Annotated in this window: 57 protein-coding genes, 1 tRNA gene and 2 riboswitches (2 of these 60 only partly in view); of the genes, 18 read left to right on the forward strand and 40 right to left on the reverse strand. The window is 74.4% G+C overall.

Annotated elements, in window-relative coordinates; genetic code table 11:
- The 4 genes from RHODO2019_RS11945 to hisN all read left to right on the forward strand — a co-directional run.
- Positions 1 to 276, forward strand: the 3' end of a protein-coding gene (locus tag RHODO2019_RS11945) for an ABC transporter ATP-binding protein (protein WP_265382007.1). The gene continues 1,827 nt to the left of window position 1, outside the view; 276 of the gene's 2,103 nt are visible here — the last part of the coding sequence; the start codon falls outside the window, past its left edge; its stop codon occupies positions 274 to 276.
- Between the two features lie 192 nt (positions 277 to 468).
- A complete protein-coding gene (locus RHODO2019_RS11950; RefSeq protein ID WP_265382008.1) occupies positions 469 to 2,157 on the forward strand; it encodes an ABC transporter family substrate-binding protein in 1,689 nt (562 codons plus the stop codon).
- A gap of 100 nt (positions 2,158 to 2,257) precedes the next feature.
- Positions 2,258 to 3,166, forward strand: a complete 909-nt coding sequence (locus RHODO2019_RS11955) for a hypothetical protein (protein WP_265382009.1) — start codon at positions 2,258 to 2,260, stop codon at positions 3,164 to 3,166.
- A gap of 112 nt (positions 3,167 to 3,278) precedes the next feature.
- Positions 3,279 to 4,106: a histidinol-phosphatase gene (gene hisN, locus RHODO2019_RS11960; protein ID WP_265382010.1), complete on the forward strand. Its 828-nt coding sequence runs from the start codon at positions 3,279 to 3,281 to the stop codon at positions 4,104 to 4,106.
- 91 nt (positions 4,107 to 4,197) lie between these two features.
- Here the strand turns inward: hisN and RHODO2019_RS11965 are convergent, their stop codons facing one another.
- The 3 genes from RHODO2019_RS11965 to RHODO2019_RS19350 form a co-directional block, all read right to left on the reverse strand.
- Positions 4,198 to 4,686, reverse strand: coding sequence for a cysteine dioxygenase (locus RHODO2019_RS11965; protein ID WP_265382011.1), 489 nt, complete (start codon positions 4,684 to 4,686; stop codon positions 4,198 to 4,200).
- 57 nt (positions 4,687 to 4,743) lie between these two features.
- Positions 4,744 to 4,855, reverse strand: a riboswitch (SAM riboswitch).
- Positions 4,856 to 4,988: 133 nt separating this feature from the next.
- Positions 4,989 to 6,209, reverse strand: a complete 1,221-nt coding sequence (locus tag RHODO2019_RS11970; protein ID WP_265382012.1) for an acyl-CoA dehydrogenase family protein — start codon at positions 6,207 to 6,209, stop codon at positions 4,989 to 4,991.
- Positions 6,210 to 6,266: 57 nt separating this feature from the next.
- Complete coding sequence (locus tag RHODO2019_RS19350; protein ID WP_354005600.1) at positions 6,267 to 6,353, reverse strand: putative leader peptide; 87 nt, start codon at positions 6,351 to 6,353, stop codon at positions 6,267 to 6,269.
- Between the two features lie 175 nt (positions 6,354 to 6,528).
- Positions 6,529 to 6,639: riboswitch (SAM riboswitch) on the reverse strand.
- Between the two features lie 88 nt (positions 6,640 to 6,727).
- On the opposite strand from RHODO2019_RS19350, the gene RHODO2019_RS11975 reads away from it, so the two are divergent.
- Complete coding sequence (locus RHODO2019_RS11975; protein ID WP_265382013.1) at positions 6,728 to 7,405, forward strand: response regulator transcription factor; 678 nt, start codon at positions 6,728 to 6,730, stop codon at positions 7,403 to 7,405.
- Positions 7,406 to 7,417: 12 nt separating this feature from the next.
- On the opposite strand, the gene RHODO2019_RS11980 is transcribed toward RHODO2019_RS11975, so the two are convergent.
- The 6 genes from RHODO2019_RS11980 to RHODO2019_RS12005 form a co-directional block, all read right to left on the reverse strand.
- A complete protein-coding gene (locus RHODO2019_RS11980) occupies positions 7,418 to 8,782 on the reverse strand; it encodes a sensor histidine kinase (RefSeq protein ID WP_265382014.1) in 1,365 nt (454 codons plus the stop codon).
- Positions 8,783 to 8,920: 138 nt separating this feature from the next.
- Positions 8,921 to 10,195 carry a competence/damage-inducible protein A gene (locus RHODO2019_RS11985; RefSeq protein ID WP_265382015.1) on the reverse strand — a complete coding sequence of 425 codons (1,275 nt, stop codon included), beginning with the start codon at positions 10,193 to 10,195 and terminating at the stop codon, positions 8,921 to 8,923.
- Between the two features lie 27 nt (positions 10,196 to 10,222).
- A complete protein-coding gene (locus tag RHODO2019_RS11990; RefSeq protein WP_265382016.1) occupies positions 10,223 to 11,068 on the reverse strand; it encodes an HpcH/HpaI aldolase/citrate lyase family protein in 846 nt (281 codons plus the stop codon).
- Between the two features lie 59 nt (positions 11,069 to 11,127).
- Positions 11,128 to 11,421: a DUF1330 domain-containing protein gene (locus RHODO2019_RS11995; RefSeq protein ID WP_265382017.1), complete on the reverse strand. Its 294-nt coding sequence runs from the start codon at positions 11,419 to 11,421 to the stop codon at positions 11,128 to 11,130.
- 85 nt (positions 11,422 to 11,506) lie between these two features.
- A tRNA-Met gene (locus tag RHODO2019_RS12000) sits at positions 11,507 to 11,583 on the reverse strand.
- 92 nt (positions 11,584 to 11,675) lie between these two features.
- Positions 11,676 to 14,684: a UPF0182 family protein gene (locus tag RHODO2019_RS12005; protein WP_265382018.1), complete on the reverse strand. Its 3,009-nt coding sequence runs from the start codon at positions 14,682 to 14,684 to the stop codon at positions 11,676 to 11,678.
- Positions 14,685 to 14,840: 156 nt separating this feature from the next.
- Here RHODO2019_RS12005 and RHODO2019_RS12010 point away from each other — a divergent pair, with 156 nt between their 5' ends.
- A complete protein-coding gene (locus RHODO2019_RS12010) occupies positions 14,841 to 15,386 on the forward strand; it encodes a PPA1309 family protein (protein WP_265382019.1) in 546 nt (181 codons plus the stop codon).
- Between the two features lie 17 nt (positions 15,387 to 15,403).
- On the opposite strand, the gene RHODO2019_RS12015 is transcribed toward RHODO2019_RS12010, so the two are convergent.
- Positions 15,404 to 16,426 carry a YlbL family protein gene (locus RHODO2019_RS12015; RefSeq protein WP_265382020.1) on the reverse strand — a complete coding sequence of 341 codons (1,023 nt, stop codon included), beginning with the start codon at positions 16,424 to 16,426 and terminating at the stop codon, positions 15,404 to 15,406.
- A gap of 91 nt (positions 16,427 to 16,517) precedes the next feature.
- On the opposite strand from RHODO2019_RS12015, the gene RHODO2019_RS12020 reads away from it, so the two are divergent.
- On the forward strand, positions 16,518 to 17,912 hold the full coding sequence (locus RHODO2019_RS12020) for a zinc-dependent metalloprotease (RefSeq protein WP_265382021.1): 1,395 nt from the start codon (positions 16,518 to 16,520) through the stop codon (positions 17,910 to 17,912).
- Positions 17,913 to 17,934: 22 nt separating this feature from the next.
- Here RHODO2019_RS12020 and RHODO2019_RS12025 read toward each other — a convergent pair whose 3' ends face one another.
- The gene (locus RHODO2019_RS12025; protein WP_265382022.1) at positions 17,935 to 18,546 is read right to left on the reverse strand and encodes a M48 family metallopeptidase; all 612 of its coding nucleotides are present in this window, start codon (positions 18,544 to 18,546) and stop codon (positions 17,935 to 17,937) included.
- A 146-nt stretch (positions 18,547 to 18,692) separates the two neighbouring features.
- Between RHODO2019_RS12025 and RHODO2019_RS12030 the strand changes: the two genes are divergently transcribed.
- Both RHODO2019_RS12030 and RHODO2019_RS12035 read left to right on the forward strand, forming a co-directional pair.
- Positions 18,693 to 19,613: a TOMM precursor leader peptide-binding protein gene (locus RHODO2019_RS12030; RefSeq protein WP_265382023.1), complete on the forward strand. Its 921-nt coding sequence runs from the start codon at positions 18,693 to 18,695 to the stop codon at positions 19,611 to 19,613.
- A 44-nt stretch (positions 19,614 to 19,657) separates the two neighbouring features.
- Complete coding sequence (locus RHODO2019_RS12035; protein WP_265382024.1) at positions 19,658 to 20,971, forward strand: ABC1 kinase family protein; 1,314 nt, start codon at positions 19,658 to 19,660, stop codon at positions 20,969 to 20,971.
- A 10-nt stretch (positions 20,972 to 20,981) separates the two neighbouring features.
- Here RHODO2019_RS12035 and RHODO2019_RS12040 read toward each other — a convergent pair whose 3' ends face one another.
- From RHODO2019_RS12040 to RHODO2019_RS12065, 6 genes are all read right to left on the reverse strand, one after another.
- A complete protein-coding gene (locus RHODO2019_RS12040; protein ID WP_265382025.1) occupies positions 20,982 to 21,152 on the reverse strand; it encodes a hypothetical protein in 171 nt (56 codons plus the stop codon).
- 72 nt (positions 21,153 to 21,224) lie between these two features.
- Positions 21,225 to 21,482 (reverse strand): hypothetical protein, encoded by a 258-nt coding sequence (locus tag RHODO2019_RS12045; protein WP_265382026.1) that lies wholly within the window; start codon positions 21,480 to 21,482, stop codon positions 21,225 to 21,227.
- The gene (locus tag RHODO2019_RS12050; protein ID WP_265384745.1) at positions 21,479 to 21,784 is read right to left on the reverse strand and encodes a WhiB family transcriptional regulator; all 306 of its coding nucleotides are present in this window, start codon (positions 21,782 to 21,784) and stop codon (positions 21,479 to 21,481) included. Before RHODO2019_RS12050 ends, RHODO2019_RS12045 begins: the two co-directional genes overlap by 4 nt.
- Before the next feature lie 167 nt (positions 21,785 to 21,951).
- A complete protein-coding gene (locus RHODO2019_RS12055; RefSeq protein WP_265382027.1) occupies positions 21,952 to 22,101 on the reverse strand; it encodes a hypothetical protein in 150 nt (49 codons plus the stop codon).
- A gap of 105 nt (positions 22,102 to 22,206) precedes the next feature.
- Entirely contained in the window at positions 22,207 to 24,309 is a 2,103-nt protein-coding gene (locus RHODO2019_RS12060; protein ID WP_265382028.1) for an ATP-dependent DNA helicase UvrD2, read from the reverse strand.
- 56 nt (positions 24,310 to 24,365) lie between these two features.
- A complete protein-coding gene (locus RHODO2019_RS12065) occupies positions 24,366 to 24,932 on the reverse strand; it encodes a dTDP-4-dehydrorhamnose 3,5-epimerase family protein (RefSeq protein WP_265382029.1) in 567 nt (188 codons plus the stop codon).
- Between the two features lie 177 nt (positions 24,933 to 25,109).
- Between RHODO2019_RS12065 and RHODO2019_RS12070 the strand changes: the two genes are divergently transcribed.
- A complete protein-coding gene (locus RHODO2019_RS12070; protein WP_265384746.1) occupies positions 25,110 to 25,349 on the forward strand; it encodes a mycoredoxin in 240 nt (79 codons plus the stop codon).
- 11 nt (positions 25,350 to 25,360) lie between these two features.
- On the opposite strand, the gene nudC is transcribed toward RHODO2019_RS12070, so the two are convergent.
- Genes nudC through RHODO2019_RS12095 form a run of 5 tightly spaced genes read right to left on the reverse strand, consistent with a single transcriptional unit; the run spans position 25,361 to position 30,553 of the window.
- Positions 25,361 to 26,287 carry an NAD(+) diphosphatase gene (nudC, locus tag RHODO2019_RS12075; protein ID WP_265382030.1) on the reverse strand — a complete coding sequence of 309 codons (927 nt, stop codon included), beginning with the start codon at positions 26,285 to 26,287 and terminating at the stop codon, positions 25,361 to 25,363.
- Positions 26,284 to 27,726, reverse strand: a complete 1,443-nt coding sequence (locus RHODO2019_RS12080; protein WP_265382031.1) for a M16 family metallopeptidase — start codon at positions 27,724 to 27,726, stop codon at positions 26,284 to 26,286. The genes nudC and RHODO2019_RS12080 overlap by 4 nt, the downstream gene beginning before the upstream one ends.
- A complete protein-coding gene (locus tag RHODO2019_RS12085; protein WP_265382032.1) occupies positions 27,723 to 29,018 on the reverse strand; it encodes a M16 family metallopeptidase in 1,296 nt (431 codons plus the stop codon). The genes RHODO2019_RS12080 and RHODO2019_RS12085 overlap by 4 nt, the downstream gene beginning before the upstream one ends.
- 9 nt (positions 29,019 to 29,027) lie before the next feature.
- Positions 29,028 to 29,459, reverse strand: coding sequence for a hypothetical protein (locus RHODO2019_RS12090; RefSeq protein WP_265382033.1), 432 nt, complete (start codon positions 29,457 to 29,459; stop codon positions 29,028 to 29,030).
- A gap of 35 nt (positions 29,460 to 29,494) precedes the next feature.
- Complete coding sequence (locus RHODO2019_RS12095; RefSeq protein ID WP_265382034.1) at positions 29,495 to 30,553, reverse strand: potassium channel family protein; 1,059 nt, start codon at positions 30,551 to 30,553, stop codon at positions 29,495 to 29,497.
- 66 nt (positions 30,554 to 30,619) lie between these two features.
- Between RHODO2019_RS12095 and RHODO2019_RS12100 the strand changes: the two genes are divergently transcribed.
- Entirely contained in the window at positions 30,620 to 31,021 is a 402-nt protein-coding gene (locus tag RHODO2019_RS12100) for a DoxX family protein (protein WP_265382035.1), read from the forward strand.
- Here the strand turns inward: RHODO2019_RS12100 and RHODO2019_RS12105 are convergent.
- Positions 31,018 to 34,479, reverse strand: a complete 3,462-nt coding sequence (locus RHODO2019_RS12105; protein ID WP_435532114.1) for an ATP-dependent helicase — start codon at positions 34,477 to 34,479, stop codon at positions 31,018 to 31,020. The genes RHODO2019_RS12100 and RHODO2019_RS12105 overlap by 4 nt on opposite strands.
- A complete protein-coding gene (locus tag RHODO2019_RS12110) occupies positions 34,476 to 37,757 on the reverse strand; it encodes an ATP-dependent helicase (RefSeq protein ID WP_290428902.1) in 3,282 nt (1,093 codons plus the stop codon). Before RHODO2019_RS12110 ends, RHODO2019_RS12105 begins: the two co-directional genes overlap by 4 nt.
- 86 nt (positions 37,758 to 37,843) lie before the next feature.
- Here RHODO2019_RS12110 and RHODO2019_RS12115 point away from each other — a divergent pair, with 86 nt between their 5' ends.
- Both RHODO2019_RS12115 and RHODO2019_RS12120 read left to right on the forward strand, forming a co-directional pair.
- Complete coding sequence (locus RHODO2019_RS12115) at positions 37,844 to 38,617, forward strand: alpha/beta hydrolase (protein ID WP_265382036.1); 774 nt, start codon at positions 37,844 to 37,846, stop codon at positions 38,615 to 38,617.
- Positions 38,617 to 38,913 (forward strand): MGMT family protein, encoded by a 297-nt coding sequence (locus tag RHODO2019_RS12120; protein WP_265382037.1) that lies wholly within the window; start codon positions 38,617 to 38,619, stop codon positions 38,911 to 38,913. The genes RHODO2019_RS12115 and RHODO2019_RS12120 overlap by 1 nt, the downstream gene beginning before the upstream one ends.
- Before the next feature lie 16 nt (positions 38,914 to 38,929).
- Here RHODO2019_RS12120 and RHODO2019_RS12125 read toward each other — a convergent pair whose 3' ends face one another.
- From RHODO2019_RS12125 to RHODO2019_RS12150, 6 genes are all read right to left on the reverse strand, one after another.
- Positions 38,930 to 39,562, reverse strand: coding sequence for a TerD family protein (locus RHODO2019_RS12125; RefSeq protein ID WP_265382038.1), 633 nt, complete (start codon positions 39,560 to 39,562; stop codon positions 38,930 to 38,932).
- On the reverse strand, positions 39,562 to 40,143 hold the full coding sequence (locus tag RHODO2019_RS12130) for a TerD family protein (RefSeq protein WP_265382039.1): 582 nt from the start codon (positions 40,141 to 40,143) through the stop codon (positions 39,562 to 39,564). Before RHODO2019_RS12130 ends, RHODO2019_RS12125 begins: the two co-directional genes overlap by 1 nt.
- Positions 40,144 to 40,321: 178 nt before the next feature.
- Complete coding sequence (locus RHODO2019_RS12135) at positions 40,322 to 41,149, reverse strand: TIGR02569 family protein (RefSeq protein WP_265382040.1); 828 nt, start codon at positions 41,147 to 41,149, stop codon at positions 40,322 to 40,324.
- A gap of 55 nt (positions 41,150 to 41,204) precedes the next feature.
- A complete protein-coding gene (gene moeZ, locus RHODO2019_RS12140) occupies positions 41,205 to 42,380 on the reverse strand; it encodes an adenylyltransferase/sulfurtransferase MoeZ (RefSeq protein ID WP_265382041.1) in 1,176 nt (391 codons plus the stop codon).
- 68 nt (positions 42,381 to 42,448) lie between these two features.
- Entirely contained in the window at positions 42,449 to 43,585 is a 1,137-nt protein-coding gene (locus RHODO2019_RS12145; RefSeq protein WP_435532115.1) for a DUF3152 domain-containing protein, read from the reverse strand.
- 52 nt (positions 43,586 to 43,637) lie between these two features.
- Positions 43,638 to 44,606 carry an alpha/beta fold hydrolase gene (locus tag RHODO2019_RS12150; protein ID WP_265382042.1) on the reverse strand — a complete coding sequence of 323 codons (969 nt, stop codon included), beginning with the start codon at positions 44,604 to 44,606 and terminating at the stop codon, positions 43,638 to 43,640.
- A 160-nt stretch (positions 44,607 to 44,766) separates the two neighbouring features.
- Here RHODO2019_RS12150 and fasR point away from each other — a divergent pair, with 160 nt between their 5' ends.
- Positions 44,767 to 45,435: an HTH-type transcriptional activator FasR gene (fasR, locus tag RHODO2019_RS12155; protein WP_265382043.1), complete on the forward strand. Its 669-nt coding sequence runs from the start codon at positions 44,767 to 44,769 to the stop codon at positions 45,433 to 45,435.
- 14 nt (positions 45,436 to 45,449) lie between these two features.
- Here fasR and RHODO2019_RS12160 read toward each other — a convergent pair whose 3' ends face one another.
- Positions 45,450 to 45,680 carry a DUF3107 domain-containing protein gene (locus RHODO2019_RS12160; protein ID WP_265382044.1) on the reverse strand — a complete coding sequence of 77 codons (231 nt, stop codon included), beginning with the start codon at positions 45,678 to 45,680 and terminating at the stop codon, positions 45,450 to 45,452.
- A gap of 112 nt (positions 45,681 to 45,792) precedes the next feature.
- Positions 45,793 to 46,473: a ferritin-like fold-containing protein gene (locus RHODO2019_RS12165; protein WP_265382045.1), complete on the reverse strand. Its 681-nt coding sequence runs from the start codon at positions 46,471 to 46,473 to the stop codon at positions 45,793 to 45,795.
- A 380-nt stretch (positions 46,474 to 46,853) separates the two neighbouring features.
- On the opposite strand from RHODO2019_RS12165, the gene RHODO2019_RS12170 reads away from it, so the two are divergent.
- Both RHODO2019_RS12170 and RHODO2019_RS12175 read left to right on the forward strand, forming a co-directional pair.
- Positions 46,854 to 48,680, forward strand: coding sequence for a DEAD/DEAH box helicase (locus RHODO2019_RS12170; protein ID WP_265384750.1), 1,827 nt, complete (start codon positions 46,854 to 46,856; stop codon positions 48,678 to 48,680).
- A 7-nt stretch (positions 48,681 to 48,687) separates the two neighbouring features.
- Positions 48,688 to 49,911, forward strand: coding sequence for an Rv3212 family protein (locus RHODO2019_RS12175; protein WP_265382046.1), 1,224 nt, complete (start codon positions 48,688 to 48,690; stop codon positions 49,909 to 49,911).
- Positions 49,912 to 49,933: 22 nt separating this feature from the next.
- On the opposite strand, the gene RHODO2019_RS12180 is transcribed toward RHODO2019_RS12175, so the two are convergent.
- On the reverse strand, positions 49,934 to 50,725 hold the full coding sequence (locus RHODO2019_RS12180; RefSeq protein WP_265382047.1) for a ParA family protein: 792 nt from the start codon (positions 50,723 to 50,725) through the stop codon (positions 49,934 to 49,936).
- 65 nt (positions 50,726 to 50,790) lie between these two features.
- Between RHODO2019_RS12180 and RHODO2019_RS12185 the strand changes: the two genes are divergently transcribed.
- Positions 50,791 to 51,633: an oxygenase MpaB family protein gene (locus RHODO2019_RS12185; protein WP_265382048.1), complete on the forward strand. Its 843-nt coding sequence runs from the start codon at positions 50,791 to 50,793 to the stop codon at positions 51,631 to 51,633.
- A 19-nt stretch (positions 51,634 to 51,652) separates the two neighbouring features.
- Here RHODO2019_RS12185 and RHODO2019_RS12190 read toward each other — a convergent pair whose 3' ends face one another.
- The 7 genes from RHODO2019_RS12190 to RHODO2019_RS12220 form a co-directional block, all read right to left on the reverse strand.
- A complete protein-coding gene (locus tag RHODO2019_RS12190) occupies positions 51,653 to 51,922 on the reverse strand; it encodes a hypothetical protein (RefSeq protein ID WP_265382049.1) in 270 nt (89 codons plus the stop codon).
- Positions 51,919 to 52,749: a RecB family exonuclease gene (locus RHODO2019_RS12195; protein WP_265382050.1), complete on the reverse strand. Its 831-nt coding sequence runs from the start codon at positions 52,747 to 52,749 to the stop codon at positions 51,919 to 51,921. The genes RHODO2019_RS12190 and RHODO2019_RS12195 overlap by 4 nt, the downstream gene beginning before the upstream one ends.
- 46 nt (positions 52,750 to 52,795) lie before the next feature.
- On the reverse strand, positions 52,796 to 53,356 hold the full coding sequence (locus RHODO2019_RS12200) for a MarC family protein (RefSeq protein ID WP_265384751.1): 561 nt from the start codon (positions 53,354 to 53,356) through the stop codon (positions 52,796 to 52,798).
- Between the two features lie 53 nt (positions 53,357 to 53,409).
- Positions 53,410 to 54,291: a PHP domain-containing protein gene (locus tag RHODO2019_RS12205; RefSeq protein WP_265382051.1), complete on the reverse strand. Its 882-nt coding sequence runs from the start codon at positions 54,289 to 54,291 to the stop codon at positions 53,410 to 53,412.
- A gap of 37 nt (positions 54,292 to 54,328) precedes the next feature.
- Complete coding sequence (locus RHODO2019_RS12210; protein WP_265382052.1) at positions 54,329 to 54,832, reverse strand: PH domain-containing protein; 504 nt, start codon at positions 54,830 to 54,832, stop codon at positions 54,329 to 54,331.
- 73 nt (positions 54,833 to 54,905) lie between these two features.
- On the reverse strand, positions 54,906 to 55,064 hold the full coding sequence (locus RHODO2019_RS12215) for a hypothetical protein (RefSeq protein ID WP_265382053.1): 159 nt from the start codon (positions 55,062 to 55,064) through the stop codon (positions 54,906 to 54,908).
- A 98-nt stretch (positions 55,065 to 55,162) separates the two neighbouring features.
- Positions 55,163 to 55,666: a MaoC family dehydratase gene (locus tag RHODO2019_RS12220; protein ID WP_265382054.1), complete on the reverse strand. Its 504-nt coding sequence runs from the start codon at positions 55,664 to 55,666 to the stop codon at positions 55,163 to 55,165.
- A 128-nt stretch (positions 55,667 to 55,794) separates the two neighbouring features.
- Here RHODO2019_RS12220 and corA point away from each other — a divergent pair, with 128 nt between their 5' ends.
- Positions 55,795 to 56,511, forward strand: partial view of a magnesium/cobalt transporter CorA gene (gene corA / locus RHODO2019_RS12225; protein ID WP_265382055.1) — the 5' portion only. 363 nt of this gene lie beyond the right edge of the window; 717 of the gene's 1,080 nt are visible here — the first part of the coding sequence; the start codon lies at positions 55,795 to 55,797; its stop codon lies off the right edge, out of view.

The raw sequence follows: 56,511 nt of genomic DNA on the forward strand, positions 1-56,511 counted from the left end.
TCCCCGCAGCACCCCTACACGCAGGCTCTGCTCTCGGCGATCCCGGTGCCCGACCCGGTCACGGAGCGGACCCGGGAGCGGATCCTGCTCACCGGCGACCTGCCGAGTCCCGCGAACCCGCCGTCGGGCTGCCGCTTCAGGACGCGCTGCCCCAAGTTCCTCACCCTCGACGAGACCCAGAAGTCCCGTTGCATCGACGTCGAGCCCGTGCGGGAGTCCCACGGCGCCGACCACGACGTGGCCTGCCACTTCGCGGGGGCCCCGGCCACCCCCTGACGGGTCGTCACGTCACCCGTCCGTCCCCAGTGGACGGACGGGCGATCGGTCGCATCCCGTTGCCCCACAGCAGTTCGCATGTCTCGCGATCGTGACGTTTCCGCAATGTTCGCCACGCTCACGGTGTCGTAAGGTTCCCGCCATCACGACACCGATCCGGTGCCGTCCCCGACAGTCCCAGGAGGATCTCGAGTGAGCCTGAACCGACGCGCGTGGAGGTTGGCCGCACCCCTGGCCGTCCTCGCGCTGCTCGCCGGCGCGTGCGGCAGCAGTGGCAGCAACAACAGTGGCGGGGCCGCGGCGGCTCCGCAGACGGCCGGCCAGGCCGACATCAACCCCCAGGACGTCAGCTCCCTGCAGCAGGGCGGCAACTTCCGCTGGGCCATCAACGAAATCCCCCCAAACTTCAACTACAACGAGCTCGACGGGACGTTGTCGGACAACGCCGACATCATCAACTCGTTGTACCCGCGCCCCTTCTTCTTCGACGCCGCGGGCAAGCCCACCGTCTTCGCCGACTACTTCACCGACGTGAAGCTGACGTCCACCGACCCGCAGGTCGTCACCTACACGATCAACCCAAAGGCCAAGTGGAGCGACGGCAGTGCAGTGAGCTGGGAGGACTTCGACGCCCAGTTCAAGGCGCTCAACGGCACCAACCCAGCGTTCCAGGTTTCCTCGAGCACCGGCTACTCCGACATCGCCAAGGTCGAGATGGGCACCAACGCCCAGCAGGCCGTGGTGACCTTCACCAACAAGTTCTCCGACTGGCAGTCCCTGTTCAGCCCGCTCTACCCGAAGGCCGTCAACGCCACGCCGGACGCCTTCAACACCTCTCTGACCACCAGCCCTGGCGTCACCGCCGGACCGTTCAAGTACGACTCCACCGACCAGACGGCCAAGACGGTGACGCTCAAGCCCGACGCCGCCTGGTGGGGTGACAAGCCCGTGCTGGGCTCCATCACCTACGTCGCGCTGGACCAGGCGGCGCAGGTGCAGGCCCTGGTGAACAACGAGATCGACTACACCAACATCGGTTCCAGCGTCAACGACAACAAGACCGCCCGCGACGCCCAGGGCGTCAGCGTGCGGCAGGCCCTGGCCCCGGACTACCGCCACCTCACCTTCAACGGCGCCGCCGGATCCATCCTCTCGGACAAGGACCTGCGCGTCGCGGTCATGAAGGGCATCAACCGCGACGGCATCGCCCAGGCGCTGCTCAACGGTATCGCCCAGAACCCGAAGACCCTGGGCAACCACATCTACGTGGAGGGTCTGGACGGCTACCAGGACAACTCCTCGGTGGTCTCCTACGACCCTGACGCCGCCTCCAAGGCCCTCGACGCGCTCGGCTGGGTGAAGAACGGTGACACCCGCACCAAGGACGGCAAGACCCTGGAGATCCGCGACGTCATCCCCACCGGGGTGGCCACCTCCGCCCAGGAGGCCCAGATCGTCCAGCAGAACCTGCAGGTCATCGGGGTCAAGCTGACCATCGACACGGTGCCCAGCGCGGGCTTCTTCAAGGACTTCGTGAACGTGGGCAACTTCGACATCACCCACTTCGCGTGGCTCGGCACGCCGTTCCCGGTCAGCTCCTCGGGCTCCATCTACGGCAAGTACGCCGACGTCCAGCAGAACTACGGCCGCATCGGTGACACGTCGATCAACGACCTGTTCACCCAGGCCAACCAGGAGCTGGACCCGGCCAAGAAGATCGACCTGGCCAACCAGATCGACAAGGCCATCTGGGACGAGGGCTTCTCCCTGCTGCTCTACCAGCGCCCGCAGAACCATGCCGTGCGCTCCACCGTCGCGAACTTCGGCTCGCCCGGCTTCGGCGACGTGGACTACACCAAGATCGGCTTCACGAAGAGCTGATCGACCCGCTGCACCGCAGGGCCCGAGGAGTTCGCCTCCTCGGGCCCTGCGTCGTCGGGTGGTGCACCTGTCGCCGGCAGGTGTGCGCGAGGATGGACCGGTGAGAGCTCCCGGTCCGCGCGCCCTCCGCCACGGCGGGCTCACCACCGGGGTGGTCCTGGCCGTCCTGGCCGTCCTGGCCGTGGTGAACCTGCGCACCGTCCACACCACGGGCCGCGCCCTCGCTCCGCTGACGGCACGAGCATCGGCCACCGTGACCGCGGCGGCCGACGGCAGAGCCACCGTGACGTTCACCGGTGGCGACGGGCGGGCGCGGACGGTGCAGGTGGCCGTCGACGGGGTGCCCACCTCCCCCACCACGGTCGCCTACGACCCCGCCGACCCCACGCGCGTCGTGCTGCCCGGGAGCCCACCCGTGGTGTCCGGCGACCGGGCCACGACCCACCTCGCCGTCCTGGTCCTGCTGGTGGTGGTGGTGCTCGGCGTGGGGCTGCAGCGCATCCTCACCCGCGCCCGGCTGCGCCGCTCCGCACCCCGGCTGCTCCGGGTGCGCCGGGTCCGCCAGCAGCACCGGCTGCTGTCCCGCTCGTGGATCGAGGTGGTCGGAACCACCCCGGTGCAGCGCTTCCCGGTGTACTTCGACCCCGTGCTCGTCACCCTCGCGTCCCCCGCCGAGGTGGCGGTGCACGGTACCGGCGCCCTCCGCGCGCTCCAGGTGGACGGCGGCTGGGTGTACCCCTCCGGCCGGGTGCGCACGGCGGAGCCCAAGGGCCGGCTGATCGACAACCCCTCCCGCCCCGACACCGGGGCCCGGGAGCGCGCCGCACGCAGCGCCCCCCTGCGACGCCAGCTCCAGGTGGACGGCGTGCTGCTGGCCCCCGCGCCGTTCGTCGGCATCTTCTGGGTGCTGCTCGACGGCGGCGGGGTGCCGGTCTGGCTGGGCGCCACCCTGGTCACCGCGGCGCTGGCGCTGTGGGCGGCCGCCGTGCAGGGCAGCGACCCGAGCTAGACGCGGCGGTGCACCCCGCGGGTGCGCACCAGCGGCCCGGCGTCCACGAGGTGGCAGCCCAGGGTGGCACGGTCGCCGGACCGGTCACCGGTCGACGGTAGCGTCGCCGCTCGTGACCGACACCGGGTTCTCCGCCGACCTCGCCCTCGCCCACCGGCTGGCCGACACCGCCGACGCCATCACCACCGCCCGGTTCGGTGCGCTGGACCTGCAGGTGAGCTCGAAGCCCGACCTCACCCCGGTCTCCGACGCCGACCTGGCCGTGGAGCGCGCGGTGCGGGACCTGCTGGCCGACGAGCGCCCGGCCGACGCGGTGCTCGGCGAGGAGCTCGGCGGCACGGTGGTGAACGCCGGCCGCTGCTGGGTCCTCGACCCGATCGACGGAACCAAGAGCTACGTCCGTGGGGTCCCGGTGTGGGCCACGCTGGTCGCCCTGCTGGTGGACGGCGTCCCCGTGGTCGGCGTGGTCAGCGCCCCGGCCCTGGGTCGGCGGTGGTGGGCCAGTGCCGGCGACGGCGCGTGGCTACGGGTGCAGGACGCGCCGGTCCGCCGGCTCGCGGTGTCGGCGGTGGACTCCCTCGACGCCGCGAGCCTGGGGTTCTCCAGCCTGTCCGGGTGGCGCGACGCCGGGCTGCGCGAGGCGTTCCTCGACCTCACCGACGCCGTCTGGCGGGTGCGCGGCCACGGGGACTTCTTCTCCTACTGCCTGGTCGCCGAGGGTGCGGTGGACGTGGCGGCCGAGCCCGAGGTGTCGCTGTGGGACCTCGCCCCGCTCGACGTCCTGGTCCGCGAGGCCGGGGGTGCGTTCACCGCGCTGGACGGCACCCCCGGCCCGCACGCGGGCAGCGCGGTGGCCAGCAACGGGCGCCTGCACGGTGCGGTGCTGGGGGCGCTGGCCCCGCGCACGGCGGCGGCTCCCCCACCCCTGAGCGACCGCTGACCTCCACGACCCCGGGAGGCGGCCACCGTCGACGCCCCTGCGCACCGACCTGTGACAAGGCGGTCGGTGCAGCGACGTGGTCGGGGGTGGCTCAGAGCTCCGGCTGGTCGGTTCGCACCGTGCGGTCGACGACGGGCGTGCCGTCCACCACCCGGTAGAAGGTCATCTGCTCGAGGCGCGGGGAGTACCCGTGGATGCTCACGGCGGGCTCGTCACCGTCGTTGCGGATGTCGTGGATGTGACCGGGATCCACGGTGCGGAGCCCGCCCACGCCCAGGGTGTCGGCCCGCAGACCTCCGTGTCCGTCCGGTCGGACCTCGGTCACCGTGCCCTGCACCACGGTCAGCGCCGCGGTCGACCGCCCGTGGTCGTGCAGGTCGGTGCTCTGGCTGCGGGTCCACGTGAGCAGCCACAGGTCCACGTCGCCCGGGCCCTCCAGCCGGCTCCAGCAGCGGTCGCGCTCGGAGAAGCGCACGAGCGGGCGCCACAGGTCCGGTCGCGCCGCCGCGGCGGTGACGAGCTCGGCCAGCCGGGTGGTGAGGCGGTTGTGGGTGGTGGGGGTCAGCAGCGGGGTGTTCACGGTGGTCCTCGTCCGTCCTGGGCACCGGGCGTCACCACCGTTGGGGGTGCGCCTGGAGGTCCTCGCGGGCCCCGACGCGACGCCGGGGCCTGGTCGTCACCCGGAGCACCCCGCCGCAGTGCGGGGATGCCGGCCAGCGCGCCGGGGCTCGGCGCTGGCGCTCGTGACCTGGGGTGATCTTGTTCGCCAGTCGTCGGTGCTGTCAAGCCGCTCCCCGTCCCCCGCCTCCCGGGATGCGGGGGACGGGGAGCGCTCGTGCTCGACACGACCACGAGCGCTCCCCGGTCACCGGTCCACGGGGGTCAGCGGTAGAGCGAGAACTCCGGTGCCCGACGGTTCAGCGCCCAGTCGCCGACCTCGCGGGCCTTGTAGGCCACCGGGTCGTGCAGGGTGTGGGTGCGCAGGTTGCGCCAGTGCCGGTCGAAGCCGTAGCCGCTGGTGGTGGCCCGCGCCCCCTGGATCTCGAACAACCGGCTGGCCGCGGACAACGAGGTCGTCGTGGTCACGACCTTCGCCTCGTAGATCGCGACGGCTGCCTCCGCCCGCTCGTCGTCGGTCAGCTCCGGCCCGGTGTCCAGGGCCGTCTGCAGCGCCCGTCCCGCCCGGTCCGCGAGCAGCGCCGCCGCCCGGACCTCGCTGCGCACCTCCCCGATGGTCTGCAGGACGTAGGGGTCGTCGCCGGCCCGGTCCACGCCCGAGCTCTCCCACGCGGTGCCGTGCAGCCGCACCCAGTCCAGGGCCTCCTCCAGCGCCCCCTCAGCCGTCCCGAGGTAGAAGTTGACGAACGCGAGCTGCCAGTGCGGGGTGACGAGCGTCTGGTACGGACTCGGGGTCCGGCCCGTCAGGGGGTCCTCGCCCAGGATCTCCGAGCGCTCGACCCTCGCGTTCTCGAAGACCACGCCCCCGGAGTCGGTCAGGCGCTGACCGATGTTGTCCCAGTCGCCGAGGGCGGTGAACCCGGCCCGACCGGCGGGCAGCGAGACGAACACGAGGCTGTCGTCGAGGGTCGCGGTGACCGAGAGGTGGTCGCCCAGGCTCGCACCCGAGGCGAAGGTGCGCCGCCCGCTCAGGCGGAAGCCGTCCCCGTCGCGGGTCAGCACGAGCCCGTCGGCGCCGCGGGGGTTCTGCACCCCGCCCCAGAACAGCCGGCCCTCGGCGTTGCGCCGGGAGTGCTCGGCAGCCTGCTCGGCGGTGCCGAACAGGTGCGCGATCCGGGTCTGGGCGTAGTGGTAGCCCAGCAGGTGGGCGATGGAGGTGTCGCCGCGCGCGACGCGGCGGGTGAGCAGCGAGGCCTGCGCGTAGCCGAGCCCGGCCCCGCCGAGGACCACGGGCTCCTGGACCTGGAGCAGGTCGTGCTCGCGGAGCAGCTCGACCTCCGCGCGCGGGCTGGCGCCGAGGTGGTCCCGCTCAGCGGCGGTGGCGCGCAGGGTGGCGGCGACGAGGTCCGCGCGGGCCAGGGCGGCCTCGAACGGGGTGGTGCCGGGGTCGAGCGGGGCGGGACGGGTGTCGAGCTGGGCAGTCACGGGGAGCTCCTGGAGGATCGAGGGGCGGATCGAGGGGGTGTGGTCCTGGCGACGAGCTCAGGGACACACCGCGCTCGCCGTGCGCCGGAGATCGACGGCACGGCGGCGCACCAGGGGCACGCGGGGACGCAGGGATCGGGACACGAGGTCTCCGGAGGTGGGACCGGGCGCGCGCGACGGGCGGCTCGGCGAGGGATGGACCAGGAGGCGGGGACGACCGGGGTCAGCGACAGTCCACGTCGGCGACGGCCAGCGGGTGCACGCCGAGGAGATCGGTGCGGTGCTCAGGCACGGCGGCTCCCCTTGTCCAGGACCCGGAGGTCCACGCTTGCCCCGGTGGTCACCGGGGCCTGGTCGTCACCCGGAGCACCCCACCGTGGCGGAGGGTTGCCGGCCAGCGAGCCGGGGCTTGACGCTGGCACTCGTGACCTGTGGTGGATCTTGGCGGCGCCGACACCGCCACGTCAACCGTGCCCTCCCACCATCTGGGAGCAACCGCTGGTGGGTACCGTGAGCCCATGCGGGTGCTGGTGGTCGAGGACGAGCCGCGCCTGGCCGAGACGGTGCGCCGGGGGCTCACCGCCGAGGGCGTCGTGGTCGAGATCGCCGACAATGGTGTCGACGGGCTCTGGATGGGCACCAACGCCACCTACGACGTCATCGTGCTCGACATCATGCTGCCGCGGCTGAACGGGTACGACGTGCTCAAGGGCCTGCGCGCGAAGGACGTCTGGACGCCCGTGCTGATGCTCACCGCCAAGGACGGCGAGTACGACCAGGCCGACGCCTTCGACCTCGGCGCCGACGACTACCTGACCAAGCCGTTCTCGTTCGTCGTCCTCGTGGCGCGACTGCGGGCCCTGCAGCGCCGGGGCGCTCCGGCGCGCCCCACCGTGCTCGAGGCGGGCGACCTCTCCCTGGACCCCGGCCGGCGCCGGGTGGTCCGCGGCACCACCGAGCTCTCGCTGACCCCCCGCGAGCACGGTCTGCTCGAGTTCCTCCTGCGGCACAAGGGGAACGTGGTGACCAAGGGGGAGATCCTGCGGGGGGTGTGGGACGCGCACTACTCCGGCGACGACAACGTCGTGGAGGTCTACGTCGGCTACCTCCGCCGCAAGATCGACACCCCGTTCGACCGCCGGGCCATCGAGACCGTGCGCGGGGTCGGCTACCGGCTGCACGCCGACGGCGGCTGAGCAGGCCCCCGCTCACCCCAGCGGCAGGCGCACCCCGACCTCGGCCCCCCCGGCGGCGGACTCCCCCACCACCACGCTGCCCCCGTGCGCGGTGACGATCTCCACGACGATCGCCAGGCCCAGTCCGGACCCCCCCGCCGAGCGGGCCCGATCGGCGTCGAGGCGGACGAAGCGCTCCAGCACCCGGTCCCGCTCGACCGCGGGGATGCCCGGCCCGTCGTCGCCCACCGTCAGCACGGCCCAGCCACCGTCGGCGCGGCAGCTCGCCCAGATGCGGCCGTGGGCGTGGCGCACGGCGTTGTCGGTGAGGTTGCGCACGACCCTGGCCAGGCGCGCGGCGTCCCCGCGCACCCGCACGGGGTGCACCGCCGCCACGACGTCGAGCCCCCCGGCCCGGGTCCGGGCGACCTCGGCGTCGACCAGGTCGTCGAGGTCCACGTCGCCCACCTGCAGCGGGAGTCCGCGCTCGTCGGCGCTCGCGAGCAGGAGCAGGTCGGCCACGAGCTGGCGCATCCGCTCCGCCTCGGGCAGCAGCACCCCACCGACCACCTCGGCATCGAGGGTCTCGGGGTGGTCGCGGGCGAGCTCCAGCGCCGCGGTGATCGTGGTCAGCGGGCTGCGCAGCTCGTGGGAGGCGTCACCCACGAACCGCCGCTGCGCCTCCTGGCCCGCCTGCAACCGGCTCAGCATCGCGTTCATGGTGCGGGCCAGGCGCGCGATCTCGTCCTGCGGAGCCGGAACCGGCACCCGCTCGGCGAGGTCGGCCGAGCTCACCGCGGCCACCTGCACCCGCATCCGCTCCACCGGTCGCAGCGAGCGGCCGACGAGCGCGTACGTCGCCACCCCCACGACGAGCACGATGACCGGCAGGCCCACCGCGAGCAGGGCGGCCACGGTCACCAGGGTGCTCTCGACCGGCTCCTGCCCGGCCGCCACCAGGACCGTCAGCTCACCCTGCGCTCCGTCCACGGCCTGCGCGGTCACCCGGAAGTCGTCAGGGACGAGGGGGCTGGAGTCCTCGTCGACCACCAGCACCTGCCCCACCGATGGCCGCGTCGCGATCATCGGGAGCTCGGGGGCGCCGGGCGAGGCCAGCACCACCACCCCGTCCGCGTCCAGCACCTGCACCGCGGCCGTGCGACCGTCGGTGGCGAGCAGCTCAGGGGCGAGGTCCCCGGGGGCGACCGACTCCAGCTGGGTGCTGATCTCCGCCGCGCGCGAGGCCGAGGACGTGTCACCCGCGGACTGCAGCGACCGCTGCAGCACCAGCAGCAGCGCCCCGGAGGCCAGGGCGAAGGCCACCGTCACGACGAGGGCGGCGGCCAGTGCCGAGCGCGTGCGCACCCCCCACAGCGAGGGCCGGACCAGGACGTGCACCCCCACAGCCTGCACCACCCCCGTCCAACGAGGACGCCGCCGAGCTCGACCTCCTGCCGGCCACGCCGGTGATCCTGGCCGCGGGCGTGCTCGAGCTCCCGTCCCGGGCCCGCGGGCGAGGGCACCGGCGGCGAGGGGTCAGGGCGCGACGAGCTCCAGCAGCAGCTGCAGCACCACGCGCACGGTGCGCTCGCGGACGTCCGCCCGCCCACCCGGCACGTGCAGCTCGCGGGAGACCGACCGCAGCGGGCTCTGCACGCACACGTGCACCAGGCCCACGGGCTTGTCCGCGCTGCCGCCCCCGGGTCCGGCGATCCCGGTGATGCCGACACCCACGTCGGCACCGAGGCGCTCCCGGACCCCCGACGCCATCGCCACGGCCACCTCGGCGCTCACCGCGCCCAGGGCGTCGATGAGCTCGGCCGGCACGCCGAGCGCTGCGGTCTTGACGCCGTTGGAGTACGAGGCGATCCCGCCGAGCACCCGCACCGAGGAGCCCGCCGGGTCGGTCAGCCGGGCCACGAGCATCCCCGCGGTGCACGACTCGGCGGTGGCGATCGTCCAGCCGCGGGTGTCCAGGGCCCGGGCCAGCAGCTCGTCGACCTCGGCCCCGTCGGTGGAGAACACGGTGGACCCGTGCGCGCCGTGCACCGCGGCCACGAGGGCGTCGTAGCCCGCCTGGTGCTCGGGGCCGAAGCGGGTGACCACCTCCAGCTCGCCGCCGCGCAGGCACGTGGTGATCTCCAGGCCGTCGAGGGTGCCCTCGAGCCCACGCAGCGTGGCGGCGAGCTCGGACTCCGGTGTCCCCCACAGGCGCACGGTCCGCTGGCGCAGCTCGGTCGCCCCGGCCAGCGCGGCCCGGACCCGCGGCGACTCCAGCGCTGCGGGCCACATGCCCCTCAGCTCCCCCGGCGGGCCGGGCAGCACCAGCACGGGCGGTCCGGTGCGCCCGTCGGCCACCGGCACCACCAGCCCGGGCGCGGTGCCCACCGGCTCGATCACCTCGGCCCCGGCCGGCACCACGGCCTGCTTCCGGGTGCCGGCCGCGGTCGCCCCGGGGTCCATCCGCCAGCCCCGGTCGCGGCTGAGCCGCGCGACGATCTCGGTGATCCGGCCCTCGAGGGCCACGTCGAGCTCCGGGGCCCGGCCCTGGACCTGACCGACGAGCTGCGCGGTGAGGTCGTCGGCGGTGGGCCCGAGCCCACCGGTGGTGATGACGAGGTCCGCGCCGGTGTCGGCCAGGAACCGGAGCGCGGCGGAGAGGTCGTCCGGCCGGTCCCCCACGACCACGACGTGCCCGACGTCCACCCCGAGGCGACGCAGCGCCTCGGCCAGCCAGGGTCCGTTGCGGTCGGGCACCCGGCCCGTGAGGACCTCGGTGCCGGTGACGACGATGCCCGCGCGCGCAACCATGCACCGAACCCTAGGCGCGCACGAACCTCACGGCGCGGGGTGCCCGGCGAGGGCCGCGGCGAGCGCGAGCACCTTCTTGGCCCCGGCAAGGCGGGGTCCGTCGCTTCCGTCGCGGACGCGGGCCCCGTCCTCCCCGAGCTCGGCCACCACCCCTCGGGCCGCAGCCACGGCGGGGGCACCCGGGGACAGCAGCCGGTTCAGCGTGGGGGCCTGCTCCGCACGCAGGCTGAGCCGACCCGTCATCCCCAGCGACGCCGCCAGCTGCGTCTCCCGGACCAGCGCCGCCTCGTCGACGGCCAGGGTGGGTCCGTCGACCGGCCCCCCCAGCCCGGCGGCCCGGCTGGCCACGACCAGCCGTGAGCGTGGGTAGGCCAGGGCCAGGGGATCCTTGCTCGCTCCGGTGTCGCGGCAGTAGTCGCCCACGCCGAAGGCCAGCCGCAGGGTGGCCGACGCGCGCGCCACCTCGAGCGCCGCCTCGACACCCAGGGCGGACTCGACCAGGGCCACCACCGGGGTGCCGGCCGGCAGCCGGGCGGCGGTGTCGTCGACCTCCGCGGCGCTCTCGGTCTTCGCCAGCACCACGCCGAGCAGGCCGGGTGTGTCGGCGAGGGCGTCGAGGTCGGTGGCCCAGTGCGCGGTCGTGGTGCCGTTCACGCGCACCCACGCCTGGCCGCCCGCCCGCAACCACGCGAGCACGTTCGCGCGGGCGAGGGTCTTCCCCGTCTCCGCCACGGCGTCCTCGACGTCCAGGACCACGACGTCGGCGGCTCCGTCGGCAGCCGAAGTGAAGCGCTCCGGCCGGTTCGCCGGCACGAGCAGCCAGGACCGGGCGATCCCGGGGTCGATGCGGCTGCGGTTCGCGGAGATGCTCACAGGACAACCGTACTGCTGCCGGGGACCCCGTTCGACCTACCGGCGGGTAACCGTGAGCTCTACGGCTGCAGACCCGGCACGATCCGGATGTCGCGGACCGCCCCGTCGCCGAGGGCCGCCAGCGCCGCCTGGTAGTCGGCCCCGTCGTGCGCCGCCACCGCGGCCTCGACGGACGGGAACTCCAGCAGCACCGACCGCTGCTCGACCCCCTGCTCGAACCAGGCCGCTGCGGTGCCGCGGGCGAGGAAGGTGCCGCCGGCCGCGGTCAGCGCGGGACCGGCCAGCGCGGCGTAGGCCGCCATCTTCTCGTCATCGAGGATATCGGCGTAGGTGCTGATCCAGTAGGCGCTCATCGGGCGATCGTCGCACGGCAGGCTCTCCGCGACCCCACCCGTGACAAAGGCCCCCAGGTCAACCCTGGGGGCCTTCGTCGAACCGTGGTAGCGGGGGCAGGATTTGAACCTGCGACCTCTGGGTTATGAGCCCAGCGAGCTACCGAGCTGCTCCACCCCGCGTCGTTGGTGTGAACCAGACGTTACCGGGGGGCGGAGCGCAGGTGCAAATCCTGGGCCCGCCCCCGGGCATGACGTGGGTCACCTCGCGGGCGCTACCCCGTCGCGGTCGGCGTGGGCGTCGCCGGGGTGGGCGGAGCCGTCAGTGCCGTCGTCGGGACGGGCTGACCGGTGGCCCGCTCGTAGGCCTGCACGGCCGCGTCGAGCTGGGTGAGCGCGGTGCCCAGCCGGCCGAGGTCACCGCTGGTCTGCGCCGACTTCACCTGGGCCAGCGCGGAGTTCAGCCCCGCCACCGCCTGGTTCTGGGTGACCGTCCCGCCCGGCGCCGAGCTCGTGGGCGGTGCCGTGGTGCTCGTCGGCGGGGCCGTGGTGGTCCCGGGCGTCGGACCGTCGGCCGGCGGCGTCACCCCTGATCCTGCACCGGCCCCGATGACCTGGTCCAGGGCCGCACCCAGGGTCGAGGCGTAGCCGATCTTGTTGTTGTAGCTGACGATGACGCGGGCCAGCTGGGGGAACGAGGACGACTGGCCCGAGCGTCGCAGGTACACCGGCTCCACGTACAGCAGCCCCGACGCGCCGATGGGCAGCGTGAGCAGGTTGCCGTAGGTCACGGTCGTGGAGTTCTGCCGGATCGGGTTGAGCTCACCGGCCACGGCCCCGTCGGAGACCATCCGGTTCTGCACCTGTTGCGGCCCCTCGGACTGCACCGTGGTGGGGAGCTGCAGGACGGTGATCTTGCCGTAGGTGCTGGGATCCGAGCTGGCGGTGACGTAGGCGGAGAGGAACTGCCGGTTCAGCCCGACCAGGGCGCTGGTGAGCTGGAAGGACGTCTTGGTCTTGTCCTCGGGGTCGGCGGCGAGGATGTAGTACGGCGGCTGGTTGAGGCTCCCGGTCTTGTTCTCGATCGTCGGGTCGGTCGCCACGTCCCAGAAGTTGTTGCTGTTGTAGAACTCCGTCGGGTCGGACACGTGGTACTTGGTCAGCAGCTCGCGCTGCACCTTGAACAGGTCCTGCGGGACCCGGAAGTGCGCCCGCAGGTCCGGCGAGACCTCGCTGGCCGGCTTGACCACTCCGGGGAACACCTTCTCCCACGCCTTCAGGACCGGGTCGCTCTCGTCGCTGGCGTACAGCGTGACCGTGCCGTCGTAGGCGTCGACCGTGGCCTTCACCGAGTTGCGGATGTAGGACACCTGGTCGGTGGGCAGCTGCTGGATGCCCGTGGTCTCGGTGCTGTCGGTGGTGGCGGTCGTCAGCGAGGTGCTCTGGGCGTAGGGGAACGAGTTCAGGGTCGTGTAGCCGTCGACGATCCACTGGATGCGCCCGTCGACCACGGCCGGGTAGGTCTCGCTGTCGGTGGTCAGCCACGGCGCGATGGCCTTCACGCGGGTGGCCGGGTCGCGCTTGAACAGGATCTTGGAGTCGCCCGAGACCGCGCTGGAGAACAGCAGGTTGCGCTCGCCGTACTGCCCGGCGAAGGCGAGGCGGTGCAGCAGGCTGCCCACGGGCACTCCACCGGATCCGTCGTAGGTGGAGGTCGCGGTGTCCGTGTCGTACTCGCGGGAGGCCCCGTTGCCGCCGACGATGGCGTAGTCGGGGTTCGAGCCGCCGATGAGCGGGCCGTAGTAGATGCGCGGCTGCACGACGGCGAGCGGGTCGGTGGCCGCGTCACCCGGCGAGGCCAGGTCGCTGACGGTGTAGACCGGGGAGCCGGCGTTGCCGCTGCCCCCGCCCCCGCTCGCGTCACCCACGGCGGCGTTGACCTGGTTGGCCGGCGCCGCGACGATCCCGTCGCCGTGGGTGTAGACGGTGTGGCGGTTGATCCAGTTGGTCTGGTTGCCGCTGAGGTTTGCCGGGTCCAGCTCGCGCGCGGCGACGACGTAGTCGCGCTGCTCGCCCTTCACGGTGTACCGGTCGACGTTGAGCGTGTTCGGGAAGCCGTAGAAGTTCTTCAGCTGCTGCTGCTGGGTGAACGTGGGCGAGACGACGTTGGGGTCGAGCAGGCGGACGTTGGAGATGGTCGGGTCGGTCTTCACGTCGCTGGGGGCGACGGTGTCGGTCCCGGAGTAGCTGACGTAGCTGACGTTGTCGCCGCCGATGTTGTACGCCTGCCGGGTGGCGTCGATGTTGCGCTGGATCGACGTGGCCTCGCGCTGCGCCTCGTTGGGGTTGACCGAGAACTGCTGCAGCACGGCGGGCCAGGCAGCGCCGACCACCACCGAGGAGAAGACCAGCAGAGCCAGGCCCAGGGCCGGCACCCGCAGGTCGCGCAGCACCACGCCGGCGAAGAAGGATGCGGCGCAGATGATCGCGATGGCCAGCAGGATCAGCCGTGCGGGCAGCACCGCGTTGAGGTCGGTGTACGTGGCACCGGTGAAACGGGTGTTGCGGTTGCTGGAGAGCAGCGCGTAGCGGTCGAACCAGTAGGCCACCGCCTTGACCAGGACGAACACCCCGGCCAGCGTGGCGAGCTGCACCCGGGCGGCCCGGGTGAGCTGACCCCCGCGGCCGGCCAGGCGCAGGCCGCCGAAGATGTAGTGGGTGACCAGGTTGGCCAGGAACGCCAGGACCAGGATCACGAACAGCCAGTCGAGGATCAGCCGGTAGAACGGCAGGTCGAAGGCGTAGAAGCCGACGTCGAGGTTGAACACCGGGTCGGTGGTGCCGAAGCTGGTGCCGTTCATCCACAGCTGCACCGTGGTCCAGCTGGCCTGTGCTACCAGTCCGGACAGCACTCCCACCACCAGCGGGATGCCCAGGCCGAACCAGCGCAGCCGCGTCATGATCGTCGTGCGGTACCGGGCCACCGGGTCGTCCGGGCCGGCCACGGGCACGAACACCGGGCGCGACCGGTAGGCCAGCAGCAGCGCACCGCTGATCGCCCCCGCCACGAGCACGGTGAAGACCAGGAAGAGCACCGCACGCGTCACGATGACGGTGGTGAACACCCCGCGCTGGCCGACCTCGCCGAACCAGAGCCAGTTCACGTAGGTCTCGATGAGCCGCGTGCCACCGAAGAGGACGACGAGCAGCACGACCCCCGCGATCAGCAGCAGTCGACTGCGCCGGGACAGTCCGGGAACTCCGGAAGGGGGCCGCACGGCCACGGGTCACGCTCCAGCTCTTGTCGCACGGCCCGGGGGCCGCTCACGGGTGCACGACGGCGGCGCTCGCGCGTCACCGTCGAGGACCACTCTACGGACGGCGGTGTGGGACTCCTGTGGCCCGTGCGGCGTCCGGTCCCCGGCTGCGAGGATGCACACATGAGCCAGCTCACCCCCACGGCGCTGTCCACCTGTGTGCGCGAGGTCGTCGAGTTCGTCGACGCCGGGGGCTGGGACCAGCCGCCCCAGCTGTTCGCCCTGGTCCCCACGGCCGAGCTGCTCGCCCAGGAGCCGGACCTGCACGGTCAGCTCGACGCCACGGCCGAGCTGACCCCGGTGGCCCAGGACGCGCTGCCGGGCGGGGTCGAGGGCGCCGCCCCCGAGCTCGACGCCGCCCTCGCCCAGATCCTCTGGCCGGCCGGGGTGTCGGGGTGCGCGCTGGTGCAGGAGGTGCTGATCCTGCCCCCCGACGCGGAGGCGGAGCTGGACGCGGCCGGCGCGGGGACCGACGCGCTGGCCCGGGCCGCCGCGCACCCCGAGCGGCGCGAGGCCCGTGTGGTGGCGGCGGTGCTGCGCGACGGGCAGGCGCTGTGCCTGCTGCAGCTGCGGGCGGACTCCCCGGCCGACGGGTCACCGGAGCTGCTGGAGCACCCGGATCTCGCGCCCGGCCTCGTCGCCGCCCTGCACGCCACGTTCGCCGACTGAGCTCCCGGGGGGCGGGCTCAGCAGCTGGGCACGTCGGCCCCGGCCGCGAGGCTGTCGAGGTCGCCCACGGCGTCGGCCAGGGTGTCGACCTTGACCAGCCGCAGGCCGTCGGGGGCGTTCGCCAGCGCCTCCGCGCAGTTCTGGGCCGGGACCAGGAAGGTGCTGGCCCCGGCCTCCCTGGCCGCGACGAGCTTGAACGGGATGCCACCGATGGGCCCCACCGTGCCCACGGAGTCGATGGTGCCGGTGCCGGCCACGAACGCGCCGTTGTTCAGCTCACCGGTCGTGAGCTTGTCCACCACGCCCAGGGCGAACATCAACCCGGCCGACGGGCCGCCCACGTCCTGCAGGCTGATCTTCACGGTGAAGGGGACGTCGGGCTCCGCCGAGGTGGTCACGCCCAGGAATCCCTGCGTCTGGCCGTCGGGGAACGTGCCGAGCACCACCGATCCCGTGGCTGCCGTGCCCCCTCGGGTGTAGCCGAGCCGCACCCGCTGGCCCGGTGCGCTGGCCGCGAGCGCGTCGCGGACCCCCGTGGTGGAGGTGATGGCGGTGCCGTCGACCGAGGTGATCTGGTCGCCGGCCTGGAGCACCCCGGCCGCCGGTGAGGCGTCAGCCAGCTGGGCGACCTTGATCGTGAACGGGTACTTCAGGTAGCCGAGGGCAGCGACCACCGCGCTCGACTCCGACTGCTGGAAGTCGGCCGTGTTCTGCTGCTCGATCTGCTGGGTGGACCGGTCGGCGGGGTAGACCGTCTCGCGGGGCACCAGGGCGTCGCGCCCGCTGAGCCAGAGCCCGACCGCCCCGAACAGGGTGATGCCGTCGCGGACCGACACCGTGGTCATGTTCAGGTTGCCGGCCGTCGGGTAGGTCTGCGTGCCCTCGATGTCGACGACCGGGGTCCCGCCCACGTCGGCGAGGGTGTTGTACGTGGGTCCGGGGCCCAGGGCCACGAACGGCACCCGTACCGCCGACCCGAGCGCTCCGAGCACCACCACGAGCGCGAGCCCGGTCAGCAGGGTCACCGTTCGACGAGTCACGCAACCACAGTAGGCACGCGCGGCGCGGTGTTCGCGCAGAGCACGCGCTCGGTCCCCGTGCACCCCGCCGGTGCCGAGTACCGTTTCGGTCATGAGTGACCTCCCCTTCGGCTTCCGCGGACCCGACGACGGACACGGCGACGGCGCCGCCGGCGGGGCGGGCGGCTCGGGCGGTGGCGGCGGGTTCGGCTTCGGAGCGGGCGGCCCCGGCGGCGGCGGCTTCGACCCCGCCCAGCTCGGGCAGATGCTCACCCAGCTCGGGCAGATGCTGAGCAGCTCCGGCAGCTCCAGCGGCCCGGTGAACTACGACCTGGCCAAGCAGCTCGCGGTGCAGCAGCTGGGCACCCAGTCGCCCATCCGGTCCTCGGAGACCCAGGCCGTCACCGACGCGGTGCGTCTGGCCGAGCTGTGGCTCGACGACGTGACGACCCTCCCCTCGGGCGTGCGCACGACCGTGGCCTGGACCCCGCAGCAGTGGCTCGACGCGACCATGCCCACCTGGCAGCGGCTGTGCGACCCGGTGGCGCAGCAGGTCGCCTCCGCGTGGGTGCAGGGCCTGCCCGAGGAGGCCCGGGCGATGGCCGGCCCCATGATCGGGATGATGGGGCAGATGGGCGGCATGGCCTTCGGCTCCCAGCTCGGGCAGGCCCTGGGCCAGCTGGCGGGCGAGGTGCTGACCTCCACCGACGTCGGTCTGCCGCTGGGCCCCGAGGGCACGGCCGCGCTGCTGCCCGGTGCGGTCGCGAAGCTCACCGAGGGTCTCGACCGGCCCCAGCACGAGGTGCTGGTCTACCTCGCGGCCCGCGAGGCCGCCCACCAGCGCCTGTTCGGCCACGTGCCGTGGTTGCGGCAGCGGCTGCTCGCCACCGTCGAGGAGTACGCCCGCGGCATCACCGTGGACTTCTCCGCCATGGAGGAGATGGCTCGCGGGCTCGACCCGTCAGCACTGCAGGACCCGGCCGCGCTGGAGAAGATCATGCAGGGCGGGGCGTTCGAGCCCAAGACCACGCCGGCCCAGCAGGCTGCGCTGGACCGGCTGGAGACGCTGCTCGCCCTCGTCGAGGGCTGGGTGGACGCCGTGGTCTCCGACGCGGTGACCGACCGGCTGCCCGGCGCCCCCGCGCTGCGGGAGACGCTGCGTCGGCGCCGCGCCTCGGGCGGGCCGGCGGAGCAGACGTTCGCCACGCTGGTCGGGCTGGAGCTGCGCCCGCGGCGGTTGCGCGAGGCGGCTGAGCTGTGGCGGCTGCTGGCCGAGAAGGGGGACGTCGAGACGAGGGACGGGCTGTGGTCGCACCCGGACCTGCTGCCCGTCTCGGCCGATCTGGACGACCCGGCGGCATTCGTGGACACGATGCTCTCCGGGGACTCCGAGGACCCCATGGCCGAGCTCGAGAAGACGCTGTCGGCGGAGCAGAAGATGGACGAGGCGGACGGGGCCGCGGCCGACGAGCAGTCCGACGACCCCGACGGGCCTGCCACCGTCTGACCCGCGGGTCGATCGCGCGCTGCTACGGCGACGTGCAGGGCTCGTCGCGGGCCTCGACGTCCGGGGCCTCGACGTCCGGGGCCTCGGCGTCCAGGGCCTCGATGCCCAGGGCGGCGGCCGCGGAGAGCCCCTCGAGGTAGCCCCTCGCGCGCTCGGTCCGGGGGTAGCGCTGCACCCAGGCCCAGAACTCGGGGCCGTGGCCGGGCTCGAGCAGGTGGGCGAGCTCGTGGACCAGCACGTAGTCGAGCACCCAGCCCGGCGTCTCGCGCAGCCGCTCGCTGACCCGGATGCTCCGCTCGGCCGGGGTGCACGACGCCCACCGGCTGCGCATGGGCGGCACCCACCGCACCACGTCCGGCTCGGCGCGGCCGTCCAGCCACCGTCGGGAGAGCTCGCCGGCCCGGCGCACGAGCTCGGCATCGGAGCGGCTCGCCGAGGTACGTCGACGCGCCTCGGTGCGCGCCAGCCGCGCGAGCATCTCCGCCACCCAGCGCTGCTCCTCGGCTGCGCTCATCCTGGCGGGCAGCAGCACGACCACCGTGTCACCCTCCCGGTGGGCGCTCACGGTCCGCCGGCGCCTCGTGCTGCGCCGCACCTCGACCGGGGGCACGTCACCGGACGGGATCGCAGGCACCGGCGCACCGTATCGGAACCGGACGATCCTGGACCCGCCACGATGTCGTGACCTGCGGCGATGATGCGGTGCAGCCCCGCTGGCCTGTGGACAACCCCGCCCTCGGACCGTTCTCGGCCCCCGACCGGCTGCGAGGGTCCACCACCATGACCACAGCAGCCGCAGCCGCACCCCGCACCGCCGCACCCCGCACTGCCGCACCCCGCACCGCCGCCGCACCCCGCACCGCCGGCGACCTCCGCCCCAACCTCGACCTCGCCGCCGCCGTGCTCACGCGCCGCTGCGGGGACGTCCAGGTGGGATGGTCACCCGACCGTGCCCTGCTGGTGCGTCCCGCCGCGCCGGGCGGCACGGACACCCTCGCCGCCCTGCTGCGGTCCGTCGACGGGGTGCGCACCCTGGCCGAGCTGCAGCCGCTGGCCGCTGCAGCAGGGCTCGACCCACCCGCGCTCGACGAGCTGCTCGGGGCGCTCGTGTCCGCGGGGCTGGTGCGCTGGACCCCGCCACCGGGCACCGAGCACCGTCGTCGCGCCCTCGTCCACGGCAGAGGACCGCTCACGGACGTGCTGGTCGACGGGTTGCGCGCGGCCGGGCTGCAGGTGCACCGCGCGCACGGTCGCGGCCCGGACGGCCGCGAGGTGGACCTCGTGCTGCTGTGCGACCAGCAGGTGGTCGACCCGTGCCTGCTCGCGGAGCTGGTGGCCGCCCGCACCCCTCACCTGGTGGTGCGGCTGCGCGACGGGACCGGGCTCGTCGGACCACTGGTGCTCCCCGGGCGCAGCAGCTGCGTCCGCTGCGCGGACCTGCACCGCAGCGAGCTCGACCCGGAGTGGCCGGCGCTGGCGGCTCAGCTCATGGGCCGCACGGGGCACGGCTCCCCCGCGGTGGTCCGGGCGACCGCGGCCCTGGCGCTGGGCCAGGTCGAGCACCTGCTGCGCGACGGAGCCGGCGGCGAGGGTGCCCCCGGGAGCCTGGGCGCGACCCTCGAGCTCGACCTGCGCACCGACACCCTCCGTCGCCGACCGTGGTTGCCCCATCCCCGCTGCGGCTGCGGTGCACACCGGTGACCTGGCCTGCTGCGCCGGCACGGGTGGTCGGGGATGATGGGGTCGTGTCCGACATCCCCCGCCGCGGAGCGGCCAGAACAGCCAAGCTCGCGAGCCTGCCCCTGGGCTTCGCCGGGCGAACGGCCGCGGGGTGGGGCAAGCGGATCGCGGGCCAGACCAGCGAGCAGGTCAGCGCGGACATGAGCGCGAAGACGGCCGAGCAGCTGTTCTCGGTGCTCGGTGAGCTCAAGGGCGGGGCCATGAAGTTCGGGCAGGCTCTCAGCGTCTTCGAGGCCGCCGTGCCCGAGGAGCTGGCCGAGCCCTACCGGGAGGCCTTGACCAAGCTGCAGTCCGGCGCCCCCCCGATGCCGGCCACCACCGTGCACCGCGTGCTCGCCGAGCAGCTCGGCACGGGCTGGCGCAGCCGCTTCGCCAGCTTCGACGACAGCCCGGCGGCGTCGGCCAGCATCGGCCAGGTGCACCGAGCCGTCTGGAGCGACGGTCGCGACGTCGCCGTCAAGGTGCAGTACCCGGGGGCGGACGAGGCCCTGCGCTCGGACCTCAAGCAGGTGCAGCGGTTCAGCCGGCTGTTCCAGGCGGTGGCGCCGGGACTGGAGATCAAGCCGCTCATCGCCGAGCTGCGCGACCGGATGGTCGAAGAGCTCGACTACCGGGCCGAGGCCGACAACCAGCGGACCTTCGCCGCGGCCTTCGACGGTGATCCCGAGTTCCTGGTGCCGAAGGTGGTGGCCAGCGCTCCGAAGGTGGTCGTGAGCGAGTGGGTCGAGGGCGTCAAGCTCGCCGCCGTCATCGCCTCCGGCGACAAGGCCCAGCGGGACGAGGTGGGCCGCAAGCTCAGCGTCTTCCACTTCTCCTCCCCTGCCCGGTCGGGGCTGCTGCACTCCGACCCGCACCCCGGCAACTTCATGGTGGCGCCGGACGGGCGCCTCATCGTCATCGACTTCGGGGCGGTCGCACGCCTGCCCCACGGCATGCCCACCACGCTGGGCCGCATGTCCGTGCTCGCGCTGGAGGACCGGCCCACCGAGCTGTTCAGCCTCATGCGGGAGGCCGGGTTCGTCCGCCCCGGCATCGAGATGGACCCCGGCGCCGTGCTGGAGTACCTGGCACCGTTCGTCGAGCCGATGCGCGGGGACATCTTCCACTTCACCCGCCGCTGGCTGCAGGGCCAGGCGAACCGCTTCGGCGACGCGCGCGGCCCCGAGATGGAGATGGCCCGGTCGATGAACCTCCCGGCGGAGTACCTGCTGATCTACCGGGTGACCATGGGCTCGATCGCGATCCTGTGCCAGCTCGACGCCGAGCTCCCGTTCTGGGACATCGTGCACACGTGGCAGCCCGGGGTCCGCGAAGCCTGACCAGGGCTGGTCACCACCACTGCCCGTCCAGCCGCGCCTCGATGGAGCGGCTGTGCTCGCGGGTGCAGGCGGGGCAGGTCCATCCCGGTCGGCCCGCCTGCACGTGGTGGCTCCACGCGAGCCGCCGTCCGGGTTCGGTGGGCAGCTCTGCCCCGCACCGGTCACAGCTGGCCTCGTCCACGAGCGCAGCATAGGCACGTCCACCCACCGGGGGCCGCGGGCGGGAGGCGTCCCGCGAGCGGCCCCCGGCGGGTCAGAGGTCGAGCCTCTCCGCCCGGTTCTGGGCGAAGCGCGCCAGCCTCCGCCAGCGCCGCTGGGCAACGAGCCGGTCCGCCTGACGGCGGTGGGCGGCGCAGCGCTGGTCCTCGCGCATGCGCTCCCGCGCGAGGACTTCGTACATCGTGTGCATGGCGTTCTCCTGAGGTCGGTCGCGCGGCGGGTGCTCTCGCGGCGCCGTCACGGTGTGGTGGTTGCTGGTGCTGCGCCGGGCGGTGGCCCGCGGGCCGCTCACGCTGCGGACCCGGTGAGCCCCGGACGGGCGTCCTTGCGCGGGCGGCCCCGGGGCCGCTTGCGGGCGATGACCTCACCGCGCTCGAAGATCTCGCCGCCCCAGACCCCCCAGGGCTCGCCCCGCTCCAGCGCGGTCCGCAGGCAGCGCTGGCGGACGGGGCACTCGGCGCAGAGCGCCTTGGCGAGCTCGAGCTCGGCGGGGGCCTCGGCGAACCAGAGGTCCGCGTCGGCCACCCGGCAGGGCAGCTCCCCCGGCTCCGTGGTGAGGGGAGCCCCCGGCAGCGTCGTTCCCAGCGTCTCCATGGTCGCTGTGGACACGTCGTTCTCCTTCTCCTGTGCGGCAGAGCTGGTGGATCGGGGCGGTTCGGGATGCGTGTCCCGGGTCCTGCCTCGCCAGCGAGCTGGTCGCAGAGAGAAGGCCACGGGTCCGCGTCGTCCGCGGGTCCGTGGCCTGGTGGGGCGTGATCTACCTACAGATCACGCCTCGGGCGCACGGACGCGCGCAGCTGTGCGTCGTTCTCGGGGGCGCTGGGCGCGACGGCACCGGGTGCGCCTGCGCGCAGCGGGGCGGCGACAGCGCCGAGACGGGTCCTGCCCGCCGTGCTGGTCATGATGATCACGTTCGCCACCTCCTCGCCGGTGCTCGTCAGTCGTTCATGGTGACAGCAGGCTATGACGGCACCCGCCGGGAGCACAATCGATTTTCCACCTGCGACGATGGCGGTTCAGCCTGCGCCGGGAGCGGGCTGCTCGCCACGCACCAGCGTGAGCACGTCGGGGCCGAACCGCTCGAGCTTGGCCGCGCCGATGCCGGGGATGGCGACCAGCGCCGCCGCGTCGCCCGGCTTCTGCTCGGCGATGGCCGTGAGGGTGGCGTCGGTGAACACCACGTAGGCGGGCACCTTGAGCTCGGTCGAGCGTTCCTTGCGCCAGGTGCGCAGCGACTCCAGCAGCTCGTCGTCGACGTTGCTCGGACAGCTCTCGCACCGACCGAGCTTGGTGGGCATGGCGCCGACCAGCGGCTGGCCGCACACCCGGCAGCGCCCCCGCTTGCGAGTGTCCCTGGGTGCCGCCTTCGCCGGCAGGCGCGCTGCCGGGTGGTCCTCGGGGACGAGTCCGTGCAGGAAGCGGGAGCGGCGGCGGTTCGGCCGCCCGCCCGGGTTGCGGCTCAGCGACCAGGACAGGCTCAGCACCTCGCGGGCCCGCGTCACCCCGACGTAGAGCAGCCGCCGCTCCTCCTCGACCGCGGCCTCCTCCGCCGCACCACCTTCCCCCAGGGCGTGCTGGATGGGCAGCGTGCCGTCGTTGAGACCGACGAGGAACACCGCGTCCCACTCCAGGCCCTTGGCGGCGTGCAGCGACGCCAGCGTGACGCCCTGGACCGTGGGTGGGTGCCGGGCGTCGGCCCGGGTCTGCAGCTCGGTCAGCAGCTGCGGCAGGCCGGCCGCGGGCTGCACGGTGAGCAGCTCCTCGGCCAGCTCCACCAGCGCGGTCAGCGACTCCCAGCGCTCCCGGACCGCGCCCCCGGGCGGTGCGGTGACCGTGAGCCCCACCGGCTCGAGGACGGCGCGGACCACCTCGAGCAGGTCCGCGTCCACCTCGTCACCGTCGCGGCCGGCGCCCTGCTGCGCAGCCTGGCGCAGCGCGGCCACGGCCGAGCGGACCTCGGGGCGGGCGAAGAAGCGGTCCCCGCCACGCACCTGGTACGGGATGCCGACCTCGGTCAGCGCCTGCTCGTGCACCTCGGACTGGGCGTTGATCCGGTAGAGCACGGCGATCTCGGCCGCCGGGGTTCCCGCGTCGACCAGCTTCCGGATCCGGGCGGCGACGGCGGTGGCCTCCGCGGACTCGTCGGGGTGCTCGGCGAACTCCGGGGCCGGGCCGGGCGGGCGCTGGCCGACGAGCTGCAGCCGGCTGCCCGCGATGCGCCCCCGGGCCGCGCCGATCACGCGGTTGGCCAGGCTCACCACCTCGGGGGTCGAGCGGTAGTCGCGCTCCAGGCGGACCACGGTGGCCTCGGAGAAGCGCCGGGAGAAGTCGAGCAGGAACCGTGGGGTGGCGCCGGTGAACGAGTAGATGGTCTGGTTCGCATCGCCCACCACCGTGAGGTCGTCCCGCTCACCGAGCCACGCGTCGAGCACGCGCTGCTGCAGCGGGGTCACGTCCTGGTACTCGTCGACGACGAAGCAGCGGTAGCGGTCGCGGAACTCGCGCGCCACCTCGGAGTGCTCCTCGAGGGCGGCGGCGGTGTGCAGCAGGAGGTCGTCGAAGTCGAGAACGCCGTTGCGGGTCTTCAGCGCCTCGTACCCTGCGTAGACAGCGGCCACCTGCTCGGCCGAGCCGGGCGGGTCGCGGTGCGCGCGAACGGCGGCGGCCGGGTAGTCCTCGGGGGCGATGAGCGTGGCCTTGGACCACTCGATCTCCCCGGCCAGGTCACGCAGGCTGTCCGCGCTGGTGGAGACCCCGGCCCTGCTGGCCGACTGGCCCACCAGCCCGAGCTTGCGGTCGAGCAGCTCCCACGGGGTGTCCCCCACCACCTGTGGCCAGAAGTACCGCAGCTGGCGCAGCGCGGCGGCGTGGAAGGTGCGGGCCTGCACCCCGCCGATGCCCAGGGTGCGCAGCCGGGTGCGCATCTCGCCGGCCGCCCGCGAGGTGAAGGTGACCGCCAGGACCTGGCCGGGGGCGACGTGCCCGGAGTCGACCAGGTGCGCGATGCGACGGGTGATGGTGCGCGTCTTGCCGGTGCCCGCCCCGGCCAGCACGCAGACCGGGCCGCGGGGGGCGTCGACGGCGGCCTGCTGCTGCGGGTCGAGGCCGGTGTCACTCACCCGGGCAGTCTCCCAGCCCGCACCGACACTCCGCGCCGCTGGGGGCGGGGGCGGGATCAGCGCAGGTCGGCCAGCCGCGGGGCGGCCGCGTCCTTCGCGGAGACCTGCGCGCGGTCCTCGTCGTCGAGCGGGATGGGCCAGGCGATGCCCAGCTCGGGGTCCAGCGGGGTCAGGGCGGTACCGGCCATCCCGGGCACCCACTCGGCGTCGAAGGCGTACAGGTACTGGGTGACGCCCTCGCTGGTGGGCTGGAAACCGTTGCACACGCCCGCCGGCACGAGGACCTGGACGCCGGGGGTGAGGGCGACGGTGACCACGCGGCCGAAGGTGGCCGAGCCCGCCCGGGTGTCGACGTAGGCACCGAACGCCTCCCCGGCCGCGACCCCCACCAGCTTGGTCATCGACTCCCCGTGCAGACCGCGCACGGCGCCCTGCGAGGTGGCCGTGAGGTTCACCTGCACCCACGGGCCCATCGACGGCAGCCCGGCCGCCACGAACGCCGACTCCCGGTAGAACTCGCGCACGGTGCCGCGGTCGTCGGTGACCTGCTTCATCGTGAGGACCCACAGGCCCTCGACCTCGGTCCGCTCGGCGGTGAAGGGGACGATCGTCAGCTCAGCCACGCCCGCGATGCTGCCACGCCCTACGCTGCGCCCGTGACGTGGCTGGTGCTCGCCGGGGTCGTGGTGGTGTTCGTGGGACTGCCGTTCGTGCTGCTGCGCGCGCCCTGGATGAAGGAGTCGTTCGTCAGCGGCGGGGCGGGCGGGAAGCCTGCGGCCCCGCCGGTGGTTGAGTCGGGCATGGCTGACTTCACGATGTACTCGACCGGCTGGTGCGGATTCTGCGCGCGCCTCAAGTCCCAGCTCGCGCAGGCGGGCATCACCTACACCGACGTCGACATCGAGGGCGACCCCGACGCCGCCTCGTTCGTCGAGAGCGTGAACAACGGCAACCAGGTTGTGCCGACGCTGCGCTTCGCCGACGGATCGACCGCGACGAACCCGAGCCTCGCGCAGGTGCAGGCCAAGCTCGCCGCCTGAGCGACCCGGGCTCAGCCGACCCAGGACTCGAGCATGACCCGTGCGATGGAGATCGACCCGGGCAGCAGCAGGGGGACCTCCTCGCCGGGGTCGTCGGGGTTGCCCGTCCACTCCCCCCGGGCCAGTGCCTCGCGGACGTCGTCCTTGGTGAACCAGCGGGCCTCGGCGATCTCACCGTCGCGGGGGACGACCGGGGCGGCGGCGTCGGCCGTGGCCTCGAAGCCCAGCATGATCGAGCGCGGGAACGGCCACGGCTGGCTGCCCAGGTAGTGGATGTCGGTGACGGCGGCGCCGACCTCCTCGCCCACCTCGCGCTCCACGCAGTCCTCCAGCGACTCCCCCGCCTCGACGAATCCCGCGAGCACGGAGAACCGGCCCACCGGCCACGTCGGCTGGCGGCCGAGCAGGACCTGGTCGGCGCCGTCGTGCACCAGGCAGATCACGGCCGGGTCGGTGCGCGGGTACTCCTCGCGCCCGCACTGGGCGCAGCGTCGCGCCCAGCCGGAGCTCACCGGCTTGGTGCGGCCCCCGCAGACGGTGCAGAACCGGGCCATGGCGTGCCAGGCGAGCAGGGCCGCTGCCGTGGTGAGCAGACCGGCACCGGTGTCGTCGAGCAGCGCGCCGCCCGAGCGCAGGTCCACGGCCTGCTCGCCCTCGAGCACCTCCAGCTCGGGGGTGGGCACCGCCCACACCGGGGTGTCGCCGTCCTCGCCGAGCAGCACGGCGTCCTTGGCCGGCGCCGCGCCCGTGGTCGACGCCGACTCCAGCACCAGCCGGCCGTCCTTCGCCGCGACCCGTCCGGCCGGGTCGACCCGCAGCACCTGCGCGTGCGCCCAGCCCGCGGTCAGACGCTCCGGGTCCACCCGCAGGAGCTCGTCGCGGACCACCGTGGAGCGGGACAGGCTCGGCTCGCGGTCCAGGACGAACCGTGCGCTCACACCGCCACCCCGCCGAGGGCGACCAGCACGTCCGAGAGCACCGCGGCGTCACCCTGGACGATGCCGGTGAACCGACCGGGGCCGAACATCCGGGCGGCGGCGGCCCGCACCTCGTCGTCGGTGGTCGCCGCGAGCCGCGCGGGGTGCTCGCGGACCCAGCTCGGCTCCAGGCCCAGCGGGACGAGCCGCGACAGGGTGCTGGCCAGCCCGCTCTGGGTGGCCAGCGAGATGGACAGCGCGCCGATGGCGTACTGCCGCGCCGAGCTGATCTCGGCGTCGGTGGGCGGCACGAGCACCACCCGGGAGAGCTCGTAGACGGTCTCCATCAGCGCTGCCGCGGTGGTCTCCCGCGACGTGTCGAGCTCGACGGTGAGGACCTGCCCCGCCTGGCTCGCGTCGAGGCCCGAGGACGCCCCGTAGGTGTAGCCCTTGTCCTCGCGCACGTTCTCCATCAGCCGCGAGGAGAAGTACCCGCCGAGCACCAGGTTCGCCAGCTGCGCGGCCGGGTAGCCGGCATCGCTGCGGGACACGCCCTGGGCGACGAGCCTGATCTGCGACTGCACCGCGCCGGCGCGGTCGACCAGCAGCGTCGGGGCCGGGGTGATGGTCGGCCACGGGGAGAGGACGGTGGCGGAGTGCTCGCTGGTCCAGCCCGCGAGCGCGGTGCGCACCTGCTCCAGCACGGCCTCGGGCTCCACGTCACCGACGAGCACGAGCAGGGCGCCGCGCGGCACCACGGCGCGGGCGTGCAGGGCGCGGACGTCCTCGGCCGTGACCACCGTGACCTCGTCGACCTCGGGCACCTCGTGCGCGGAGGGGTGCCCGGCCAGGCTGCGCCGCAGCACCGCCTCGCGGGCGAGCACCCCGGGCTGGGAACGGGCCACCTCGAGGCGCTCGACGAGCCGGTCGCGCTCGCTGTCCACCTCCTCGGTGGGGTGGGTGGCGCCGGTCAGGACGTCGGCGAGGACGTCCAGCAGCACGGGCAGGCCCTCGGCGAGCACCGAGCCGCCGACGACGAGCCGCTCGGGGTCGACCGACGCGCCGACCTCCGCACCGACGGCCGCGAGCTCGGTGTCCAGGGCCAGCCGGTCGCGACGGGCGGTGCCGGCCAGCAGGGTCGCGGCGAGCACCTCGGCGGTACCGACGTGCGGGGCGCCGGTGGTGAAGCCCTGGGGCTCGGCAAAGGGCACGACCAGGCGCGCCTCGACCACCGGCACCGTGGCGCGCTGCACCACGAGCACGCGCAGCCCGTTCTCCAGCACCGCGTCGGAGCTGACGAGCTCGGCACCCGCGCTCTGGGTACCGAGCGGGGGGAGCTCTCGCGGCCCCGTCTCTGTGGTGGCGATCTGCGCCGCGGTGCGGCTGGCGGGCTCGGCCGCGGTGCGGCTGGCGGGCTCGGCCGCGGTGCGGCTCGCGGGCTCGGTGGCGGTGCGGCTCATGCGGCTCCTCCTGGCTGGACTTCCAGCACGGCGCGGGCGTCGGGGCGCAGCGCGGCCGCGGCGGCGGCCACCTGCTCGGGGGTCACGGCGGCCACGAGGTCGGGCAGCTCGGCGGAGAGGTGCGGGTTGCCGAACAGCAGCTCCGACGCGCCGGCCTCCAGCGTCCGGGAGACGAGCCGGTCCCGGCTGCGGTGCGTGCCAGCGCGCCAGCGGGCCACCACCCCGGCCAGCTCGACCGCGCTGGGGCCGTCGGCGGCCAGGGTCGCGATCTCGGCGTCCACGGCGTCGAGAACCTGCCGGGCGGAGGCCTCCGGCGAGTGGATGGCGGTGACGACGAACGGGTCCGGGTCCCGGGCGTCCAGCGGCTCGCCGAACAGGCCGCAGCCCGCGGAGATGTCGGTGACGAGACCGTCCCGCTGCACCAGGGTGCGCTGCAGCCGCGACGAGTCGGAGTCGGTGAGCACCGCCCCCAGCACGACGGCCGCGAGGTAGCCGGGCAGGTCGGCGGCCGGGTCGGGCAGGCGGTACCCGACGGCGACGGCGGGCAGCGGGGCGTGGGCGTCGACGTGGACCTCCCAGCGCTCGCTGCTCAGCTGCGGCTCGGCGAAGGACGCGCGCACGGGCTCGGGCCGGACCGGCACGTCGCCGAAGTGCTTGCGCACCAAGGCCTCCGCCACGTCCGGATCGAGGTCACCCGCGACGGTCAGCACGGCGTTGGCCGGCGCGTACCAGGTGTCGAAGAAGTCGGCGCAGTCGTCCACCGAGGCCTGCTCGAGGTGGCTGAAGTCGCCGTACCCGTTGTGCGCGTTGGGGAACGTGTCGAACAGCACCGGCGGCAGCAGGATCCACGGCAGACCGCCGTAGGGCCGGTTGTGGACGTTGAGCCGAATCTCCTCCTTGACCACCTCGACCTGGTTGGCCAGGTTCTCCGCGGTGATCTTCGGCGCCCGCATGCGGTCGGCCTCGAGGAAGATCGCCCGCTCCAGCGCGGCCGAGGGAAGCACCTGGAAGTAGTCGGTGTAGTCGGGGTGGGTGGACCCGTTGAAGACCCCGCCCGAGCTCTGCACCACCCGGAAGTGCTCGAGCTTCGCGAGGCTCTCGCTGCCCTGGAACATGAGGTGCTCGAACAGGTGCGCGAACCCGGTGCGGCCCTCAGGCTCCGACCGGAAGCCGACGTCGTAGTGCACCGACACGGCGATGACCGGGGCCGACGGGTCGGGAGCGATGAGCACGCGCAGACCGTTGTCGAGGACGAGGGAGCGCAGGGCAGGCGGCGGAGCAGCGTGGACCACCCGACGACCCTATCCTCGGTCCCGGCCGGCCCGCCCGGCGCGCACGCTGGCCGCCACCGAGCCCACGGTGAGGACGCTGCCCACGGTGAGCACGACCACCGGCAGCGCGGAGGGGCCGCGGCCGGAGCGGGTGCCGGCCATGGCGACGGGCTCGCCCACGGAGCCGTCGGCGGCGAGCACCACCGAGACCGCACTGCCCTCCGGCTGGCCGCAGGCGTCGAGCCGCGCGGACACCGCGCCCGTATCGAGCTGGACGGAGACGGTGTCCTGTCCCCCGCCCGAGCAGCTCGCCGAGGTGGTGACCACGGCCGGCACGACGGCGCCCGCGGCGCCGGCGGGCACGGTGGCCAGGGTCCAGCCGGCAGCTAGCAGGGCCCCGGCCGCCCCGGCCAGCAGCACCCGGGCACCGGGGTGGTCGTGATGCGGGCGGGCGGGAGGCACGGGGTGATCGTGGCAGGTCGCGGGGCGGGAGCGGGTCAGGCGGACACGTGGCGGATGTACAGCAGCCGGTCGCCGGGCTCGAGGGCGTCCACCTCCGGCGCATCGACGCGGTTGAGCACCCCGGCGCGCACCACGCCGAGCACGATGTCGGCCAGGTGCCGGGGTGATCCGCCCACCTCCTCGCGCTCCACCTCCCGCTCGGTGATCGCGAACCCGGCGTCGGGCGTGAGCAGGTCCTCCATCATCTCCACCACCGACGGTGTGGTGGTGGCGATGCCGAGCAGCCGGCCGGCCGTCTCCGAGGAGATCACCACGCTGTCGGCCCCGGACTGCTTCAGCAGGTGGACGTTCTCCGCCTCGCGCACCGAGACCACGATCGTGGCCGTCGGAGCCAGCTCCCGGGCCGTGAGCGTCACGAGCACGGCGGTGTCGTCCCGGTTCGTCGCGACCACCACCGACGTGGCCCCGGACGCGCCCGCCAGGCGCAGCACGTCCGAGCGGGTGGCCGAGCCGTGCACGGTCACCAGCCCCAGTGCCGATGCGGCGTCGAGCACCTGCTGGTCGGTGTCGACCACGACGATGCGCTCGGGCTCGACGCCGTCGCCGAGCATGGCCGCGACGGCCGAGCGGCCCTTCGTCCCGTACCCGACGACGACCGTGTGTGCACGCACCTTGTGCCTCCAGCGCTGGATCTTGAATGCCTGGCGGGAGCGCTCGGTGAGCACCTCCAGGGTGGTGCCGACCAGGACGATGAGGAACATGACCCGCAGCGGGGTGATGACGAGGACGTTCACCAGCCGGGCGCTCGGGGTGAACGGGGCGATGTCGCCGTAGCCCGTCGTCGAGAGCGAGACCGTCGCGTAGTAGACGCAGTCGAGCAGGGTCATCCCGTCGCCGTTGGCGTCCCGGTAGCCGCCGCGGTCGACGTAGACCAGCAGCACCGAGAGGGCGAGGGCGGCGGTCGCCCCCAGCACCCGACGACCGATCGCGCGGTAGGGGCTGGTGAGGTGCACCGGGATGCGGACGATGCCGACGAGGGCGTGGTCGGGCCGGTCGACGAGCCGGTCCTGGGCGGTGCGCGGTCGGCGGGGCACGGGGGCGAAGCGTAGGGGCTCCCGCGCCCGCGCACGCGGTCGAGGCGCGCCTGGCAGGCTGAACGGGTGCCCCGGCCCCACCTGCCCAGCTCCCGTGCGTCCCGAGCCGGTGCGCGCCCGGCCCTGGCGCTGGCCGCGCTGCTGGCCGGCGCCGGTGCCCTGCACCTGCTGCGGCCGATCACCTTCGACGGGATGGTGCCGCAGGCGCTGCCGGGTGCGGCGCGCACCTGGACCTACGTCTCAGGGGTGGCCGAGCTGGGGGTGGCCGCCACCGTCGCCCACCCCCGCACCCGCCGGGTCGGTGGTTGGTTGGCGGCCGGGCTGTTCGTGGCCGTGTTCCCGGCCAACGTGTCCATGGCGGTGGACTCGGCGGGCGGGTCGACGGCGGCACAGGTGCTCACCTGGGCGCGGCTGCCGCTGCAGGTGCCGCTGGTCCTGTGGGGGCTGGTGGTGGCCCGACGGGGCTAGCCGGGTTCGGCGGTCGCGTCGGGTTCGGCGGTCGCGTCGACCAGCAGGGCCTGCAGCCCCGCGGCGTCGAGCAGGTCCGGGGCGGCGAGGGTGTGGCCGTGCCGGACGTAGACGAAGGCGGCGTCCACCCGCTCGGGCGCCACCCCGGCCAGCTCCGCCCAGGCCAGCCGGTAGGCCGCGAGCTGGACGAGCAGCGCCGGTCGCCGGGCGGCGTCAGGCACCGCACCGGTCTTCCAGTCCACCACCGTGAACCGCCCGTCGGGCTCGCCGAACACGGCGTCGATACGGCCGCGGACGACAGTGCCGGCCAGCTCGGTCTCGAAGGGCACCTCCACCTCCAGCGGTCGGCGGTCGGCCCACGGCGAGCGCAGGAACGCGGCCTGCAGCGCCGCGAGATCGGCGTCGGGGGCCGCACCCTCGTCCCCGGCTCCGGGGAGGTCGTCGAGGTCCAGCAACCGGGTGGCCCCGAACCGCCGCTCGACCCACGCGTGGAACTCGGTGCCGCGCCGGGCGAGCGGGTTCGGCGGGTAGGGCAGCGGCCGACGCAGCCGCGCCGCGAACTCCACCGGGTCGCTCCGCAGCTGCACCAGCTGGCTCACCGAGAGCTGGGCGGGCAGCTCCACCTCGCGCACCCGGCTGCGCCGACGCTCGCGCTCGGCCAGCAGCGCGTCCACGTCGGTGACCCAGCCGTCCGGGTCGGCCGGCTGCTCGTCGTCGGGCGGGCGCTCGCCGCCCCGGGGCTGCTCGACGGGCGTCGGGTTGCCGCGGTCCCCCGTCGGGAGCGCCTCGAGCGCGTCGCGGACCAGCCCGGCACCGGCGGTCACCGCAGCCCGCCGCTGCCCCAGCGGGTCCACCGGCCACCGCGCGGTGCGGACCTGCTCGCTCGCGGGGTTCACCGTGCCCTCCTCCGGCGCCGGTGCCCACTCGTCGACCGTGCCCGCGCCGGGGACACCACCGGTTCCCTCCACCAGCGCGCGCAGCTCCACCAGGAACTCCGAGGGCACCCGGGGCCTGCTCCCGGTGGCGCCCCAGTGGCTGCCGGAGACCAGCAGCGTGTGCTCGGTCCGGGTCAGCGCCACGTAGAGCAGCCGCCGCTCCTCCTCCAGGCGCCGGGCGTCCACCGCCGACTCGTGCGCGGCCAGGACCGCCTCGAGGTCCTTGCGGGTGCTGCAGCCGGACAGGTCGAGCACGGGGACGCCCACCCCGGCCCCCGTGCTGGCGTCGGCCTCGGGGTCGGCGGCATCGCCCCGCAGGTGCGAGGGCAGCTCCACGGGGTTGCGCAGCCAGCTCGAGCTCCGCTTGGCCGCCGGGAACACCCCGGTGCACAGGTGCGGGACGGCGACCACCTCCCACTCCAACCCCTTCGCCGCGTGCACGGTGAGCACCTGCACCCGGTCCGGGTCCACCTCGACCTCGCCAGGGCTCAGCCCGTCCTCCTCGTCCTGCGCCGCGGCGAGGTAGCTGAGCAGACCCGGCAGGCTCGGCACCCCCACGGAGGTGCTCCAGCCGACCACGACGTCCGCGAACGCATCGAGGTGCGTCCGACCCACGGCCACCCCGCCCGGGCGCGCCGACACCTCGACGTCCACCCGCAGGGTGCGCTCGACCTCCGCGACCAGCTCGGGCAGCGGCTGGCCGATCCGTTCGCGGAGCGAGGCGAGCTCCTCGGCGACGGCGGTGATGCGGCTCCACCCCGCGACGGAGTAGCGCTCCCGGCGGCCGGGGTCGGCGAGGGCATCGGCCAGCCCGGCCTGCTCCGCCTGCTCGCCGGGGTGCGCCGAGGCCAGGGCCGCTCGTAGCGCCTCCTCGTCCGGCGCCTCACCCAGCTCGGTGCCGCCCCCGCGGATGGCGAGCTCGCGCGCCCGGCGCCACAGCGCCGCCAGGTCGGCCGCCCCGAGCTGCCAGCGAGCACCGGTCAGGACCCGGGCCGCGGCGGTTCCCGCGAGCGGGTCGGCCAGCAGCCGCAGCACGCTGACCACGTCGCGCACCTCGGGCGTGTCGAGCAGCCCGCCCAGGCCCACGACCTCCACCGGGAGCCCCTCCGCGCGCAGCGCGTCCGCCACCGCGGCCATGTCCGCCCGGCGGCGCACCAGCACGGCGGCGGTGGGCGGCTTCCGGTCGCCGGCAGCCGCCGTCCGCTCCAGCACCTCGTCGTACCGCCGCCGGACGTGACCGGCCAGCCAGGTCAGCTCCTCCGCAACGGTGGCGGTGAGCGCCAGGCGCACCTCGCCGGCTCCGGCCGCGGGCTTGGCCTGCAGCTCGGAGACGGGCACGCCGGTCGCGCGCAGCAGCTCGGAGACCCCGTTGGCCAGGGTCAGCGCCTCGGGCGGGTTGCGCCAGCTCGTCAGCAGCTCGCGCCGGGGGGCGGGCGTGCCGGAGCGGTCCAGCGGGAAGTCCGCGGCGAAGCGCGGGAGGTTCGCCGCCGAGGCCCCGCGCCAGCCGTAGATGGACTGGATCGGGTCACCCACCGCGGTGAGCGCCAGGGAGGGGTCCACCCCGGCGCCGAACAGGGCGCGCAGCAGGACGCGCTGGGCGTGCCCGGTGTCCTGGTACTCGTCGAGCAGCACCGCCCGGAAGCGCCCGCGCTCGGCCAGACCAACCTCCGGGTGGTCACGCGCCACGGTGGCGGCCAGCGACATCTGGCTGCCGAAGTCCAAGGAGGACTCCCGCCGCATGGTCTCGGTGAGCCGTTCCAGCAGCGGCAGCAGGGCCAGCCGCTGGTGCTGGGCGGCGACGATCTCACCCAGCTTGGCCGAGGGCGCCGCGCGCTGACCGGGCCCGCGCGGCAGCGTCGCCACCAGGTGCTCGAGCTCGGTGCTCGCGGCCCGGAGCTGCTCGGCGTCGACGAGGTGCTCGGCGAGCTGCCCCGCCAGACCGCGAACCCGGGCCACCACGGTCGCGGGGGTCAGGTCGACCGCCAGCGGGTCCGACCACGTGCTCACCACCCGGTGGGCCACCTGCCACGACGCGGTCTCGCTGAGCAGCCGCGCCGAGGGCTCGACCGGCAGCCGGAGGCCGTGCTCGGCCAGGAGCCGCCCGGCGTAGGCGTGGTAGGTGCTCACCTCGGGCTCACCACCGCGCACCCGGGCGCGGAGCCCACCGGTCGGGTCGACCTCGTCGAGGACCGCGCTGTCGGCCAGCACCCGCAGCCGACCCCGGATGCGCGCCGCCAGCTGCTGGGCGGCCTTGCGGGTGAACGTGAGGCCCAGCACCTGCTCCGGGCGCACCAGGTCGTTCGCGACCAGCCACACGACGCGCGCCGCCATGGTCTCGGTCTTGCCCGCCCCGGCCCCGGCCACGACGAGCGACGGGCTCAGCTCGGCCTCGATCACGGCCACCTGCTGGGCGGTGGGCGCGGGCAGCCCGAGGGCCTCGTTGAGCCGGGCCGGTCCCAGGCGCGTGGGGCCCGGACGCGTGGGGCCCGGACGCGTGCGTGCCGCACCGTCGGGCGCGCTCACGGCTGCGTCACCTGCCGCCCGGAGTCCTGGGCCGGGCACGCCGAGCGCACCGGGCAGTGGTCGCAGCCATCGTTGACCGTGGCGGCGAACGACGGGCCTCGGGTGGCCGCAGCGGCGACCAGCACGTCCTGGCGCCACTGCGCGAGCACCGCGTCGTCGGGGGCGGGCTGGAGCCGCTCGGTCGCGCCGTCCCGCCCGTTCTTCGCCACGTAGACCAGCCGGGCCCCACCGAGGGCCGCCGGCTCGGGATGCTCCTCGACCCCACCTTCGGCGGCCGCGAGCTGGTAGGTGGCCAGCTGGGCGTGGTTCGCCGCGGCCTCCTTGCTCACCGGGGTCTTGCCGGTCTTGACGTCCACCACGACGAGCCGGCCGAGCTGGTCGCGCTCGAGCCGGTCGATCCGGCCGCGCACCCGGGCCGTGACGGCCGCCCCGTCGACCTCCCCCCGCAGCTGGGTGTCCACGCCCACCTCGGTGGCGACCTCGGTGAGCTCGGTGCGGGTGCGCTCCCACCAGGTGCGGAAGCTGCCCAGCATGGCGCGGGTGCGCTCCAGCTCGTGCTCGGCGAACCACGGGGCACCGAGGTCCACCGACGCCCACGTCCTGGCCAGCTCGGCGTCCACGGTCTCGGCGGGCGTGCGGCCGGCGATGGCCTGCACGAGGGTGTGCACGAGGGTGCCGGCGACCGCGGAGGCGGCGGATCCGTCCTGGCCGCCGTGGCGCTCCAGCAGCCAGCGCAGCGGGCACGCCCCGAGCAGCTCCACGGTGGACGGCGACACCGACACCGGGCCGTCGGACGGGTCCCACAGGGCGACGTCCGTGCTCGGCCCGGGGACGCCGTACCACTGGTCGGGGTGCGCCCCCGGGACCCCCGCCGCCGCCAGCCGGGCGAGCTGGCCGGCGGCGAGCTCACGACGGCCGTGCGCGGCAGCGGGGTCGCACACGGCGGCACGGAGGTCGGCCACCAGCTCGCCGAGCACCAGCCCTCGGGGTGCGGCGGAGGCGGCCACCGGCTCCCGCTCGGTGGACCCGACCGAGGGCACCAGCTCGTCGAGGAAGCGCGAGGGCATGAGCTCGGCGTCACCGGCGGCGCTCTGCACCGCCGTCACCAGCAGGCGCTCCGAGGCCCGGCTGCACGCGAGGAGGAACAGCCGCCGCTCGTCGGCCAGCAGGGGTGCGGTCCGCGAGACCACCCCGTCCAGCTCCGGGCCCGGGCCACCGCTGAGCACCTCGACGAGCTGCTCCACCCCCAGCAGGCTCCCCCGGCTGCGCACCGAGGGCCACAGTCCCTCCTGCACCCCGGCCACCACGACCACGCGCCACTGCCGCCCGGCCGCGGAGTGCGCGGTGAGCACGGTGACGGCCGCCTCGCCCTCAGCGCGGTCGGAGCGGGCGTCACCGGCGATCTCCTGGTCGGCGAGGTAGGAGACGAACCCACCGACGGTGGCGCGCGGCAACCGGTCGACGTAGCGGGCGACCGCGTCGAACAGGGCCACCACGGCGTCGAGGTCGCGATCGGCCTGCGCGCCGGACGAGCCACCCCGGTCGGCCGCATCCACCCAGCGCCTCTCCAGGCCGCTGCTGCGCCACAGCTCCCACAGCACCTCCTCCACCCCGAGCCGGGCCCCCAGCGGCACCCGGGCGGCAGCCAGGGCCCGGCGCACCCGGTGCAACGGTTCCAGCTCGGCGTCGGTGAGCCCGCGGAGCGGGTCGTCGGCGCCGCCCCGCCCCCGCACGGAGCCGGGCTCCAGCAGCAGCTGGCGCACCAGCCCGGCGGAGTCCCGCACCCCCCCGGCCGCGAGCTCGACCCGGCGCAGCCCACGCTGCAGCCGGCGCAGGGACACCGGATCGGCGCGCCCAAGCGGCGAGCTCAGCAGGGCCAGGGCGGACTCGGTGTCGAACGCTGCCTCGTCGTCGGGATCGGCGGTGAGCGCGCGCAGGGCGAGCAGGAAGCCGGTGACGGCGTGCTGGCGGCCCAGCGGCAGCTCGGCCGCGGGCACCGTCATCGGCACTCCGGCGGCGAGCAGGGCGCGGCGCAGCGGCGGAAGGCTCCGTGCGCTCGAGCGCACCACCACCGCCATCTCCCCCCACCCGACCCCGTCGACAAGGTGCGCCCGGCGCAGGGTGTCGGCCACCGTCGACGCCTCCTGGGCCACGGTGCCCAGCAGACGGACGTCCACCGAGCCCGGCTCGGACGCTCCCGCCACCGGCTCCGGACCCCGCTGCGGACCGCGGCCGGCGAGCCGCTCGCTCACCGAGGCCACCGCCCGGGCGACCGCGGGGGCGCAGCGGTGGGTGGTGCGCAGCAGGACGCGACGGCCCTCGAGCCCGGTGAGGAATGCGGGATCGGCACCGCGGAAGCCGAACACCGCCTGGTCGGGGTCGCCCGCCACCACGGTCTCCTCGGCGCCGGTGCCGAGCAGGGCGACGAGCTGCGCCGCCCCGGCGTCGAGGTGCTGCGCGTCGTCCACCAGCAGGTGGCGCACCCGGTCCCGCTCGGCGGCCAGCAGGGCGACGTCCCCCGCGAGCGCGTCGAGCGCGGCGGAGATCAGGCCGGCGGCGTCCACGGCCGGGGCGCTGGCCTGCGGTGCCTCCATGCCCACGGAGGAGCGCAGCAGCGCCGACTGCTCGTACTGCAGGCCGAACCGGCCCGCGGCGACCCACTCCGGTCGCCGGTGCAGCCGCCCCAGCCTCACCAGGTCCTCCGGGCCCTGGCCGCGCTCGGTGGCGCGCAGCAACAGGTCCCGCAGCTCGCTGGCGAACCCGGTCAGGCCCAGCGCGGGCCTCAGCGACTCCGGCCAGTGCTGCGCGCCGTCCAGCACGTCGCCGCGGAGCAGCTCCCGCACCACCACGTCCTGCTCGGGGCCGGTGACGAGCCGCGGCGGAGGGTTCCCGTGCCGAGCGGCCTGCACCCGGAGCACGGCGAAGGCGTAGGAGTGCACGGTCCGCACCAGGGGCTCACGCACCGTCCGGGTGCCGGTGGCCGCACCGCCCCCGGTCAGCCCGGCCGTGACCTGGCGGCGCACCTCGCGGGCGGCCCGTGAGCCGGCGGTGAGCACCAGGACCGACTCCGGCCCCGTCGACGCGCTGCGCAGCCGGCTGACCGCGACGTCGACCAGCAGCGCGGTCTTGCCGGTGCCCGGGCCGCCCAGCACCTGCACCGGGTCCCACCCGGCGCCGCCCGCCGGGGCCGCGTCCACGAGCTCGGCCGCGGAGCCCTCCCACCGACGCGCTGCTCCGGGGTGCGCGGTGCCGCCGTGCGTCCCGCGCACCACCCGCACCCGCTGGTCCCCCCGCACCGGTCCATCAGAGCACGGAGCACCGACACTCCCGCGCCGCCGGACGTTGCTCCTGCCACGATGGTCACGTGAGCCTCCTGCACATGCACACCTCCGGCCCGGTCGACGGTCCGCCCGTCCTGGCCGTGCACGGGGTGACCGGGCACGGGGCGCGCTGGCGGGCCCTGGCCGAGGCCGAGCTGCCCACCGCGCGCGTGCTGGCCCCGGACCTGCGCGGGCACGGCCGCTCACCCTGGGCCCCGCCGTGGACCCTGGAGCAGCACGCCGCAGACCTGCTCGCGGTGCTGGACGACGCCGGCCTCGGGCGCGTCCTCGTCCTCACCCACTCCTTCGGCGGCGCGATCGGGCTGCACCTGGCGCGCACGGCGCCGGAGCGGGTGCACACCCTCGTCCTGCTGGACCCGGCCACCGGCATCGACCCCACCGACGCGCTGGAGGCCGCGCAGGACTCGTGCACGCCGGACACCTGGGCGGAACCGGCCGCCGCGGCCCGGGCGAAGGCGGGCGACTGGGCAGGGGTGCCGCGGGCACTGGTCGAGCACGAGGTGGCCGAGCACCTCGCCCAGCAGCCGGACGGGCGCTGGGCCTGGCGCACCTGCACCCCGGCGGTGGTGGCGGCGTGGAGCGAGATGGCGCGCGCACCGGTGCTGCCCCCGCCCGGGGTCCGGACGCTGCTGGTCCCCGCCCTGCGGGTGCAGCCCCCGCTGCTGGCCGAGGCCTACCGCGGGGCGCTGACCGCGCTGGACCACGTCACCGAGCACCCGCTGGACTGCGACCACATGGTGCCGTACCTGCTGCCCACCGCGGTGGGCGCACTAGTCCGGGCGCGGCTGGAACCCTGATGGCCCGGATCACCGACGAGCAGGTCGAGACCGTGCGCGCGCTCGTCGCGGCCGTGCCCCCGGGGCGGGTGACCACCTACGGGGACGTCGCCGCCGCGGCGGGGCTCACCTCACCCCGGATCGTGGGCACCATCCTGCGCACCGACGGGCACGACCTGCCGTGGCACCGGGTGCTCCGGGCCAGCGGGGTGCCCCCCGAGCACATCGCCACCGAGCAGCTCGCCCGGCTGCGCACGGAGGGCGTGCTCGCCGACGACGGCCGGATCCCGCTGGCCGCCTACCGCCTGGTGCGCTGACCTGGTCGCACGCGGGTCACTTGCGCCCCGCCGTCCACTCCAGGCCCCAGCCGTAGATCTCGTCGAGCTCCTTGTGGCCCCGGCCGACGTAGCGGACCTCGCGACGGACGACGAGCTCCCCGCCGACGTTCTCCAGCATCGCCACCGCACACATCGACGCGTTGGCGGCGTGCTCGTCCAGGCGGACCTCCACGGGCGGGCCCTCCTGCGGGTGCAGGGTGACCACCGCGTCGGCCGCCGACCAGTTCGGCACACCCTCGTAGATGAAGGCGAACACCAGCACCCGCTTCAGCCTCGCCAGCTGGGAGAGGTCGACGAAGAGGTTCTCGCCGTCGGTGCTGGTGCCCGAGCGGTCGTCGCCGTCCAGCCGCACCACCGGGGTGGGACCCGGATCGGACGTGAAGCTGTTGCCCAGGGCCTGCACCACGCCCTTGGACCCGTCGGCCAGCTCGTACAGGCACGCCAGGTCGAGGTCGATGGCCGAGCTGGCGCCCATCAGCTTCTTGAGGAACCCACCTCCACCGGAGCCGGTGGGGCGGGCCGTCCAGTTCAGGTTCACCCGCATGACCCCGCCCGAGGCAGCAGCCTTGCTCAGCGAGACCTGGGGCGAGGCCTTGGTCAACGTCACCTTGTTCATGTCGACCGCCATCAGACGTTCACCCCGTAGTCCAGCGCGATGCCGCGCAGCCCGCTCGCGTATCCCTGGCCGACGGCCCGGAACTTCCACTCCTCGCCGCGGCGGTAGAGCTCGCCGAACACCATCGCGGTCTCCGAGGAGGCGTCCTCGGTGAGGTCGAACCGGGCCAGCTCGGTCTCGCCCGCCTGGTTCACCACCCGGATGTAGGCGTTGCGCACCTGGCCGAAGCTCTGCCCGCGGGTCTCGGCGTCGTAGATGGAGACGGGGAACACGATGGTCGTGACCGTCGGCGGGACCGCGACCAGGTTGATCTTGATGGCCTCGTCGTCGCCCTCGCCCTCGCCGGTGAGGTTGTCCCCGGTGTGCTCGACGGAGCCGTCGGGGCTGGTGAGGTTGTTGAAGAACACGAAGTTCTCGTCGGAGAGGACCTTGCCGTTCTCCCCGCAGAGCAGCGCCGACGCGTCGAGGTCGAAGTCGACGCCCGTCGAGGTGCGCACGTCCCACCCCAGGCCCACGGTGACGGCGGCGAGACCAGCGGCCCCCGCCTCCTTGGTCAGCGAGACGTTTCCGCCCTTGCCGAGGTTGACTGCCACCTGCGAGCTCCCGTCGGTCGCGGACCCGCTCGATCGCCGGTCCTGGATGCGCGACCGCACCGGTCGCGCCTCACCCGACCCTACTGACGCGGACGGACGGACGGGTGGTCGGCGGCCTCGCCCGCACCCGGTTCACAGGTGCCCGCGCACCCCGGTCACAGGTGCCTGCGCACCCCGGTCAAAGGTGCCTGCGCACCAGGTCCGCGGTGCGGGCGAGGCCGGGGAAGCCCTCCGGGGTGGAGCGAGCGTGCAGGGTGTGCACCGCCAGCCGGAACAGCACGGCCCGCAGCAGCACCTGGGGCCAGTCGTCCTGCTCCGACCAGCGGTCCACCAGGCCCTCGTCCGAGCCGCCCCACGCCACGGCGTCCACCACCGCGACCGCCGCCGCCCAGGAGGCCGGGTGCCAGTAGGGCGTGATGTCGACGATCCCGGGATCGGCCGAGCCGGCGAACAGGACGGTGCCGAACAGGTCCCCGTGCACCACCTGCGGGGTGCCCTGCACGCGCCGCCGGGCCCGGGCGAGGTCGCGGAACAGCACGACGCTCGGCGGGTCCAGCCCGGCGGACGGCCCGGGCGGGTCGGAGAACGGCGGCACCTGCTCGCCCCACGCGGCCCGGTCGGCCAGCGTCAGCACCGCGTCCTCGACGCTGCGGGCCGCGGGGGCCAGGAAGCGCGGGCAGGGCAGGGCGGCGGTGGCGGCGTGCAGCCGCCCGGCCACCTGGACCACCTCGTCGTGCCGCGGCTCGGGCTCACCGGCCAGGAAGGTGTCGGCCGACCACCCGGAGACCACCCAGCGACCATCGGTGGAGCGGACCGGGCGGGCGAGGCGGAGCCCCTCCACGGTCAGGGTCTCGCGCACCCCGGCCGACCAGGTGGCCCTGGCGTGGTCCACGACCGGCGTCAGCACCACGTCCCCGAAGCGCCACCCGTCGCCGTGCGGCTCCTCGTCCTGGGGGCCACGCAGGCCGAAGGTGGCGCGCACGTGCGTCGGCGGGGGGGTGCTCACCCCCGGCACGCTACCGGCGGGTGCCCGCCCGGCCCGGCCGACACGGGCGTCGACGTCAGTAGGTCGGCATGCTCGGGTCCACCTGCGCCGCCCACGCCAGCACTCCGCCCTGCAGGTGCCTGGCGTCGGCGAACCCCGCCTCCCGCAGGGCGGCCAGGGCCTCGGCGGAGCGCGCCCCGGACTTGCAGTGCAGCACGACCGGCCGGTCGCGCGGGAGCTCGGCGAGCGCCTCCCCCGACAGGATCCGGTCCTTGGGGATGAGCGTGGCGCCCGGGATCCGGACGATGTCCCACTCCACCGGCTCGCGCACGTCGACCAGGAACAGCTCGGTGCCCGCGTCCATCAGCGCCTTGAGCTCCGGGGCCGTGACGGTGCTGCCGGCGGCCGCGCTCCGGGCCGCGTCGGAGACCACCCCGCAGAACGCCTCGTAGTCGATGAGCCCGGTGACCCGCTCCGCCTCGGGGTCCTTGCGCAGCGTGATGGTGCGGTAGGTCATGTCCAGGGCGTCGTAGACCACCAGCCGGCCGAGCAGGGGCTCACCGATCCCCATGATCAGCTTGATCGCCTCGGTGCCCATGATGGAGCCGATGGACGCGCAGAGGATGCCGAGCACACCGCCCTCGGCGCACGAGGGGACCGTGCCGGGCGGCGGGGCCACCGGGTAGAGGTCGCGGTAGTTGAGCCCGCGCCCGTCCGGGGCGGCCTCCCAGAACACCGACGCCTGCCCCTCGAACCGGTAGATGGAGCCCCACACGTAGGGCTTGCCGAGCAGCACGGCCGCGTCGTTGACGAGGTACCGCGTCGCGAAGTTGTCCGTGCCGTCGACCACGAGGTCGTAGTCGGCGAAGATCTCCAGGACGTTGTCGGCCTCCAGGCGCACCTGGTGCAGCCGCACGTCGACGTGGGGGTTGATCTCGGCGATCGACTCCTGCGCGCTGACCGCCTTCGCCCTGTCCACGTCGGAGACGCCGTGGATGACCTGGCGCTGCAGGTTGGAGGCGTCCACCACGTCGAAGTCGACGATGCCGAGGGTGCCCACGCCGGCCGCGGCCAGGTAGAGCAGGGCGGGCGAGCCGAGGCCTCCGGCGCCGATGACGAGCACCTTCGCGTTCTTCAGCCGCTTCTGCCCGACCATCCCCACCTCCGGGATGATGAGGTGCCGGCTGTAGCGGGCCACCTCGTCCTTGCTCAGCTCCGCGGCCGGTTCCACCAGCGGGGGCAGTGATGCCATCAGGCACTCCTCAGGGTCGTGTCGTCCTGCTGCTGGCCGAGCGCGCCACGGCAGGTCCGTCGGCAGGCTCAGCCGCGGGGGAAGGGCCAGGGGTTGAACCGGCAGGTGAAGCCGTTGGCGGGCACCACGCCCGCCGGGTCCAGCGCCGCGATGGCATCGTTGGCCACCCCGAACGTCTGCTGCATCATGACCGGGGCGAGCCCCCCGTCGGACTCGCAGGGCTGGTGCTGGCGGAACCCGATGGCGTGCCCCACCTCGTGGTTGACCATGTACTGCCGGTACGAGCCGGTGTCACCCTGGAAGGCGATCGCCCCCCGCACCCACCGCGCGACGTTCAGCACCACCCGTCCGGCGGTGCGGTTGTAGCAGGAGGTCTCGAGCTCGATCTGGTAGCCGCACTCGTCGTCGGCCCGCACCGTCATCTGCGACGAGAGGCTGATCCGGAAGGTGGGGGTGCCCGAGTCGATCCGCTGGAGGGCGAAGCGTCCGTCGCTGGTCCAGCTCTTGGGGTTCGCCAGCGTCTGGTCCACCAGGGAGGCCACGGCGGCGTCCCCCCCGAAGGGGGTCGTGTCCATGCCGTCCTCGACCTCCACGGTGTACTTGATCACCGACGTGGTCCCCGTGCCCACCTGACCGGTGCTGCCCGGCACCACGTGCCAGGTCCCCGCTCCCGTCACCGGGAAGGTGCCGCCGTCGGGCAGCGAGCCCGAGACGACGGCGGGGTTGAAGGTGCCGTCCCCGGCGGGCGGCACGCCGATGATGTCGGGTCCGTCGGCCCCGGTGCTCAGCGAGCCGAAGTCGGTGCTGCCGGGGTCGGTCCCGTCCGCCGAGGTGCTCGTCGCGACGGTCGAGGTGGTCGGGGTGCCCGGCTGGACCACGTCGACGACCGCGAGGACGGTGACGGCGACGAGGAACGGCACGGCGTAGGCGCGCCAGCCGTAGGTGGCGACGAGACGACCCGCTCGGCTGCGGCTGCGGACCCCGGTGCGTTCCGGTCGTCGCGAGGGACGCACCCGGGAGGGCTCGCCGCCTATCGGGTCCCAGGAGGCACGCAGCGGCTGGGGACCGTCCCCGCGCTCGTCGGGCCTGCCGCGCTCGTGGGGCCTGCCGCGCTCGTCGGGCCACGCCCGGACGTCCAGGGCCGTGCTGCGCCGGGCCCGTGGGTCCCTGCTGCGACCACGGTCCTCGCGCGGCGGTCGGGTCACCGTCCCAGGGTGCCACAAGGCCCCGGGCGGGCCCTGCGACGCGCCCGCCCGCTCACCACTCCCCCAGCTCCACCGAGCGCAGCATGGCGACCACTGCCCTGGCGACGGTCAAGGGCTGCTCCATCTGCGCGACGTGGCCGACCCGGTTCAGCACCAGCAGCCGGCCCCTCGGCAAGGTGGAGACGAGCCGGGGGCCGCGGTCGACGCTGACGAGCTTGTCCTGGGCGCCCCACACCACCAGCGTCGGCGCCTGGACCCGGGCGGCCTCGGCCCACAACGACCGGGCCGGCAGCACCAGCCACGACTGCAGCAGCGCGCCGAAGCTGCGGCCCAGGGCGTCGGCCGCCCAGGACTGGCCGCCCCGCTCCTGCGCCTCGGACACGGCCTGCTCGATGCGGTGCTCGGGCACCAGGTCCGGCTCGGCGAAGCACAGCCGGACCAGGGCCTGCGCCCGCTCCCGGGGGGTGGAGGCCTGCAGCCGGCGCCGGAAGATGCCGCCGACGACGGGCAGGTAGGCCAGCGGCAGCCGGGGGTCGGATATCCGCCGCGGGTCGGGCCGGAGGTCGGGCACCGCGGGCGAGACCAGCGTCAGGGTCCGCACGAGGTCCGGGCGCCGGGCCGCCACGAGGATCGAGACGGCCCCGCCCATGGAGTTGCCGAACAGGTGGGCGGGACCGGTCTGCTCCAGCAGCGCCACCACCACGTCGGCACTGCCGGTCAACGAGTAGCGGCCGTGCGCCGGGGGGGCGGAGCGCCCGAAGCCGGGCAGGTCCAGCGCCACCCCCGGGGCGAGCGGGGACAGCAGCCCGGCGAGGTCGGTCCAGTTGCTGGCCGATCCGCCGAGGCCGTGCACGAACACCGCCGGGGTGGCGCCCGCGGGCCCCGGGGTCCGCCGCACGTGCACCTCCTGGCCCGCGAGCACCTCGGTGGCGCCGGGCCACGGCTCCTGCTGCAGGTCCAGGGGGGCCAGCCCGTCCGGGTCGTCGGTGGTGCCTGTCGGGAGAGCGGCTCGCTGCGTCACCCCACCAGGATGCGTCAGCCGCCACCGCGGGGGCACGTCGGGGCGCGAGCACGTCGTCGACGCCCCTACCGGCGGGTAAACTCTGCGCGACGCCACCGCGGACCACGGCGGTGTCCGTCACCGCACCCACCCGGTGCCCGACCCCGCCCCAGGAGACCTGATGACCGGCCCCGCCGAGACCGCGCAGACCCCGGGGCAGGACACCGTGAGCAGTCCCGTGCCCCGGCGCAACGCCCGCCTGCCCCGCACCGCCCGGCGCGCACAGCTGATGGCCGCCGCCCGCGACGTCTTCGTGGCCCGCGGGTACCACGCGGCCGGGATGGACGAGATCGCCGAACGAGCGGGGGTCAGCAAGCCCGTGCTCTACCAGCACTTCCCCGGGAAGCTCGACCTCTACCTGGACCTGCTGCACAGCTACGTCGACGACCTCGTCCGTGGCGTCCGCGAGGCGCTCGCCTCCACCGGCGACAACAAGCTCCGGGTGCGCGCCGCCGTGCAGGCCTACTTCGACTTCATCGACGACGAGGCCCAGGGCTACCGGCTGGTGTTCGAGTCCGACCTGCTGGGCGAGCCCTCGGTGCAGCAGCGGGTGGACCGGGCGCTGGAGGCGTGCATCGAGGCCGTGGCGGAGGCCGTCATCACCGACGCGGGCCTCGACCTGCCGCGGGCGCGGATGTTCGCGGTGGGCCTGGTGGGCGCGAGCCAGGTCAGCGCGCGGTACTGGTTGGACCACGACCGCCCAGTCCCGAAGGACGAGGCGGTCGCGATCACGAGCTCGCTGGCGTGGCGCGGGGTGGCGCACCTGCCGCTCCAGCACGAGCCGGGCTGAGCCGGCCGGCGTCGTCAGCTGACGTTGAACCCCACGCGGCGCGAGTCGGCCGGGCCGATCTCCACGTAGGACACCCGCGCCGCCGGCAGGACGAACTTGCGGCCCTTCTCGTCGGTCAGGGCGAGCACGCCGGCGCGGTCACCCTCCAGCGCGGCGCTGACCAGCGCCTCCACCTCCTCGGGCGTCTGGCCGCTGGTGACCAGCAGCTCCCGGGGGCTGTCCGCCACACCGATCTTGACCTCCACGGTCGACCTCCGAACGTTCACTGCGATGGGTCGTGCTGACCCGGTCGAGGTTAGTGCAGCGCCGTCGACGCGCCCGTCGGCTGTGCTGCGCCCAGAGCGAACGACGGGGCGCTCAGCCCAGCCCGAGCGCCGACATCCGTCGCGTGTGCTGGTTCTGCAGCCGGCGGAACAGCGCCGCGATGCCGGCCAAGTCGCCGGAGCCGGAGATGACGAGCTCGGCCAGGGCGTCGCGCTGGGCCAGCACGTGCTGCGCCTGGATGACGGCCTCGCCGAGCAGCCGCCGCCCCCACAGGGTCAGCCGGGCGGTCAGCCGTGGGTCGGCGGCGCACGCCGCGCTCACCTCGCGCTCGGCGAAGGCGGAGTGCCCCGTCTCGGCCAGCACCACCCGCACCGTCTCGCCGCCCTCGGAGTCGAGCAGCCCGCTGATCTCCCGGTAGAAGTCCGCGGCCAGCCCGTCGCCGACGTAGGCCTTGACCAGCGACTCCAACCAGCTGGCCGGTGCCGTGGAGCGGTGGTACTCGTCCAACGGAGCCACGAAGGGAGCCATCGCATCGAGCACGGAGACCCCCCTGGCGCCCAGGAAGCTCTCCAGCACCTCGTAGTGCGCCATCTCCGCCCCCGCCATCGCCGCCAGCGCAGCCCGGCCGGACATGGTGGGCGCCGCGCGGGCGTCCTCGGCGAGACGGTCGAAGGCGGACAGCTCGCCGTAGGCCAGCACCCCCATGAGGTCCACCACCCCCGGAGCCACGAGCGGCGGGACGGAGGCCGGCGAGGTCGTGGCAGCGGGGTCCATGCCCGTGAGGGTAGAGCCGAGCGCGTCACCGGCCGGTCGATCGCAGGTCACGGGCTAGCATGAGGGCCGGCACGCAGCGACATGCTGCTGCCAGAACTTGTGCGCGCACCTGCCTGCTCCCCGTGCCGCGCCCGCCGGAGCACCGTTCGATCGGTCACCGCCGCGGGCGCCTCGCCGCAGGACTCGGGTCTCACCGGACTCGTCGCGTGCGTGCGGCCACGAGAGAGGCACCACTCCTGAGCACCGAGACGACCCACCCCGACACCGAGACCGCCGCCGCGGCCCACCCGGACACCGAGACCGCCGCCGCGGCCCACCCCGACACCGAGACCGCCGCCGCGGCCCACCCGGACACCGAGACCGCCGCCGAGACCGAGCCCGTGGCGCACCCGCTGACCGGCGACGCGCCCGTCGCCCCCGAGTCCCCCACCTTCGCCGAGCTCGGGGTGCGCGAGGAGATCGTCCGCGCCCTGCACGAGTCGGGCATCGACCGCACGTTCGCCATCCAGGAGCTCACCCTCCCCCTGGCCCTGGCCGGCGACGACCTCATCGGCCAGGCCCGCACCGGCATGGGCAAGACGCTGGGCTTCGGCGTCCCGCTGCTGCACCGGATCACCACCACCGGCTCGGGCACCACCACCCTCGACGGCACCCCCCGCGCCCTGGTCGTGGTCCCCACCCGGGAGCTCGCCGTCCAGGTGACCCAGGACCTGGCCGACGCCAGCAAGCACCTCGGGCTGCGCGTGCTGTCCATCTACGGCGGTCGCCCCTACGAGCCGCAGGTCGCGGCGCTGCAGAAGGGGATCGACCTCGTCGTCGGCACCCCCGGGCGCCTGCTCGACCTCGCGCAGCAGGGCCACCTGGTGCTCGGCAAGATCGGCGTGCTCGTCCTGGACGAGGCCGACGAGATGCTCGACCTGGGCTTCCTGCCCGACATCGAGCGCATCCTGCGCATGGTCCCCGACGCGCGCCAGACCATGCTGTTCTCCGCCACCATGCCCGGGCCGATCATCACCCTGGCCCGCACGTTCCTCACGCAGCCGACCCACATCCGCGCGGAGGAGCCCGACTCCGGCGCCACCCACGAGAACACCGCCCAGCACGTCTACCGCGCCCACGCGATGGACAAGGTGGAGATGCTCTCCCGGGTGCTGCAGGCCCGCGGCCGAGGCCTGACCATGATCTTCACCCGCACCAAGCGCACCGCGCAGAAGGTGGCCGACGAGCTGGCCGAGCGCGGGTTCGCCGTGGGTGCGGTGCACGGCGACCTGGGCCAGGGCGCCCGCGAGCAGGCCCTGCGCGCGTTCCGCACCGGCAAGATCGACGTGCTCGTGGCCACCGACGTCGCTGCCCGCGGCATCGACGTCACCGACGTGACGCACGTCGTGAACTACCAGTGCCCCGACGAGGAGAAGACCTACGTCCACCGCATCGGCCGTACCGGCCGCGCGGGCAAGACCGGGGTCGCCGTCACGCTCGTCGACTGGGACGACCTCCCCAAGTGGAAGCTCATCGACACCGCGCTCGACCTCGGCATGGCCGACCCGGTCGAGACCTACTCCAACTCCCCGCACCTGTTCGCCGAGCTGGACATCCCCGAGGGGGTCACCGGCCGGCTGCCCCGCTCCGAGCGCACCCGCGCCGGGCTGGGTGCCGAGTCCGTCGAGGACCTGCCCGGTGCCCGCGGGTCGCGTGGCGCCAGTGGCGGCGGCCGCGGCGGTCGTGACGGCGGCGGCTCCCGCGAGGGCGGTCGTGACGGTGGCGGCGGCTCCCGCGAGGGCGGCCGTGACGGTGGCGGCAGCTCCCGCGAGGGTGGCCGGGACGGCGGTGCTCGTGACGGCGGTGGTCGTGGTCGCCGGTCGGCCCCGCGCACCGACGCTCCGAGCACCGGTGACCCGCAGACCGACGAGCCCGCGACCACCGGCACCACGACCGACGGAGACGCCCCCCCGCGCCGCAGCGGCCGGCGGCGCACCCGGTCGGGCGCCGCCGTGGCCCCCGCCACCGAGGGCGCACCCACCGAGCACACGAGCACCGAGCGCACCAGCACCTCGTCCACCGGTGGTTCCTCGACTCCCGAGGCACCCGCCGCGTCCGGCGACACCTCCGGCACGCCCCGTCGTCGCCGTCGTCGGCGCGGTGGTGGCGGTGGCGGCGGCGCGAGCCAGGGCGGATCGGCCCCGGCCGGTCAGACCAGCTCCGACTGAGCCCCCGGTGCTGGCCCCCGAGCGCCGCAGCCGTCGTGACCTGCTGGCCGCCACCGCGATCGTCGTCGTGGTGGCGGTGGCGGCTGCCGTGGTGTGGGTGCGCAGCGACGCACGCGCCACCACCTCGATCACGGCCGCGAGCCCCCTGTCCGCGCTCGTGCCCGCCGCCGCGTCGCCGACCACGCTGACCCCGCTGTGGACGGCGCCGAGCGCGGCGACCCGGATCCCGGCGGTCGCCGCCGGTGCGGTGGTCACCGGGGACGGGTCCGGGGTGCAGGGCCGGGACCCGTCCACCGGCGCCGTCGTGTGGAGCTACACCCGCGACCTGGCGCTGTGCGCCGTCGCCGCCGAGTGGTCCCGGGCGGTGGCGGTGTACCGCGACGGCCAGGGCTGCAGCCAGGTCACCTCCCTGGAGGGAGCCACCGGCGAGCGCGGACCCCAGCGCAGCAGCGAGGCCGACGACGCGGTGTCCCTGACCGGGGACGGCACCTACCTCGCCTCGGTGGGCAGCACCCGCCTGGAGGTGTGGCGCTCGGACCTGGTGCGCACCCTGGAGTACGGCCGGGTGGACCAGCTGATCTCGCCCGGCTTCCAGCCACGCAGCGGCTGCACGCTGCGCTCGGCGGCCTCGGTGCCCGCGCGGCTGACCGTCGTGGAGACCTGCCCCGGTGACGCCGCCGACCGCCTCACCCTGCTCGACCCCGCACCGGCCGACGCCGCGAAGCCGGAGATCCGGGCCTCCGTGCTGCTGCCGTCCTCGGGCGCGCGGGTCCTCGCCGTCACCGCCACCGAGGAGGCCGTGCTGCTGCCCGAGGCCGACGGGGGCCCGCAGGTGGCCGTGTACAGCGGATCCGGGGTGCTCGTGTCTCAGGAGCCGGTTCCGCTCACCGCGGCCGACCTCGCCGCGCTCACCAGCTCTCCCGTGCTCCCGACGGTCGCCACCGGGGCCGTCACCGTCGTCACCGTGGGCGCCACGGCTCTCGCGCTGGGCAGCTCGGACCTCGCGCTGCGGTGGAGCACGGCCGGGGTCCTCGGGGCCGGCACTCTGGTCGGCGGAGCTCTGCTCGTGCCCACCGACGGGGCGGTCACCGAGCTCGATCCCACCACTGGCACCGTGGGGCGTGCGGTGCCGGTGGACCGTGGCGGCTGGACGGGACCCGTGCAGCTCGCCACCGCCGGCCCGGTGCTCCTGGAGCAGCGTGGTCCCACCCTGGCGGCGCTGGGATCCTGAACGACGACCCCGCGAGCCGGGGTCAGCCCGCGTCGACGAGGACGAGGTCCGCGCCACCGTCCCAGTGCGCCAGCAGGTTCGCCGCGAGCTGCCGGTAGGCCTCGCCGCCCTTGTTCTTGCGACCGTGCAGCACCGAGCTGCCCGAGGCCGAGGCCTCCGCGAAGCGCACCGTCCGGGGGATAGGCGGGGCGAGCAGGTCCACCCCGTAGCGGCCGGAGACGTCGGCGAGCACGTCACGGCTGTGCGTGGTGCGGGCGTCGTAGAGGGTGGGCAGCACACCCAGCAGGGTCAGCCCGGGGTTGGTGATGGCCTGCACGTCGGCCACGGTGCGCAACAGCTGACCCACCCCGCGGTGCGCCAGCGTCTCGCACTGCAGCGGCACCAGCACCTCGTCGGCGGCGGTGAGGCCGTTGAGGGTCAGCACGCCGAGGGAGGGCGGGCAGTCGATGAGCACCACGTCGAAGTCGGCGGCGATGGTGCCCAGGGCGCGGCGCAGGGCGAACTCGCGGCCGGCGCGCATGAGCAGCATCGCCTCGGCCCCGGCCAGGTCGATGGTGGCCGGCAGCAGGCTCGGACCGTCGACCGTCTCCAGCAGCACGTCCGACGCGGCCACGTCGCCCAGCAGCACCTCGTGGACCGAGGACTCCAGCGCGTCCGGGTCGTGGCCCAGGGAGAAGGTCAGCGAACCCTGCGGGTCGAGGTCGACGAGCAGCACCCGCCGACCGGCGGCGGCCAGGGCGGCGCCGAGCGAGGCCACCGTGGTCGTCTTGGCCACGCCGCCCTTCTGGTTGGCCACGGCGAGGGTGCGGGTCACGGCCTGATCGTTGCACGCGGACCCCCCGACTGGCCGTCGACGACCTCAGGGGTGACCCTGGTGACATGGCAGCAACGGCGTCCGCGGCGGATCTCGGGCTCTTCGGCCCGGGCAGCGTGAGCTGGCGGGTGCAGTCCGACCCGGTGGCCGGGGTGGGCGGGCTCGGTGCGCTGTTCCTGCAGGCCCTGCACCCGTTGGCCATGGCGGGGGTGTTCGAGCACTCCAGCTACGACGCCGACTTCTGGCCGCGCTTCCAGCGCACCGCGCAGTACGTCACCACGGTCAACTTCGGTACCACCGGTGAGGTCGACGCGATGGCCGCGCGGGTGCGGAAGATGCACACCTACGTCCGGGGCACCGATCCGGTGACCGGTGCGGAGTACTCCGCGGGCAACCCGGAGCTCATCACGTGGGTGCACGTCACCGAGGTGCACGGGTTCCTCGACGCGGTGCAGCGCGGGGGGCTGGGTCTCAGCCCCGAGGAGCAGGACCAGTACTTCCTCGAGCAGGTCCAGGTGGCGCGGCTGCTCGGGGCCACGGAGGTGCCCTCGTCCCGGGCCGAGGTGGCCGAGTACCTGCAGCAGGTGCGGCCGCAGCTGGTGTGCTCGGCCCACACCCGGGACGGTGCCCGCCTGCTGCTCGCCCCGCCGATGCCGTGGCGGGTGCAGCTGCTGACCCCGGCCCGGCCGGCCTGGGCGGGGCTGGCGGGGCTGGGGTTCTGCCTGCTGCCGCGCTGGGCCCGGCGGCTCTACCGGCTGCCGGGCCTGCCGAGCACGGACCTGGGGGCCACGGTGGCCGTGCGCGCGCTGCGGCTGGCCGCGCTGCAGCTGCCCGAGCAGCGGCGCCTCGGTCCGCTGGTGCTGGCCGCCCACGCCCGTGCCGGGCTCGTCGCTGCCCCGGCGGCCTGAGGGCTCACGGACCCAGGGCTCAGACCCCCCACTGGGTCCACAGCAGGGCCGCGCTCACCCCGAGCGCCACCCCCGAGCCCAGGACCACCCCGGACGGCCGGCGCTGACGATCGGCGAGCACCTGCGCGCCCACCACCACGACAGCCGCGACCACGTGCGCGGCCACCACCCCCACCCCGGGGCCCTGCACCGATCGCTGGCCGGCGAGCACGGCGGCCGCCACGACCACGATCGTCAGGACGACCACCCCGCCGACGACCACCCCGCTGACGGCGCGCAGCACCCTCACGGGGCCAGCCCCGCCCACGGGTCCAGCCCGGGGGCCGCCGCCCGCCCCTCGGGGCAGCTGCGGCGCAGGTCGCACCACGAGCACTGCGCACCGGGGCTCGCCGGGAACAGCTCGTCCCCGTCGGCCCCGGCAGCCAGGGTGTCGGTGTGCAGCGCGATCTCGGCGGCCTGCTCCTCGGCCCGGGCCAGCTGGCGCGCGAGCGACTCGGCCGTGTGGTCGAAAGCGTGCACCTCCCCGGTGGGCAGGTGGTGCAGCTCCACCCGGCGGCACGGGCGGCGCAGGGTGCGGCGGCTGGCCAGGACGTACAGCGCCAGGGCCTGCGAGCTGCGGGTGTCGTGCTCGGTGAGCGGACGCCGACCGGTCTTGTAGTCCACCACCACGACCTCCTCGCCCTCCGGGGCCTCGGGCTGGCGGCGGGAGTCCAGCCGGTCCACCCGACCCTCCACCACCACGGTCCCCACCGGTGCGGAGACCCAGCGCTCCAGGCCCACGGCGTCGACCTGGGTGGGGTCGTTCTCCGTGACGTACCGGGCGACCCAGTCCTGCGCGCGCTCCCGGTAGCGGGCCTGCTGCGCGGCGTCGGCGAAACCCTCCCCGGACCACGCCGTGGCCACGGCCACCCGCGCCGCCTCGACGGTGCGCCGCGGTGGCGCCGTGTCGTAGAAGCTGCGCAGCGCCGCGTGCACCACGGCGCCCAGGGTGCTGTGCGCCCAGGCCCCGCCCCGCGGCGGCGCGGGCCGGTCGAGGTAGGTCATCCGGTAGCGCCGCCGGCAGCTGCCCCAGGTGCTCAGCTTGGACGGGGTGACCTTGACGAGCCGGGTCGGCATGCCGTCGAACCCCAGCTGGGACGGTTCCTCCGCGCGCGCCACCGGCTCAGCCGCCCGCCACGAAGCCGCGCACGGAGTTGGCGACCAGCTGGACCGCGATGGCGGCCAGCAGCAGCCCGGCGATGCGTGCCAGCAGCGTGATGCCGCTCTCCCGGAGCACCCGGATGATCACGCCGGAGTAGCGCAGGAACAGGAAGAGCACGAGGTGGATGGTGATGATCGCCGCGGCCAGCGCGAGGTAGGAGCCGACCTGGCCGTTCGCGTCGCGCACGTAGACGATGGTGGCGGCGATGGCCCCCGGTCCCGCGAGCAGCGGGGTGCCGAGCGGGACCAGCGCGACGTTGACGTCCTCCGCCCCCTGGGGCTGGGCCGACTCCTTGCCGGTGAGCAGGTCCAGGGCGATGAGCAGCAGCAGGAGCCCCCCGGCGCCCTGGAGGGCGGGGATGCCGATGCCCAGGTAGCTCAGGATGGCGCCCCCGGCGAGCGCGAACCCCGCGATCACCCCGAGTGACACCGCCACGGCCTGGCGGGCGGCCCGGTTGCGCGCCGCCGGGGCCTTGCGGCCGACGAGGCTGAGGAACACCGGGATGCTGCCGGGCGGATCCATGATCACGAACAGCGTGATGGTGGCGCTGAGGTAGAGCGTCACGTCGAAGAAGCTCACGCCGGGACCCGCTGCACGTCCTGGGGGCCGTGCAGCAGCGGGGTGCCGGTGGCGCCGGAGACCAGCTGCTCGTACTGCGCCCGGCCGGTGGTGTCCCCCGCGAGGCGGACCGTCTTGTTGGTGCCGTGGTAGTCGCTGGACCCGGTGGGGACCAGGCCCAGCTCCGCGGCCAGCACCCGCAGCCGCGCCCGGTCGGCGGGGGCGTGGTCCACGTGGTCCACCTCGAGCCCGGTGAGCCCGGCCACGGCCAGCTCGGCGATCGCGGACTCGGCGAGCACCCCGCCCCGGGTGGTGGCGCGGCTGTGGGCCAACGTGCTCACCCCGCCCGCGGCGGTCACCAGGCGCACGGCCTCGAGCAGGGGGATGTCGCGCTTGTCCTCGTAGTACCCGCCGTCGCGGCTGAGCACACCCGCGAAGGCCTCGTCCATGGTGGCGACGTAGCCGGCCTCGATGAGCGCGGCGCCCAGGTGGGGACGCCCCAGGGTGTCCCCGGCGGAGGCGAGCACGGCCTCGACGTCGATGGGCAGCCCGTCGGCGGCCATCCGCTGCGCCATCACCCGCAGCCGGCGCACCCGCTCCCCGCGCAACCGGGTGAGCTCGGCCTCCAGCTCGGGGTGCGCGGGGTCGAACAGGTGGGCCAGCAGGTGCACGGTGACCTCCGCACCGGTCTCCCCCACCGCCTCGCAGGAGAGCTCCGCACCCCGGACCAGGGTCATCCCCTCGCCCAGCGCCGCGGCGGCCCCGGCCCACCCGGAGGTGGTGTCGTGGTCGGTGATGGCCATGACGTCCAGCCCGGCGGCGGCCCCGGCCCGCACGAGCCCGGCCGGGGAGTCCGTGCCGTCGGAGGCGCTGGAGTGGCAGTGGAGGTCGATGAGCACGTTCCCAGTCTGGCCCACGGCACCGACAGCGCCGCCCTCACTCCCCGTCCGCGCTGCCCTGCTTGGTGAACACCAGCGCGGTGAGGTCGTGGCGCAGCTGCTCGCCCCACGGCATGTAGGTCAGCCGCGACAGCGCCTGGTCGGCCCCGGCGGACTCCACGCTCATGGTGGCGTAGCCGAGCACCCGGCCGAACGGGGTGTGGGTGAAGGTCAGGTCGGTGACCTTGCGCAGCGGCATCATCGTCACCGTCTTCGTGACGATCCCCTGGGTCAGCAGCATCCGCTGGGTGGTCACCTCCAGGCGCTCCACCCACCACGAGCGCAGCAGCACCGACAGGTGCACCAGCACCGCCACCGAGGCCCACCAGAGCACGTTCTGCACGACCACCTGGTCGTCGGGCAGCTCGAGGGCCAGGACGAGCAGCGCGAGTACCCCGACCGCCGCGCGGGTGACGGGCCAGGTCAGGCAGGCGGCGTGCCGGCGCACCGAGATGCGCAGCTCCTCGCCCGGGATCAGGTGCTCGACGTCGCCGAACCGCACCGCCGGCCTCCCGTCAGGACATCGCCGGTCGGGACATCGCGGTGAAGTACATCGCGGTCAAGTACATCGCCGGTCAGAACAGGGAGGTGACGAACGTCGACATGGAGCTCGCGGCCGTCGCGACGACGCCGCCGGCACTCTTCACGACGTTCGCCGACGCCACGGGCTGCGTGATCACGTAGAAGATCACGAACGCGAGCACGAGGAAGCCCGCAAGCTTCTTGACGTCCACAGAGCCTCTCCATCACCTCGCCGAACCAGCAGTCACAGGTTCCTACCGCACTCCGCCGCGCTGGCGGCCACGCCACGCCGGGCGCGGCCGCCACCGGTTCACGGGTGCGGGACCGGCCGGCCGGGCTGCTCGCCGCCGCGCGCCTGGCCGTAGGACTCCTTGGGGACCATCACCTTCCGGCGGAACACGCAGACGATCTGCCCGTCCTGCTTGTAGCCCGTGGTCTCCACGTGCACGATCCCTCGGTCGTCCTTGGACCTCGACAGGGTCTTGTCCAGCACCTCGGTCTCGCCGTAGATGGTGTCGCCGTGGAAGGTCGGCTTGACGTGCTTGAGGCTCTCCACCTCGAGGTTGGCGATGGCCTTGCCGGAGACGTCGGCCACGCTCATCCCCAGCAGCAGCGAGTACACGTAGTTGCCCACCACCACGTTCTTGCCGAAGTCGGTGGTCTCCGCGGCGAAGTGGCTGTCCAGGTGCAGCGGGTGGTGGTTCATGGTGAGCAGGCAGAACAGGTGGTCGTCGTACTCGGTGACCGTCTTTCCCGGCCAGTGCTTGTAGACGGCCCCGACCTCGAACTCCTCGTAGTAGCGACCGAACTGCACCGTTCGTCTCCTTCGCACCGTCGCGGCCGGGCGGGCTGCCCGTCTCGTCCCGCCCAGTGTGACGGGCCCGGGAGTAACGTCGCAGAGCGGTCCGTCACACGGGTCCACCCTGCCCCCCGGAGGTGTCCGTGCCCACCCTTCCCTCGCTGCGCCCCCCGGTGCGCGGCGCCAAGGCCGTCCCGTCCCTGCAGAAGCTGTCCCTGCCCGCCTCCGAGGCGGTGGTCGACTGCGCCGTCTACGTCTGCGGCATCCGCCAGCCCGGCCGCTGGACGCACGCCGGCGCGCTGGCCGAGGTGCGCCGCCGTGGCGAGGGGTTCGTCTGGGTGGGTCTGCACGCGCCGGACGCGGGGCAGATGACGTCGGTCGCCGAGACCTTCGGCCTGCACGACCTGGCCGCCGAGGACGCCGTGCACGCCCACCAGCGGCCCAAGCTCGAGCGCTACGACGACACGCTGTTCATGGTGGTCAAGACGGTCACCTACGTGGCCCACGAGTCGATCGACACCGCCAAGGAGATCGTCGAGTCCGGCGAGATCATGGTGTTCGTCGGCGCCGACTTCGTGGTGACCGTCCGGCACGGCGAGCACTCCGCCCTGGGCACGCTGCGCGCGTCCCTGGAGGCCGACCCGGAGCAGCTGGCCCTGGGCCCGGCCGCGGTGCTGCACCGCATCGCCGACCACGTCGTCGACTCCTACCTCGAGGTGGCCGACGCGGTGGAGGGTGACATCGACGCGCTGGAGGAGCAGATCTTCTCCCCGCGCACGAACGTCGACATCGAGCAGATCTACCTGATGAAGCGGGAGGTGGTGGAGTTCCGCCGCGCCGTGGCCCCGCTCGGGGTACCC

The organism is Rhodococcus antarcticus (assembly GCF_026153295.1).
GTDB classification, from domain to species: Bacteria; Actinomycetota; Actinomycetes; order Mycobacteriales; family Mycobacteriaceae; genus Rhodococcus_D; species Rhodococcus_D antarcticus.

Coding starts and splice junctions, on each gene's coding strand:
- RHODO2019_RS12125 (WP_265382038.1), bottom strand. CDS start 39,562: ATGGCGGTCGACATGAACAAGGTGACGTTGACCAAGGCCTCGCCCCAG.
- moeZ (WP_265382041.1), bottom strand. CDS start 42,380: ATGGCATCACTGCCCCCGCTGGTGGAACCGGCCGCGGAGCTGAGCAAG.
- RHODO2019_RS12050 (WP_265384745.1), bottom strand. CDS start 21,784: ATGGAGACGCTGGGAACGACGCTGCCGGGGGCTCCCCTCACCACGGAG.
- RHODO2019_RS12120 (WP_265382037.1), top strand. CDS start 38,617: ATGGCCCGGATCACCGACGAGCAGGTCGAGACCGTGCGCGCGCTCGTC.
- RHODO2019_RS11995 (WP_265382017.1), bottom strand. CDS start 11,421: ATGAGCGCCTACTGGATCAGCACCTACGCCGATATCCTCGATGACGAG.
- RHODO2019_RS11985 (WP_265382015.1), bottom strand. CDS start 10,195: ATGGTTGCGCGCGCGGGCATCGTCGTCACCGGCACCGAGGTCCTCACG.
- RHODO2019_RS12030 (WP_265382023.1), top strand. CDS start 18,693: ATGACCACAGCAGCCGCAGCCGCACCCCGCACCGCCGCACCCCGCACT.
- RHODO2019_RS12010 (WP_265382019.1), top strand. CDS start 14,841: ATGAGCCAGCTCACCCCCACGGCGCTGTCCACCTGTGTGCGCGAGGTC.
- RHODO2019_RS12165 (WP_265382045.1), bottom strand. CDS start 46,473: ATGGACCCCGCTGCCACGACCTCGCCGGCCTCCGTCCCGCCGCTCGTG.
- RHODO2019_RS12195 (WP_265382050.1), bottom strand. CDS start 52,749: ATGCCGACCCGGCTCGTCAAGGTCACCCCGTCCAAGCTGAGCACCTGG.
- fasR (WP_265382043.1), top strand. CDS start 44,767: ATGACCGGCCCCGCCGAGACCGCGCAGACCCCGGGGCAGGACACCGTG.
- RHODO2019_RS12185 (WP_265382048.1), top strand. CDS start 50,791: ATGGCAGCAACGGCGTCCGCGGCGGATCTCGGGCTCTTCGGCCCGGGC.
- RHODO2019_RS11975 (WP_265382013.1), top strand. CDS start 6,728: ATGCGGGTGCTGGTGGTCGAGGACGAGCCGCGCCTGGCCGAGACGGTG.
- RHODO2019_RS12080 (WP_265382031.1), bottom strand. CDS start 27,726: ATGAGCCGCACCGCCACCGAGCCCGCGAGCCGCACCGCGGCCGAGCCC.
- RHODO2019_RS12020 (WP_265382021.1), top strand. CDS start 16,518: ATGAGTGACCTCCCCTTCGGCTTCCGCGGACCCGACGACGGACACGGC.
- RHODO2019_RS12200 (WP_265384751.1), bottom strand. CDS start 53,356: ATGGATCCGCCCGGCAGCATCCCGGTGTTCCTCAGCCTCGTCGGCCGC.
- RHODO2019_RS12070 (WP_265384746.1), top strand. CDS start 25,110: ATGGCTGACTTCACGATGTACTCGACCGGCTGGTGCGGATTCTGCGCG.